A 57,671-nucleotide genomic window follows, 5' to 3' on the forward strand; every position below is an offset into this window, starting at 1 on the left:
GCTGTAAAAATGTAGAAATAATTACCAAAGGCTTTGCTAACAAACTATGGCCAAAAGTCTTAGGGGTTGCGGCGTCTGTTGTTGTTGCTACTGCTGCATTTCAAGTTTACCAGGCCCAACATATTGAAATTAAAAATTTAAATAATGTAATTGCCTTAAGTGACAGTGAACAAAATAAAATAAATGCATTTAAAAATTTGTCTACTTTGGATTTGCTATCTCAGTTAGATAGTATACCAGCAGAGCAAAGACTACTTAAGCAAGGGCTGCTGAGAGAACACCGACCATCAATTCTTAAGATTGTCGAGAAAAGGATTTTAAGTGTTCCTAAAGGTGTTAATGGTATCTATAAAGATTATGATCAAATAGATCTAATTATTGACGATGCCTTGACTCTTTATCCAGATTCAATTCGTCTTATCGAATTAAAAAATGAATCAAATAATAGCCGTATTGCAACCGTTGATGCTTTGACAGAACGACTCAATTTACTTTTAACTCAAGGGCGCTATTCTGAACAAGCAGATAATAGCATTGACCGAATAATAAATGATTTAGCCTTTATCGATCCTACCTATCGGTTTCAGCCAGATGAAAATGTATTCAACATTTATCGAGATAACTTTAGTTTAGCGTTAAAAAATCATGACGTTGGTGAAATAACAACATTGATAAGTGTAGGCGAGCTTGCTTTCCCAAACCATAAAAGTGCTAAACCACTGTTAGAATTTGGTAAAGCTATGAAGTTATCGGTAACACAATTAGCCAGATACAATGAAAAAATCAATGCGGGTCAAACTGTTCAATATCCTTACAAAGCAGCTGAAGTTTTTTATAAAACAACCTTTGAACAATTTAACAATGAGTTAAACCAGTTGAGTGAAGCTAAGGAACTAATGAAAATCGATCGAAAGATCAGTGAACTTGATCACTTATTACCAAACGACTTTATACCGTTAGTCGCAGTTAAAAAGCAAATGGCTGCCTTTTATCTAAATTATGGTAATGAATCGTTGGCAAAAAACCATCTAAAAACAGCAAGGAAATTAATTAAAAGAGGTAATGAGCTATATACCCTTATTAATTAGTAACACTAAAAGCGTTTTGCTTTTTATGTATTAAACGCAATTATTATCACATTGTTTTCATAGCATATAACAGATATAACTTTATAAAAGGTATTCTTAATAAATGGAATTGATTTTAAAAATAGTAAGCTTTCATCGGCTTTCTCCTGAACAAAAATCAGAAATAAACGTGAGCAGCTCTTTAACATTAGGTCGTTCTGAAGACAATGACTGGCATTTACCAGATCCTGAAAAAATAGTCTCTGGACTACATGCTCGCATTGAAAATAAAGCCGATAGTTTTTATATTTACGATTTATCAACTAATGGATTGTTTATAAACCGAGCCGTGGAAGCACTCGGTAAATCCGCTAGCCATAAATTATCTCAAGGTGACTTGTTATCATTTGGAGATTATGAAATAGAGGTCAAATTAATCACAGACCCGAAAGCAACTAACCCCATGACTCAACGACCTGCTGTAGCGCAAGCTGCTGTTAATGTAGTGGCGGGGGTAAATACTGCACAAGGAATATCGGCACACAGTATTTTAAATGACACATTATCGAATTCAGTTAAACAAAAACAAATGCCACTGGTTTCTAATGATTTAAATGATCACTTTGACGTTCCTCAGCCGATTCCACAAGAATGGAATTCTGTACATGATGAAGTTAACTCAAATAACTCTATTACCCATGATGATACCAGCATTATCGCAGATACGCGTTTACCAGATACGTCTTTTTCTGCTCATTTAAATCACCCTAATGAATCCACACCACTAACGGTAAAAAATGACAAACCTCAAACGCCGGCTTCAATTCATAATGCCTCTTTTGAATCGTTCTTTGAAGGATTAGGCGTATCACAATCCTTATTCCCTGACCAAATTAGTGATGAATTGCTTTATGAAATGGGTGAAAGTATGCAACAACTTTTGATGGGATTAATGACATCATTAAGAACTAGAACTGCCTTAAAAAATAAATTTAGAATTAATCAAACCACATTCCAACAACAAGAAAACAATCCTTTAAAATTTTCAGCAACCATGGATGATGCATTTCAAAACCTTTTTTTAAAGAAAAGCTCTAGTTTCTTATCTGCAAGTAAAGCAATAACTGAAGCGTTTGATGATACACAAAAACATGATATAGCCTTGAGTGCAGGTACAATAGGCGCAATACAAGGTGTATTCAATCAACTAGCCCCTAGTGAAATAGAGAAAAAGTGTTTGAAGGAATCTGTTCTTGATCAAGTTATCCCCGGACAAAAACAGTCAAGATTTTGGAGAATATATCAAAGTTTACATAAGGATATGGTAGAAGAAGTGAATACGCAAAACAGCTCTCTACTTTCAGATGATTTTGCTAAAGCGTACGACAAGAAGATTCAATCATTATAATAATTAGTAGGTACACAATGAATTTAAAAAATATATTTTTAACAATGTTGCTTTCAACCATGTTAGTGGGTGCATTAAGCTGCTCAACCATAAATGCGATTATCCCCCCCTCAACCGACATAAATTTTAACGTTTCAGCTGATATTAATCCTGATATGAATGGCAGAGCATCACCCGTAGTGGTTAAAGTTTTTGAGTTATCCTCTCGCACTATTTTTGATACACAAGATTTTTTTACTCTTTATGAAAAACCTGAAGAAATTTTAGGGCCAGATTTACTTAAAAAGGATGAATTAGAGCTTCAACCCGAGCAATTAAAAACTCATAAAATGGTATTAAATAAAAATACACGTTATGTCGGTTTTGTAGTTGCTTATCGAAATATAGACAGCTCTCGTTGGCGTTCAGTCATAGAAGTATCGCCAACAGGCTATGATAATTTCACTCTTAATATTGAAAAATTAGCAATTTATGACAACCAAAAATAACAATAGAAAAACCTATAAATACAATGATACAAGAGGGATCTTATGAGTGATTATAGTCCAATTGCTTGGACCGAAGGCATGTTCTTATGTCCACAACACATGCAGCAGCAGGAACGCTATTTACAATTTCAACATTCAACAATTAACACCAAAGTTAACCCGTTGCGCTGGGGGGTGTTTAATTTCGAAATTGATAGAAGTGTGCTCTCATTAGGGCAATTTAGGCTCAACAGTATTGACTGCCTTTTTCAAGATAGTACGGTGGCTATTTTACCTGAACAAAACCCGCTACCTGAGCCAATCAACATACCCTCAGGTACTTTAGATCAAGTGATATATTTAGTTATTCCTATTAATAAAAGCACTGGTTTAAACATATCAAATGGCGATACTGAACAAATTACGCGGTATCATTTTCACGATCACAATATCATTGATACAAGTGTCGGCTCAGACGCCACAGAAGTACTGCAAGTAGGAAAACTTCAGTGTCAATTAAAATTACAAAGTGAAGACCGAGCTGGATATGTATCTATTGGTATTGCCCGCGTTATTGAAGTATCTGATGAAGGGCTTGTTAGTTTAGATAAAAAGTTTATCCCACCTTGCCTAGCAATAAATAATATTTCTGGCTTAACAAGAGTCACAAGAGAAATCATCGGAATGATTAATCAACGAGCCGATGCTATAGCAGCAAGACTCAGTCAAGCTCAAGGCTCTTCTAGTTCGATATCTGATTTCTTAATGCTGCAATTATTGAATAAATATCAACCGATTTTTGAACACTATGGCTTGTTATCAGGTACTCACCCAGAAACTTTATACAACACTATTATCATGTTTTCTGGTGAGTTGGCCACTTTTAGTGCGCCAGATAAACGTTCACCTACTTTCTTAAAATATCAACACGATAACCTGACTAATATATTTAATAGTTTATTAATAAACGTTACTCAAAATTTAAGTAGCGTACTAGAGCAAACAGCGATAGAGTTGCCATTAGAAAAGAGTAAGTACGGTATTTATTTCACCTCAATACACGACAAACATTCACTTGAAAGTGCTGACTTCATTTTAGCAGTGAAGGCTGCTATACCGAGTGAAGAATTGCGTCAACGTTTGCCAGCACAAATAAAAATTGGCTCTGTAGAAGGAATTAGTGAATTGGTTAATAACCAGCTTCCCGGTATTGCTGTAACTGCTCTCCCCGTCGCACCAAGGCAAGTTCCTTACCATTCAGGCTATCACTATTTTCAATTAAACAAACAAAGTAGTCATTGGCTCAAGTTACACACAAGTGGTGGTATTGCTTTGCATTTATCAGGTAACTATCCTGATTTAAAAATTGAATTGTGGGCAGTGAATCAATAAGCTATTAATAAAGTTACAAACAATGACTGCATAATCTTTTAATAACTCAATAACAACGCATTGCGAATCAAGTTAATTTTCATAATGCGTTGACTTCTAATATCAAATAATAATGTTTGTTACTTAGATTAGACTTATAAAACAATTACCATAAAGCCTTTTTCTAAGATTAAGAAAAAGGCTGCTAAAATTCATATTCTAGAGCTACACGTAATACATGGCCCTTACTGCGACGGTTTAATCCGGTAATAAAACCAAATTCCCATTTCAATTGTTTTTGTCCATCAAAACGTTGCAAGCCTTGTAATGCTGGTCCAATGCCAATATAGTTTTCACCTGAATATAGCTCAATGGCTGGTTGTACTTGCTCAAGGTAACGGTAACGATATTTCATTCGAAATTCAGTTTCAAATTCACTTTCAATGCTTTGGCCCCATTCATGAATAAGAAAGGCGTTTAAAGTCAAACTTGTGCGACCAAATTCTTTTTCAAATAACACTCCAGTGGTTATTTCCCGGTTTTTTTGTTGATGTTCTTGCTCTATTTCAAATAGTACACCCCAATCAGCCCAAAACTCCCCCTGTTCGGTTAACATCCAACGAACTTCAACTTCATAAGAGGTTAAACGAAAATTATCATCACTATCTTGCTCTCCAACAAAATAAAACTCTAACATAGCATTATTAGATATTGAGCGGCCATAAGCAAACCGCTGTGCCAATTGATTATTTTTACTTTCTCTGTGAGAAAATAATCGCCATTCAATCTCTTGTTCATTAGGTAAAACATAAGGATGATAGACTTTGTCTACTACCACACCATCAGCTAATGCAGAGGTCATTAGGCTAAATATTAATGATAGACTGATGCCAATAGTATAAAAAGTCACTTTAAAATATAACAATGGTTTCATGATTGTGCTCCGTTAGCTGATAACAGCAACTGTTTTATTTTACGTAGTGTTATCGGAATAACAAAAGCAATTAGGAACGTAATTAAGTGGATTGTTGAAGGCGTTGTTTCATAACCGAATAGCACAGTAAGCAGTTGCCCTACTTCAGAATTTTCTGCTATTAAGTGTCCACTATCCCAAAGTTGTTGACCGCTTGATAATATATCGACTTGTTGTAACAGAACAACGCCATGCATCAATTGGCCAATAGCAAACAAAAGTATAAAATAATTAGAGCAATTTTTGGCCAAATTATTGTTGATAAATGATAATAAAAAATAGAATAAAATAGCAATGCTCACGCAAATCCCCCCACCTAAAATAATGCCTAAGAACATTGCCTCGAAGTGTTGAGCTTGTGACCAATAATTTGATAAGTAGGCAATAAAGTAGGCACCTTTAACACTGGTAATAAGTAACAATATGATAAAACCCAGATTGGCTTTAATTCGACTATTGTTTTGCTCATTAAACATGAATAAGCCAGCAACAAATAAGTAGATTAGCACCGACACTAGCGCTAAAAAAAGTTCTAAGCCTTTACCATCGAATTGTTGTGATAAATATGAGAGGTTTTGACTAAGTAACAATGTACTAATAGTGATGATAATGAGTGTTAACATAAACCATTTTACACTGTACATGTTCAATTTATTCAAAGGAAACTGTAGTAATAATAAAGATGACACAATAAAAATAGGCAATGCATTTTGTAAAAATAACAGCACGGTATTAATTAACATAAGCGCCCTCCTTTAATACATGTTTATCAGCTAACGATTGAACTACAACTATTTTTCCTTTAGCACTATGAGGATGATATTCACCAAAAAACTTATATTCACCACTGGACAGTGGGCCGATAAAAATAATTGCTGTTTGATGTGGAAACAATACTTTTTCTCGGTTGAGCGAAAAACTATCAAATTCTTCAATAGTATTATCACGATTAGTGATCACAAGTTTGATTTTTGTATTGGCTGGAATAGTGACTGTAGCAGGATAAAATAAATGATCTTTGACCAATAAATGTAACTCGGGGCGTTTTGCTTGGCTTGCGAAGGCAAAAAGCAATACAAAACTATAAAATACAAACTTGGTTAAATATTCCGGTAACAGTTTACGCATAACTTAGTTCCGGCGTTTGATTGTGCCTTGGGAATATAACCTCAATTTTAAGTCCATGTAATACAGGTGACCTTGACAGTTTGATGCTAGCGTTATGTGTATCTGCAATATGACGAACTATGGTTAAACCTAATCCACACCCTAGCGCTGAGGAATTATGTTGATCCCCTCCTACTCGGTAAAACCTGTCAAAAACTCTCTGATATTCCCCTTCAGCAATTCCTACACCAGAATCTTCCACACAAAGAATTACAGTTTGATCTTTTTGTTTAACGGTCACGGAAATTTCGCCGTCAATGGGCGTATATTTATTAGCATTGGAAATTAGGTTAGTAGCTAATAAATGTACTGCCAACTCATCTGCAAATAAATAAATATCATTACTATTTAAATGAATACGTTGATTTTTCGCATAAATATCGTTGTACAGGTCAGCAATAACAGATTTTAAACATAAATTAAGATTAAAGTCACAGTGGGTGTAGGTCAATTTTGCTGAGTTTGTTTGATTCAGATGCAATATTTGATCAATTACATGGCCCATCCTATCAACACTCTTCGTCAATGCTTTAATTGATTCTAGCTTATCAAATCCAATCGAAACCGTTTGTGAAACCGCGAGCTGATCCTGTTGTTTCAGTTCATAAATAAGGTTGTGTATGTTAACTTTTAACACACTGAGCGGTGTTCTTAACTCATGAGCTGCATCAGAAGCAAAATGTCGCTCCCTTTGAAATGCGGCATCTAGCCTAGTAAATAATTGGTTTAGAGTCTGAACTACATCTGATAACTCAGTATTATCCACTTGTAAGTTTAAAGGACTAAAATCATGACTTTTCCTTTGGCTCAATTCATCCCTTAATTGATGTAATGGTTTTAGCCCTTGAGTAATGACAATAAAGATCAAAATGGATAATAAAATGATGGCAATTATCATTGGTGTGACTGCAGATAGAATTAACGACTGCGCTAGAATAAATTGCGTTTGCAGTGGCTGCGCTACAATTACGCGTATTGTTGGTGCGTTTAACTCTGGCGAGTTATTTGTTGATAAATTAGCTATTTTCAGCGCACGCCAACGTTGTGCTAAAAAATTAACTTCGAAAAAATGATGCGTTTGATCAGCAAAAAGATTATCAGTACTAATTAGGTGATCGGGGGCATTATTACTCTTAAATACTAAACGTTGGTCTTTCCATACTTGAAACGCAAAACTTGCTTGTTGAGCAATTTGAATAGTGGAACTACTAAAATCTGCAATTGCCTTTGATTGTGAATGAATCGCCAATAGTGTATTGGCAATGTCTAACAATTGGTGGTCAAACTGTTCTTGCGCCTTTGACATACTGCTTTTATAGCCTTGAGTAGCAGCAATAAAAGTAATTAAAGTTAACATTGAAAATAAGGTTAATACCAAATAGCGGCGAATGCTCATAAAATTTATTTAGCCTTTGTTCAAGCTGGTTATACCAATGAAGAATATAAAGTGACTGTGTTTAACCAATTTTGCTTGTTCTAGGTTCGCTAATGAAGTGCTGAGTTGGGGATAAATTTAATCAAATTGGTTTAATATTAATAATATAACCAACACCACGAACATTTTGAATAAATTTATTCGGTAAACTTTTTCGTAGTTTATGAATATGTACCTCTACTGCATTACTCAATATTTCTTCACCCCAGTGATAAAGTTTAGACTCAATATTTTCACGTGACAGTATTCTTCCAGCATTTTCCATTAATGCTTTCAAAACCATAAACTCTTTTTTAGAAAATACTAACTCAGTTTCTTGTAATGTAGTTTGATCGCAAACAAATACTTTATGGGCAAGTGTATCAAGCTTAACATTCTTGATAGAAATGATCGATGAGTTCACTGTCCCTAAACGACGTTCTATCACACGTAATCGTGCCATTAGTTCCTCAATTTCAAAGGGTTTGGCTAAATAATCGTCTGCACCATAGTCAAGGCCTTGAACTTTACTATCAATTGAATTTCGTGCTGTTAAAATAATAACCGGCAGTGTAGTGTTGTGATTTCGTAACTCTTTCAATAATGTTAAACCATCCATATCAGGTAAACCTAGATCAAGGATCATCATATCATGTTCAGGTGTGGCTAAAGCAGTTAAGGCCTGCTTCCCTTGGCTAACATGATTAACAATGAAGCCTTTTATCTTTAGGGATTGCTGCAGAGCATTTGCTAGGGGTAAATCGTCTTCTACCAACAATAAACGCATGTTATCTCCTTGCCCAATATTTTATCGCTTGTTGTGTTAAAAAGTGCTCAGCATTTTCCTCTTTCAATAATGCTAGTGTTGCTAATATACCCGCTTGTATACATTGTGGCGCAGCGACTGTGATTGATCTAGGTGCATTTACAATGGGCCATCCTGTTTTTGCATTTAAAATATGCCCATAACGTAAGCCATTATTAATAATATACCGCTTTGCATCGCCACTTGTTGCTAATGCACCTGTTTTTAACGAAACGATCATATCAGGTGCATGCTCAGATATAAGTTTGTTACTTAAGCCTGGGTGCTCTATGGCCACTTGCCAATAGGCGTCGTTTTGGCGTGGACTTGTCACAGCTAAATCACCACCTAAATTGACAAGCACTGGAACTGTTGTATATTGCTTGGTTAATAGGATTGCGCGATCTACTGCATATTCTTTACCTATACCCCCAAAATCAATTTCCATCCCTTTGGCTAAAGTAATGCTATGGCGATCAAAACGTATTTTATGCCAACCTAAATAAGGCATGACGGCCCTAATGGTATCCGGTGAAGGAAATTGCGAGCTATCCAGAATATCGCCATTAAAAGACCAAACTTTGCGGAGTATTCCGGAACTTAGATCAAAAAGGCCATCACTTAATTGATAACATTGCGTTGCAAAATTTAACAGCAAATAAGTTTCTTCATCAATAACAACCTGTTTACCAGCGTTACTATTTATGGCACTACACATACTATGAGGATCATATCGACTATATTTATCTTCAATGCGCCAAACTTCAGCTGAAATAATATTTGCTAAAGCTTGCACTAATGACTTGTCTTGAGTTTGCACTAGAATTTCACAGGGACTAGCCATGGCATTAAAATGAATACCATAGCTGTCATCATTTTTACTTAAGGTGACCTTTCTCTTTTTGTTCACAGTTTATCTTTAAAATGAATAATTTACTTGGGCAATAATAGCATCTATGGTTGGATAAAGTTCAACATCATTTAATACGCCTGGTGAATCGAAGCCTGCGTCGGTAGGCGCTTGATGATAATACTCTAACCTAAATGACAAATCGTGACCATTATTAACTATTAACCCATATTTTAAGCCAATAGTGACTGCCGTCATTTCACCTATCCGGTAATCAGCACTAGCAAATTGTGGCAGAACTTTTTCATCTAACAAAAAAGGTTGATAAAAATTTGCAGCACTTTGTTGGTAAAACCTAAAATGGGGTTGAATAAAACTATCCGCACCAAAATTATCACTCAACTTTATTCTTAACCGTGAGTCTATGGTATGCGAGGCTATTTCCCAATCATCCCACATATATCGGTAGGATAAGTCTAATACCGAGTTGTCAAAATGGTATAAAGATTGCGCATAAAGGCTTTGTTTAATGCGTGAATCTGGCCGGGATTCATAGCGGTAATCTTGGGCTATACCGTCATTATTAACCACAGATAATATTTTAAAAGGGTCGGTTAAATAGCCATCTACTGTTGAATAGGAGTAATTAAACTGCATTAACATTCGGCGATTAATAACTTGGGTAAAGCCGAGTAATATATCGGTTGTGGATTTATCATCATCACTACCCCGTCGTGTTTGAGCGAAATTCTCATTCCAACTATCCTTATCACTGTCACCAATAAGCATGGAAGTTAACGGTTTAGGCACCCCTCCCTCTGGACTAAAAGTATCTTGAAAATAGCTAAAACCAACAGAAACAGTGGAGTTTTTGCGATCAAAATCGAACGCAACATTACCATTGATACCTAATGACAAATAATCATATTCTTTAGATAAGTGCGCGCCACCACTGACACGATGGTTTGAGGTAATAGGCTGGGTCCATTGTGCGTTAAATTGCACACGCGTATCGTGAAAGGTATCATCTAAAGGAACATCCTCTGATGCGATGGTATATTGGCCATTTCCTGATGGGCGGGTGAATGTTTGAGCTTTTGGTTGGGCAACCGCGCCATTAGCTGAAGCACCAGTTAAAGCATCTATAGTTAGTTTAAGGTTAAGCACTTCTTCATTTTCAAAGGTTTTTTTTGCATTGAAAATAGCTTCACCCGCACTCACTCTGTCGGCTTCATTATAAAAAAGTATGGCGCTATCAAATTCCCAGGCGCTATCATCAACAACAGTGGCAGTGTCGGCCTGAGCGAGACTAGTGTTACCTAACAATGCTGCTGTTGCTAGCGTTAATGCTGTTTTTATATTGGCTGTTTTAGTGTTATTTTTCATTTTTTGATACCGTGAAAATTGTTTAGGAAAACTGTTCTGCTTAGTGATTAATTACAACCACAGCCACCGCCACCAAAGCCCTTACCCCCACTTGATGCTTCTTTACTAAAGTAAATATGATCATCTAATGCGGCATCAATTGGCTCAGCATTTAACGACATTTCTTTTGTTGCCAGTAAATCACGTTCCCAAGGCTCTACCCCAAGGTTTGCACATGAGGTAATACTGACAATTAAAGGAACAAACAATGTCAACTTAAACGTGTTTTTCATAATATTCTCTGATTAGGTAATTGATTATTGTCATAAAGCAGTGAGCCAGTTTGACAATTACTATTTATTAACACTTTCTTGTGCCAACAATACTTCTATTTCTTGTTGATACTGCGGTATTTTTTGTGTAAAAAACCCCGTATGACTTGATTTTATTTGCCCATCTCTTCCAATAAGCATACTGCTTGGCATTCCTTGTATTTTGAAGTGTTTGGCTATTTTTCCTTTTGGATCATAAATCACGGTGAAATCAGCCGGAATCTCTAATAAGAATTTATTTGCTAATGATTGGTTAGCATCAAGATTAACACTGATGACACTAAACCCTTGGGCTTTGTACTTTGTTTCTATATGATTCATCCAAGGGAAAGACTTTCGACAAGGACCACACCAAGACGCCCAAAAATCAAGATAGATAACCTCGCCTTGATGCATACTTAATTGTTGCTCAAGTATCTCTTGGCTATTGTTAACTGGCTGTGCAAAAACATGAATAGAGGTAAATAAAACTAAAATCGATAACATTGCTGATTTGTGCAACGCAGATTTAATGAATAGTGATAAATAAGCCAATTGAGTACCTTTAAATAAGCCGTGGTTAATGATTTAATTATTAAACCATAGACTAAGCGACTTTTCTTAAAGAATGCTTAACAAGGGTGATTTTTTGCCTATTTTGTACAAAATAATTGATTTTTTGTACACATAAGGTTTTTTTTTATTAAATACTCACTTTAAGGTTGCTTTTTGCTGTCGAACTGGCAAAGTGTCGTTAAGTAATTAGTGCTGTTGCACTAATTACTCTCACAATTTGACTTAAAACCAATAAAAGGAGTAGCGCTTCAATGTGTTCGATCTTTGGTATATTAGATATAAAAACAAGTGCTGATGCACTTCGTCCTAACGCGTTAGAATGTTCTCGCCTACTACGTCATCGTGGCCCAGACTGGTCTGGTATTTACAACAACGAGCATGCAATATTAGTGCATGAGCGCTTATCCATTGTTGATACAGAACATGGTGCTCAACCACTTTATAACGAAAACAAAACTCATATATTGGCTGTTAATGGCGAAATTTATAATCACAAAACTCTCGCCAGTGAATTAACCCAAGACTATCAATTTCAAACAGCTTCTGATTGTGAAGTCATTCTTCCTTTATATAAAGAGCATGGTGTTAATTTTGTTGATAAGCTACAAGGTATGTTCGCTTTTATCTTATACGATGAAGCAACTAACTCCTATCTAATTGCCCGTGACCATATTGGTATTATTCCTCTGTATACTGGTTATGATAGCGATGGTAACTTCTATGTTGCCTCAGAAATGAAAGCATTAATGCCGATTTGTAAAACGGTTAGCGAATTCCCTCCAGGACATATTCTAGATAGCCGAGTTGGTGAGTTACAACGTTATTACAAGCGTAATTGGCAGCAATATGCAGCAATTAAAGACAATACTACTAGTACCACCAAGATTCGCGAAGCCTTGGAAGAATCAGTAAAAAGTCATTTAATGACAGATGTTCCTTACGGCGTATTACTCTCAGGTGGTTTAGATTCATCGTTAATTTCTGCTATTACGCAAAAGTTTGCTTCTCGACGCATAGAAGAAAATGATTTGAGTGAGGCATGGTGGCCTAAAGTGCATTCGTTTGCCTGTGGCTTAGAAGGATCACCAGATTTAGTTGCTGCTCAAACGGTGGCTGACAGTATCGGCACCATACATCACAGTGTTATCTTTACTCCGCAAGAAGGTATCGATGCATTAAAAGAAGTTATCTATCATTTAGAAACCTATGATGTGACCACAATTCGTGCTTCAACCCCCATGTATTTAATGGCACGTAAAATTAAAGCGATGGGGATTAAAATGGTACTTTCTGGTGAAGGTGCTGATGAAATATTTGGCGGTTACTTATACTTTCACAAAGCGCCAAACGCCCAAGAGTTTCATGAAGAATTAAATCGTAAACTTGAACGACTGCATAAATTTGATTGCTTACGTGCCAACAAGTCTATGTCTGCTTGGGGAATTGAAGCTCGAGTACCATTTTTAGACAAAAACTTTATGGATGTTGCTATGCGCATCAATCCAGAAGATAAAATGTGCGGCAATGGCAAAATGGAAAAAGCCATTTTACGTGAATCATTTGAAGGCTATCTACCAAAAGAAATTTTATGGCGTCAAAAAGAGCAATTCTCAGATGGCGTTGGATATTCTTGGATTGACGGCTTAAAAGAGTATGTAGAGTCTCAAGTCACCGATCAACAGCTTGAAAGTGCAGCGTTTAAGTTCCCGGTAAACACGCCTGATAGTAAAGAAGCTTATTTCTATCGCTGTGTATTTGAAGAGAAGTATCCATTAGCATCAGCAGCTGATTGTGTAATTGGCGGCAAGTCAGTTGCCTGTAGCACGCAAGAAGCTTTAGCTTGGGATGAAAGTTTTCAAAATAATGCCGATCCCTCTGGTCGTGCAGTATTAAGTGTTCATAACGAAAGTTATTAACAACGAAAAACTCAATACATAGATGGTTATTTAAACCTTGTTAAATAGCCATCTATGGTATTCTAGCCAAAACCGATAAACATCACTTCCCTAATGCAATATAGCTTCAGTTTGTTGAAGAATGACTGATGCCTTTGCATCTTGTTGCCTTGTGATTAACCCCCCACTCTCTTTGATAGCTTTTGTAATATTGTGTTGTCGATCATTCATCAATTGTTGAACATTATTAGCATCTTTATACACATTAATTAATTTTTTTGACAAGTGTACATTCGGCTCTGATGCATTTTTCTTCTTGTCAGTACCTTTGGGAGAGAAACTTTCAATAGCGGTGGTTTTTGAATTATCTACTTGAGTCGTTATCGCAGGTAAGACAATGGTCGCTTTTGGCTCAACAAGCATAGCTTCATTTGCTACTGATAGTTCAGGATTGTCTGAATAGATCCAGTTGCCATTATCGTCTTGCCATCGATATATTTTAAGCTGGCTATTATCCTCTTTTATATAGTTTTCATATATCCCAGAAAGTTTATGGTAAAAATGATTAAATTTATTTTCTATAATATAAGTGTTGTTAAAAGATAAATCATCTAGCGTTAACCAAGCTTGCCCATTCGGCTTTTTTAGCACGAAAAGTCCCAAACAAGCAATGAGCATAACAACTGAAAATATAGAGACAAACAATTTCATAACTTTACCTCATTTAACATCAAGCCTCAGACAAACTCAACTGTTTAAGTCTATAACAATTGTACTTTATAACAGTTACACAAGATAACAAAGAGAGAGACATTACCTGTAAAATCGATACATCCCTCACCAATGAGAGTAAGATTAAAGAGGCGGGGTAAATAAGTAACAAATAGAGAGAAAATTCTTTCGTTTTATTCAAAATGGAATAACCTATTAAAGTAACACTAAATAAGATCATCATTAACCACATATCCCATGAAAAAAGACTCAATCCTCGAGGACTTAACACATTATGTATATAATGTGTCTGAAAATACGACATTATTTGGATAAAGGCTAGGGTAAACATTTGAAATATCAGCTGAATACAAAAAAGGCTAATTAACGAGGGTTTCAGCTCTATTTTAATGTCTGAAAATGAAAGTTCTTGTTCTACATTCGTGGTTTGATACACAATGAGTCCTTTTATTATGTTTGAATTTACGTTTAAAATTAATTAGTTGTAATTTATCCGCGAGACTTATGATCGCGGATAACAATCACCTATTGTTTTTCGCGCGAGTGAGCACTAAATACCATTAACGATATCTTTGACTAAAGGTGGTCCTTGGTAAATAAAGCCCGTATATACTTGTACTAAACTCGCACCTGCGGCAAGTTTTTCATTCGCATCGCTACTAGAAGCTATACCACCAACACCAATGATAGGTAGCTTTTTATCAAGCGCCTTGGCTAGCAACCGAATGACCGTTGTACTTTTTTCTTTAACAGGAGCACCGCTTAAGCCACCCTGCTCTGTGCCATGTTCAAGCCCTTCAACACCTTCACGCGACAAAGTAGTATTAGTTGCGATAACGCCGTCAATGTTATTATCTAGCAAACTTTTAGCAATTGATTGGACTTCTTCTTCCGTAAGATCTGGCGCTATTTTGACCGCAAGAGGCACGTACTTACCATATTGTTTGGCAAGCTGTGCTTGCTCGGTTTTCAATGCAGATAAAAGTTCATCTAACGCTGCACCATATTGTAGGGCACGTAAACCAGGTGTATTAGGTGAAGAAATATTGACAGTAATATAGGTGGCAAAGTTATACACCTTACGCATACAGTAAATGTAGTCATCTTTGGCATTTTCATCTGGGGTATCTTTGTTTTTGCCAATATTAATACCAAGCACGCCTTGGAAGTTAGCAGCCCGTACCTGACTAACAAGATAATCAACACCTTTATTATTAAAGCCCATTCGGTTAATAATTGCATCAGCTTCAGGTAACCTAAATATCCGTGGTTTATCATTTCCTGGTTGCGGTCGCGGCGTTACTGTACCCACTTCAACAAAACCAAAGCCCATGGCAGCAAATGCATCAATACACTCACCATTTTTATCTAATCCGGCCGCTAAGCCCAATGGATTAGGGAAGTCTATCCCCATCACTTTAACAGGCTTATTGGTAACGCGTTGCTTATAAATAGCATTTAAAGGTGTAGAGCCAGACTTTTTAAGCCCTTTAATAGTTAACTCGTGAATAGTTTCAGCATCAAATTGAAACAGAACTTTGCGAATGGCTGGATAAAACATAATACCTCTAATTAGTTATGCATACAGAGCAAGTATAAAAAAACCCCGCTCAACTTATTGGCAAATTCAAATAAGTTACGCGAGGATTTTATCAGTTAATGTTATGTTTATAAATTGCTTTTAGTACTTTAACTCACATTATTTATTGTGTCGTTGACAGTTTAAGCTAAGTAGCATTAGCTCACGTAAGGCAACAGAGAATTTAGCAAACTCATGGGTTTGACCAATCTTAAAGTCAGCTAACATATGTTTCCACCTGTCGAGAGACTGTGCATTGGTTTCAATCCAAGTATCTAGCAGCGCATCCAACTCATCAATATTATCTGAACAATCACAGTTTAATACCACAGAGGTTAACGAGCGTTGTTGCCAATCTAACTCTTCTCTAAACGATGCCCTAGCAAGTGCTTGCCAATGGTTACCCACTGGTTGGCGAGTAATTTGGTCTAAGAACCAATGCAATTCAAGGCGGACCCCTAACTTAAAGTAAAGGTTTGCAACTAATTCAACATTTCTACCTTCTTCTTCAGCAACTTCGGCAATATCAAGTGCCGAGAAGATCGTACTCAATTGGGAAATTCGCACTGCAACTTCAGTTGGTACGCCTGCTGCTACTAAATCAGCTTCAACACGTTGAATTTGAGCAGCTTCATCTTCAATAATAAAACTATTCAACTTTTTCGACATAATTGCAAAAGTCGGTTGATACATTGCAATTGATTCAGCAATTGATAATGACTTATTACGATGACGCAAGAACCAACGAGTAGCACGTCTTACGGTACGGCGATATTGGAATAAAATTTCAGTTTGAATTGACGTTGAAATTTTATTATTAAGCACCTCAATTTTTTTCCAAAACTCTTCTAACTCAAATATTGCACTCGCTATAGTGTAACTATTGGCAATTTCTACAACAGCTGCCCCCGTCTCTTCTTGCATACGATTAACAAAGTTGAAACCCATATCGTTACCAATTTTATTTGCCAGTTTAGTAGCAATAATTTCTGCACGTAGCGGATGCTGTTGCATTTGTGCTTGGTATTTATCTTGGAGCAATTTAGGAAATGACTTTATTAATAACCTATCATGGTATGGGTTATCAGTAATATCTGTGTGTACAAGATCTTCTTTCAATACCATTTTACTGTACGCAAGCAGTACTGATAGTTCTGGTCGTGTTAAGCCATTACCTTTAGCAATTCTTTCAGCTATTTCTTCATCATCAGGAATAAACTCTAGCGCCCTATCAAGCTTACCCGTACGCTCAAGTTCATGAATAAAGCGTACTTGTTCTTTAAGTTGATTGACACCACGCATCGCAGTAATAGATAAAGAATGGGTTTGGCGATAACAATCTTCAATAACCAAGTCACCTACTTCATCTGTCATGTCATAAAGTAGTTGGTTACGTTGTTTAACCGTTAAATCACCTGCCTGAACCAAGCTGTTCAGCAATATTTTAATGTTAACTTCATTATCACTACAATCAACACCACCAGCATTATCCACCGCATCGGTATTAATACGACCACCGTTAGCGGCAAACTCAATACGGCCAAGTTGAGTGAAACCTAGATTTCCGCCCTCACCGACAACTTTAGCTTGTAAGTCACAACCATTAATACGAAGTGCATCATTGGCTCTGTCACCTACTTCTAAGTGCGTTTCTTTAGTGCCTTTAACATAAGTACCAATCCCACCATTCCAAAGTAAATCAACTTTCATGGTTAAAATGGCTTGAATTAAATCGATAGGCGACATGCTTTGCTTTTGCGTACCTAACATTTTTTTAATTTGTGGCGTTAACTTGATTGATTTAACATGGCGGCTAAAGATACCACCACCTTCAGAAATTAAATCTTTATTGAAATCATCCCAACTACAACCCGGTAAATTGAACAAACGTTCACGTTCAGGATAAGTTTTCGCTGAATCTGGGTTAGGGTCAATGAAGATATGCATATGGTTAAAGGCGGCTTGTAAACGAATATGTTTAGATAACAACATGCCGTTACCAAATACATCACCAGCCATATCACCAATAGCAATACAGGTAAAATCTGTAGTTTGGCAATCTATATCCATCTCTCTGAAGTGACGTTTGACTGACTCCCAAGCACCTCTTGCAGTAATCCCCATTGCTTTATGATCATAACCAACACTACCGCCAGAAGCAAAAGCATCTCCCAGCCAGAAGTTATATTCATCAGAAATACCATTAGCAATATCTGAAAAAGTTGCTGTACCTTTATCTGCTGCCACAACTAAATAAGCATCATCTTCATCAAGGCGCACAACATCCGCTGGTGGAACAACTTCTCCGTTAACAATATTATCGGTGATATCGAGTAAAGCACGAATAAAGGTGCGGTAACACTCTTTACCAGCTTCAAAAATTTCTTCGCGAGTACCTTCAGGTAACTGTTTACAAACAAAGCCACCTTTTGCACCAACAGGGACAATAACAGTGTTTTTAACTTGTTGTGCTTTTACTAACCCTAAAACTTCTGTTCTGAAATCTTCTTTTCTGTCAGACCAGCGTAAACCGCCTCGAGCAACTTTGCCACCACGTAAATGCACACCCTCAACTTGCGGAGAGTATACAAATATCTCAAATTTAGGCACAGGTTGTGGCATTTCACTAATTTTTTCAGGCACAATTTTAAAGGAGATATAAGGTTTATCCCCCATTAATTTGTCAGTTTGAAAGTAGTTTGTACGAATGGTGGCATTAATCATTTCAACAAAGCGACGAATAATGCGATCGTCATCTAAGTTGGCAACCTTGTCTAATGAACTTTCAATGCTATCTAAAAGTTTAGTTAGCGCTTTCTCTTTAGCTGCTTCTTTTAACTTACTATTTGGATTGAAGCGTTGAATAAATAGGTTGATTAATAGTTGGGCAATTTCAGGATAGCGTGCAAATGTGTCTTCGATATAGCTTTGGCTGAAAATACCACCTATTTGACGTTCATATTTTGCATAAGCGCGTAAAATTGAAACGCTACGACCTTCTAACCCAGCACCAAGGATAAGTCGGTTAAAACCATCATCTTCTAAATCACCTTCCCAAACTTTAGCAAATGCATCTTGAAATAAAGAGCGCACTGTATATACATCAAAGTCACTCTCACCGGTAATGATCATTGAGAAGTCTAAGATCCAGAAAGTTTCGCCATCTGTTGTTTTAATTGCGTAGGGACTTTCGCCAATAACACGTAGACCAAAATTTTCTAACATAGGCAAAACATCAGATAGGTGAATAGGATCACCTTTATGGAACAGTTTCAGTTTTACAAAGCGGCTACCCGGTTTTTCTTCTAGTGGTTGATAGAATAGCATTTCTAAACTATCTGAAAAGTTAACTTTTTCTAGCTTTTCAATATCAACAATGGCTGATCCTGGTAACACCTCGTCTTTATAAGACTGTGGGAAATTCTTGTATTTATTACATAACGATTTTGCGATGACTTCGCCTTTATTCGCCGCAAGTGCACTGACGAGTTTATCATCCCAATTACGTGCAGCTTCATTTAAGTTCTTTTCAATTTCTTTCACGTTAATATCTGCTTTTGTTGATTTAACTTTAACAATATAGTGAGTTCTTGCTTGTACAGACTCAGAGAAATAAGTGGTAAACTCAACTTCTTGATCACTACCAAAAGCCTCTTTTAGTAACTGTTGAGTTTCAATACGCAATTTTGTGTTATAACGCTCACGAGGTACGTATACCATACAAGAATAAAAACGATCAAAAGCATCGCGCCTAACAAACAAACCACAATAGTCACGTTCTTGCATTTGCAATATGCCCATCACATTTTGCAGCAACTCATCTACATTACTTTGCAAAATTTCATCGCGAGGGAAAGTTTCTAAAATATTGATTAACGCTTTATAAGCATGAGAGCCTTGTGCAAAACCTGATGATGCACAAACTTGTAGTACTTTAGATTTAATTAAGGGTAAATCTAGCGCGCTATTAGTGTAATAAGATGAGCCAAACAAGCCAATAAAGCGGTCTTCGCCAATAACAACACCTTTTTCATCAAAACGTTTTACCCCAATATAGTCAAGTTGAACTGGGCGGTGAACGCGAGAGCGAGAATTGGTCTTAGTAAGGATTAAATGGTTGTCGCCTAATGCTACTTCACGACCAGACTCACTTAAAGTAGAAATTAAGCGGCTCTTTGTCACTTTTGAATTTTTCATCAAACCTAAGCTAGACCCTTCAATTGCTTCGAGCTTAATGTCACCTTTTACTGCTTTAACATCATAAGAACGATATCCCATTAGGGTGAAGTTGTTGCTGGCCAACCAGGTTAAAAATTCAACCGTATCATCTTTAGCTTGTTTGCCACCAGGTAGCTTACCCTTGCTAACATCAGCAATAATGTTGTTTAATTTTTTTAACATGGGCTGCCAGTCGTTAACAGTATGGGTGATATCATCAACGACACTTAACAATTCCTTTTTGATATTGTTTAACGCAGTTTTATCAGGTTGACGATCAATTTCAATAAAGAAAATAGTTTCAATTGAGGTCGCTTTAATTTTTGTATCAACACTTGGCGCAATATTAATAATACTTTGATCTTTATCTCTCACCAATTTTAGTGGTGAATTGAGCATAAGATGTGGTGATAACTCTAAGCGATTGAGTGCAATTCGAATAGAGTCGACCAAAAATGGCATATCTTCAATAATGATCTCTATTATAGTATGACTTGATTTCCAGCCATGTTCACTTACTGAGGGGTTGAAGACATGAATAACAGGCTCTTTATCCTTGTGTTCGTTAAGCGAGCTCCATAAACTTAATGTAGCCCCATACATATCACTATCATTTCTTGCTGATAAATCCAGCGATGAAATATTTCTGTATAACAAAGTAGCAAATTGCTCTACTAAGCCTGCGGATTCTTTAGGGACTTTTTTCTTGATTAGTTGAGATACGTTCTTAAGTATCACTGATGGTGAACCGTTTACTAACGCCATGCTATTTTCCTTTTGCTATTTTTTATACAGAAGTTAAAAGAAAGCTTGTAATAATTAAATAAAATAATGTTTTTATTTTTGTTCTATGATGAATTATGCCTCATCTTTTTGGCAGCTAATGTCACTTCACATAAAAATTTATGTAAAAGCTTTTATAGTATAGTACAGATTTTATGAATAAATTTAAGCGATTGCGAGGATTATTTTCACTTTACTACGAAAGACTTTGTAGGCCTATAGGTTAATTTGCATACAGTAGTTATGGTTATTCATTTTTAGCAAATAATTACTGATGATAATCATGATTTCTCGTTTAAATATGCAAGTTGTCAACCAGTAAATTTTTATAATTTTATGAGATGTTTTTAAAAAAATTTAAATAATTGGGTCATTTGTTCACAGCAATTTCAAATAAGCAAAAAAAAGCCCTTGGTTCAATAGAGACAAGGGCTTTTTAGAGGTTCAATTAGCTATATATTATTTTTTAATTTTTTTGTTTGGCCATAAGAATGCGGCTAAAGCTGGCAGAACAATGACAGCAGCAAGCATATTCACCAAGAACATAAAGGTTAACAAAATTCCCATATCCACTTGGAATTTCAAATCAGAGAAGAACCAAGTTGAAACACCAATAGCGAGAGTGATACCAGTAATTAACACGGCACTACCACGCTCTTTTAATGCAGCAAGGTAGGCATCATGTACATTGGTACCATTTTTAAGTTCACTACTCATGGTTGATAAAATATATATGCCGTAGTCAACACCAATACCTACCCCTAACGCAATAACAGGTAGGGTTGAAACGGTTAAGCCAATATCTAATACTGTCATCAACCACTGAGCCAAAGTGGATACCACATATAAAGGCAGCACTACTACTATGGTTGCTCTGACACTTCTAAAGCTTAATAAGCACAAGATGATCACCGCACCATATACATAAACCATCATAGGAAGTTGTGCTTGAGAAACAGCTTCATTAGTCGCTGCCATAACGCCAACAGGTCCCGAAGCAAGTTTAAACTGTAAATGGCTGTTACCTAATTCAGCAGCAGCTAGTTTAACTTCATCAACCACACGAGTAATGGTTTCGGCTTTATGATCTTGTAAAAATAGGATCACCGGCATTACACTACAATCTCGATTTAACAAACCACTTGATGAGGGTATACGTGCTATCGATTGCACCAAGGTTTGTTGGTTACGCGGGATAACTCGCCAATTTGGGTTTCCTTCGTTATAGCCAGCATTAACAAGTTTAGAAATAGACGCTAAGCTAACGGCAGATTGAACACCTTGAACATTTTCCATTCGCCATTGAAATCTGTTGATGGTATTCATAGTGTCATAATAAGTACAAGCATCAGGTGTTGATTCAATAATCACGGACATATAATCAACACTGATGGCATATCTATCTGTGATTAAAAAAGTATCTTGGTTATAGCGTGAAGTTTCATGAAGGGCTGGAGCACCAGCGTGTAACTCCCCTATTTTTAAGTTTTGCGAATTATACAAACCAGCACTATATAAAATGACGGTAATAAGCAAAATGATAATTGCTGAGCCTTTAGTAGCAAAACTTGCCATGAAGCGCCATACCACACTTTCTTCACCAATATTACCCGCATGATTTTTTCTATCTTTGGGCGTAATGGTTAAATAAGATACTAATAAAGGTAGTAAAATTAAGTTGGTTAAAATAATCATAGCTACACCGAGTGATGCAGTTATAGCCAATTCGCGGATTATACCTATATCTATCGAAAGCAATGTCATAAAGCCGACGGTATCTGACAAAAGAGCAATACCACCAGGAATTAATAACGCTCTAAAGCTTGCTTGTGCCGCGGCCTGACTTGATAACCCTAGGCTGACTTGCTTAACGACCGAATTAATCATTTGTACGCCATGACTAACGCCAATAGCAAATACTAGGAAGGGGACTAAAATTGACATAGGGTCTAAGCCAAAACCTAGTGTTGACAACATACCCATTTGCCAGATAACGGCAATTAAAGAGCAAACTATTGGTAATAGTGTCAAACTAACAGAATGACAAAATAAGAACACCATCACAGCTGTTATGGCTATTGCAATAGCAAAGAAGAGTACAACGCCTTTAGCGCCCTCTGCTACATCACCGACCATTTTTGCAAAACCAATAATATGAACCGATATATTATCTTTTTCAAATGCTTGGCGAACGTCTTGTTCAAGTTGCTCTGCTATGACTAAGGTATCAAGCTTTTCACCCGTTTCAGGGTTAAAATCAAGCAATGAAGCTTTTACCATAGCACAGCTATAATCATCAGCGACAATGCTGCCGACAATACCCGCTTTTTCAATATTGCCCTTAACAATTGCAAGGCCACGTTCGTCAGCTTGAAAATCTGCTGGGATAACTGGACCACCGGCAAAACCATCTTCGACTACTTCAACAAAGCGCGTACTTGGAGAATACAAAGATTTTACTTGAATGCGATCAACACCAGGAATAAAAAACAATTGATCATGCACACCTTTTAATGCCCCAAAAAAGTCGGCGTTAAAAATATCGCCCTCTGTATTACATACAGAGATTAAAATATTATTGGCACCACCAAAATTCGCTCTATGCTTTAAATAGGTTTTCATATAGCTATGATTAAGTGGGATATTTTTGGTAAATGATGCGCCAAGTTTTATGTGTGATGCTTGAAATAACAAAAATGCGCTAGCAACAACAAACAACATTAAAACTAAAAACTTATGACGAAACAGACCTACTTCTAAACGGTTTGCGAGAGTAATTTTCATAGTATGTGACAATCCAAATTCTGTTAACTATTTTTATGAGTTATTGTAGAGAAAAATTTATAATGCAATGTGTTTAATGCCAACATCTGATACTACAATTAACTGGCCATTGAACCAAACCCCTGCAATTAAGGCTTTACCATCTTTTTGTAAGCGCTGACGGTAGGTTTGTCCATCATCTCGGCTTTCAAGTAAAGTACCGCTATTACCAAGGATAAAGATACGCTCATCATCACTTAATACGATTGAATTAAGTAGTGCCGTAGTTTGGGTTTCACGCTTTTGCCAGGGTGTACCATTTCTTAAACTTCTAAAGACATGGCCACGAAGCCCAACAACAAGCAAATTACCATCTATAGTCCTAGTCATGTCAAAAAATGACCCTTGATAAATTTCATCAAATGCTTGCCAGTTACGACCAAAATCATTGCTTTTAGCAATCAAACCAACTTCACCAACCAAATACATCGTTCTGCCATCAAGCACTAAGCGGTTAAAATGGGATAAAATAGAAGCCGCTTCATCTAAATAGGCCGCTTCATCTTCTTGTTTTAATTCCGCTAAATAATCGGCGTCATCAGGAAGTAGGAATTCATCATGAAACTCATTATTCCATGTTTTACCGCCGTCTAAGGTACGAAAAAATTGACCATAAGCACCTATGGCAACCCCTTCTTGAGTATTAATAAAAACAACATCTAATAGCGGTTTTTCTAATTCAGGCATGTATTGCTGAATTTTCCAGCTTAAACCGCCATCGTTGGTGTGTAAAATAACTGAGTCATGACCAACCGCCCAACCTAGTTGTTCATTGATAAAAAACACACTGGTGAGTGTGGTTTGTAATGGAACATCAGCTTGTTGCCAGTTAACGGCATCTGATGATAATAAAATGTGTCCGTGTTCACCTACCACAGCAAGTTTTCGCTCGCCAACTTTGGTGATGTCTAGTAATAAAGATTTACTCGCTAATGGCGCTTTAACAGCAGGAATATTGCCAGCCATAGCTGAGTCATCCGCATGACTTAATTGAGGAAATGAGCATATAAACAACGTTATAACTAACAGGAAAGGAGGAAAACTCATTATGATATTTCTCTACATTATTACAAAAATAAATACTAACTATTACAAAAATAAATAATCTAAACCTATAACAAAAACGGCTGACACCAGTCAGCCGTTTTCTCTAAAAGGTAATTATCTTCTACCTTCTCGTCTTAAAGCTGATGGTGTAAAGTCTTTATGCTTTATATCGGCAGAAAAGTCATACATTTTTGCTTCATTATCCAAGCCCATTGCAATATAGCGACGTGATTGGAAATCATGATATACCTCAAGCGTAGACCATTGTGTTGGAACTTCATAGTAATTTAAGCCATGTGCCATCGCAACACGGTATAATTCGTCACGGTTATCGTAGATATCCGAGATAGCGATTTGCCAGCTATCTTCATCAATGTAGAACACGCGTTTTTTATATGTGTGACGTGTATTGTCTTTCAAATCAGCTTCAACAACCCAAACACGATGCTTTTCATAACGTACTAAGTCAGGATTAATATGACCAGCTTGAAGGATGTCATCGTATTTAACTTTATCACTATGCAAACGATAATCGTTATAAGGAATTAGTAGCTCTTTTTTACCTTTTAGCGTCCAGTTATAACGGTTTGGCGCACCATTATACATATCGAAATCATCAGTTAATCGTAAACCATCTGAAGCGCTACCAGGTGCGTCATAGGCAACATTTGGTGCACGACGAACGCGTCGTTGTCCCGTATTATATGTCCATGCTTGACGAGGCGTTTTAATTTGGTCCATAGTTTCATGAACTAATAAAGCAGTACCTGCTAAACGGGCTGGTTCAGTGACTTTTTGTTTAAACTTAAATAAGATGTTGGTTTTTTCTAACTCAGCAGGTGTTGTACCCTTAACATCGTATGGTAATACCAGTTGTTCATCAAAACCGACATACGTATAATCTCCCGACGCTGTTGGCGCGGCTTGGCCACCTTGACGAGTTAGATTTTCGCCACGATAACGTACAATGTGGTTCCAAATGGCTTCTAATCCATTCGCTGGAATTGGAAAAGGAATACCAACTGCAGTATTTTTAATACCGTTTCCGCCTTCAACTAATTCAGCCTTGGTTGAATTAACTTTTACCGCTTCGTAAACATGCGCTGGATATGAGGCACTACGATGAGTTTGATACACATTCATCTTAAAAGTATCTGGGTAAGTTTCAAATAACTTCACTTGGCCTGGGGTTAGTAGATCTTTGTAGTCACCAACATTCTTCGCTGTAATTGAGTATTTTGCTGTATCCGTAGGATAGGGATCTAAATGATGATCTCCGACATTATAGCCTGCAGGTGGTTTGGTAATGCCACCGGTCCATTCAGGAATAGAGCCATCTTTATTGGCTGCTTTCTCTGCCCCCATAGGGGTTAATTCTTTGCCCAGCTTAGCTGCATCAGCGGCTGAAATTTTTGCCATAGCGCTACCTGAAGCAAGCGCAACTGTTATAGCAACTAATAAGGTACTTTTCTTTAAAATACCTTGCTTAAACGAGTTTGTTTTAAAGGTCTGATTTTTCATGAATAATGGCCTTTTTATTAAATTGAGTAACTAATGCTGAATGAAACATAATCGCGATCTTCAATTTGGTTAGTCGTACCAACACCATCAAAGAAACTATTATAGTTTATATCTGCTTTCCAAGTGCTTTGATAATCAAAACTCAAACCCAAGGATAGCGATTTTCTATCTTCAACAAATAAGAATAGTGGATCAGGGGTTATGCCCTTAACATCATGAGAAAAAACCACCTTTGGCGTCATATTTATACCAGCAAACACATTGGTATAATCAAGCTTAACTACCGCTTTATAACCCCAAGCAAATTCTGTTGGGAATGGGTTGGTTTCATAGCCACCTTGTAAATCTAACATCAGGCCAGATGAACTACCACTTCGTGAAGTACCCGGACCATTAAGACGCAACACGTCTTGATCAGGGATATCGTTGATATTAATACCACCAATTTCGATTAAACCCGCCATTTGACTTGCACCTAATATGGGCCCAAACAAATGAGAAATGGTCACCTGTGCTTGCACAGTATCTGATAGAACAAAACCGTTAGCAGTAACACCTGAAGCGTAAGGTTGGCCTGTTGTAGGGTCGTTTAGTTGCGAAATGCCTTCTAATGCGGCATAAGCATCTAAACCGGTATTAGCAAGCTGTTGTGGCATAGCTGCATAAAGTAATTCAACATCATCAATTTGTAATGGTTCATCTTGACGATAGGTAATTTCACCAGCCACCGCCGTTGTACCTAAAGTAGTGTTAAAACTTAAGGCATACATGGCAATATCTTCAGGATATTGTAATTTTACTTGAGAAAAAGTACTTAGATCATACAAATTCTCTGCAGTAACCGCACCACCAGCAATGGTTGCAAGATCTCCACCTATACTGGCTTGGCTGAAATTAGCCGTTTGACCGGCAAAAATAGGTCTTCTGCTATGATAGTTAACATAGTATAAGCTTAATTCGGTTTCATTAAGCTCTGGTAAATACCAAGACAAACGCAAACCATATTGACCTCCATCATCAGGCTGCCATTCAGCTGATTCACCCGGTGATCTCAAGGTAACTTTGGTTGGAAACGCAAGATATGCTGAGCTAGCTTGAGCTGCCAATGCTGGATTGCCAGAGCGTAACATATCGCCAATTTGGTTTAACCCCTTCACGACAGTGTTTACATCCATATCTGGATTACCAGAGAAACCTAGTTGTACGTTGTTATGATTACCGCCGTCGCCAGCAAAATCATTACTTGAGAAATAACTTCCCGGTGGTGGTAACACGGTTTTTTCCCAAGCGTATTGATAAAAAGCTTCAATACTAAAGTTTTCTGTTACTCCTAATGCTCCCCAAACGGCGCCAAAGGGAATAAAAGCTTCTTTAAGCTCTGAACCTGGAGCTTTTAATCGGGCAATATCCACAGGATTTATTTCGCTAATACCATGGCCTATCAGGGTACTCTCCCCCCAACTAATCACTTGTTGGCCAACACGTACCGATAGTGGCATTTCACCTAAGTCAAAATCGCCATAAAAGTAAGCATCTAATAAGCGCACATCGGCACACACTTGTTTTTTTGCTTCACTATCATCACATGGGTTATTTTCCATGCCACTCACAGGGTTAGTCCAATCTCTTGAGCTATCCATCATAGCAAAATCGTAATAATACATGCCGCGAACAAACACGCCTAGGTTGTCATATTGAACATTTAATTCATGACTACCTTTTATTAGTTGCGAAAAGCTTTCACCGGCATCGTAATTTAAATTACCATTATCTCCATTACTGGAAAAACCACCAGCTCCTTGCCATATGGTGTACTTAGTAGGATTGGCATTTGCAAATGGGCTATATTGGCTAAAATCAAAGTCGTTATTTAGGTTATTGGCTTTGGCGACATTGTCATCCCAATTACGGTTTTCGGTTCTAATGCTAGTGCCAGCACTGAATGTTGAATCAAAACTGACTTCGACATCTCCAAATTCCCATCTTGCAGCTTGTGCATTATTTAGGCTTGCCCCAAATAATGATAGTGAAAGAGCTGCGGCAATACCAACGACTATAGGTTTTTTAGAAAACCTGCGAGGGTTGTTTTTCATTTTTTATCTCCCCTGTAGCGAATCAAGTTGCATAAACTGTCACTTTTAGATGTTAACCATAGAGCAACAATTTATTTTTTACTGTAAAAAGTAAGGCTTAAAATCGTTATTTATTTTATATTTATTTTTCGACCACAAATGTGATAGTAGTGACACAATTGACAGTTAAACAATAATTGCATCATTTTCCTAAGGTGGCAAGCGTAAAAAACACTCCTTAAACCGCTGTATTTTAATGATTTGCATTTAATAAAGCGATATTTTTTACGCTTCGTTTAAAACTAGCGTTTAAAACCAAAAAAAGCAAAAATTATTATTTACAACTAAGTTAATGAAATAACACTTATTTCATTTCAAAATAGAGAATATATAAAACCAAAGATGGTCAGACCACTGTTTAAAGCTATTACTCTAGTTGTTCGATAAAAAAGATTTTTAGCTGACTTTTATTAATGATAAAAATTTATTATTTTGCGTTTCTAAACAAAAATGACCATATATACCACTGTTGGTTAAGTGGTTCCTAAGATGCATAGCGGGAAATTTAACCGTTGTGCCCAAAGTGGTTGTCACTACAATGGAGTGAATTTCACCACGGTAATAAGGTAAAAACTCATTTTTAGAGAGGTTTATTGAGAAGTAATATTTCATAACATGGAGTTTTTTATATCAGCATAGCAACTGTGGTTTTAACCACAGTTGCTATGTAAAGTTACATCGTTAATGCAGCATCAAGTTTTTCTTTTAAATCATTAGATAATGATGGCAGTGCTTGTAAACGCTCTAACTGTGCTTTCATTAATGCTTGGTTTGGTTTTGCAAAACTTTTAAATTGAATTAATGGGGTAATTAATCGAGAGGCAACTTGAGGGTTAATCGTATTTAACTCAGCAATGATGTTGGCTAAAAATGTGTAACCTTTACCAGAACTGCAATGAAAATACTTTGGATTACTCATGGCAAAAGCCCCCACTAAGGAGCGCACTCGGTTTGGGTTTTTTAAACTAAATAATCGATGCTGAGTTAAGCGTTCTAATTGGGCGAAGATCTCATCACTGTTAAGGGTTGCAGACAATGAGAACCACTTATCCATCACTAAAGGTGTATCGTGCCATTGCTGTTCAAATGAGTGCATTTGACCTCCAAAAATAGCCAAATTATGTTTAGCACCACAATGTAAAGCGGCAAGAGAGTCTGTCATATTGTCCGAACTTGTAAACTGTTGTTCAACTAAAGAGCTATGTTGTGATAATGCAGATAAATAATACAAACAAATATTTTTTAACGCCTTATGAGCTACTATTTGTGCTTCGCTCTCCCCTGGTGTCGTGATTACACTTTGACAATATTGCAATTTTTTTAACAAAGGTGCTTCTAACCCTTTAGCCATGAACAACATCAACGTATTAATGCTGTCAGCTAATTTTACCGGGTCAACTTCATCTATTAAGTCAGCAGCTTCATCAAAACTAGGTAAGACTAATTGCTCTGCGATAAATGCAGCATCATTGGTTGAAGTCAAAATATCGGTAAAGCAACTAATCAATTGCTTGGGTAGTTTAAAATCTGGCGTTATTACTAACGACTTTATATAAGACATTAGTAGTTTTTGTCCCGCATCCCAACGACAAAAACTATTTTCAGCTTTTGAAATAATGGTCAATAACTCTGATTCATCTTGAGCAAAGTTCACTTTAACGGGAGCACTAAAGTCTGCAAGTAATGCCACTGTTGGTTTTTTGCTTAGCCCTTTAAAACTCCAGGTTTGTTCATTGTCAGTAAATTCAATCATATGGGCTTGTACTTGCTCATCAATGATGAGTTCAAGTTTAATTGGAATATGAAGAGCTTGCGGCGCCGCTTGATTAACGGTAACCGGCGACTGTTGAGCCAAAGTTAAACTATACTGGCCATCAGCGCTGTTAAATTCTTCATTGACTCTAATTGATGGCGTACCAGATTGGCTATACCAACGTTTAAATTGGTTGAGATCTTTTGCCGAAGCATCACTCATAGCGTTAATAAAATCATCACAGGTGACTGCCATACCATCAAAACGCTTAAAGTAAAGATCCATGCCTGCTCTGAATTTTTCTTTACCAAGTAAGGTATGTAACATGCGAATAACTTCTGCCCCTTTCTCATAAACGGTTAAAGTATAGAAGTTGTTCATTTCAAGCACTTTTTCTGGACGAATAGGATGAGCCATTGGCCCTGCGTCTTCAGCAAACTGTTGTGAACGTAACAAACGTACATTTTGAATGCGCGTGACAGCACTAGAGTGCATATCTGCACTAAACTGTTGATCACGAAAAACAGTTAAACCCTCTTTTAAGCTTAGTTGGAACCAATCACGACAAGTGACACGATTACCCGTCCAGTTATGAAAATACTCATGTGCAATGACCGCTTCAATATTAAAATAGTCAGTATCAGTCGCACAGTCTTTATCTGCTAAAACATATTTACTATTAAATACATTCAAGCCTTTATTTTCCATAGCGCCCATATTGAAAAAATCAACAGCAACAATCATATAAATATCTAAGTCGTATTCTAAACCAAAGGTTTGCTCATCCCATTGCATTGATTTTTTTAACGATGCCATAGCATGCTCAGCTTTATGCAAGTTCCCCTTGTCAACAAAGATCTCTAGTGCCACTTCGCGCGAAGTACAGGTAGTATAACTACCAGTTAGTAAATCGAAATCGCCCGCAACTAATGCAAATAAGTAACAAGGTTTAGGGAATGGGTCATGCCAAGTAACAAAGTGTTTGTTGTTAGCCAATTCACCTTGTGCTGTTTTGTTGCCATTAGATAACAAATAAGGATAATGAGTTTTATCGGCAATTACTTTAGTGGTAAAAATAGCCATAACATCGGGTCTATCAAGGTAGTAGCTAATGCGACGGAAACCCTCAGCTTCACACTGGGTACAAAAAGCATCACCTGATTTAAATAAGCCTTCTAGTGAGGTGTTATCCATCGGGTTAATTTCAGTTACAATCGTTAACTTGAAATTGTTTTCATCCGTGGTTAAAGACAGGGTTTGCTCAGTTAACTGATAATGTTCTGCGCTTAACGGGTGATCATTAATGGCTACAGAAATTAGGTTAAGTTGTTCGCCATCTAAAACCAATGCTTTGTTGTGACTGCCTTGGCGTGAAACCATCATCTCATTAATGACTTGGGTGCGAGAATCATCAAGATCAACAGTTAAGTTAACTGTGTCTAAGGTAAAAAGTGATGGCGAGTAATCGGCTAGAAAGCGAGCAGTAGATTGCGTCATAAATGATCCAAATAGTCGGTGAAAAAAATGCCTACTATAAAGCAAGCATTGTTAATATTATTGTATACCGATAATAGTCCAAGATTTAAGGAAAATTGTTCTTTTATCAGTAATAATGAGTTGAATTATGCATTAGTCGCTATTTTTTTAATCTTAAAGCCAATAAAACCATAAATAACAGCAAGAACCGGATTGATTAAGTTAAAGAAGCTATAAAAAATATAATCTAACGGATTAACTAACAAGACACTATACATGTAGGCGCCACAGGTATTCCATGGAATCAACGGCGATGTAATCGTACCTGAATCTTCTAAAGTTCGACTTAATACTAATGGGTGCAAACCACGACGTTGATATTCTTCTTTATACATACGACCCGGCATCACAATAGCCATATATTGATCGGCCGTGATAAGGTTTGTACCTATACAGGTAGCTACTGTACTAGCAATTAAACTACCCGTTGATTTTGCTGCAGCCAGTATGGCACTAACAAACTTGCGTAGCATGCCTAAATGTTCAAGCACTGCCCCAAAGCTTAAAGCACACATTATTAACCAGATAGTATTAAGCATTTTTGACATACCACCACCGCTTAAGAGTTTATCTAACTCGCTATTGCCTGTTGATATGCTAACACCATCAAAAAGAGCAGTCCAAACCACTTTAATATTTGCAGTAACAGTATTGATATTGTCATCAGCTAATCTAAGAATTAACTCTTGTTGGAACAACACGGCCCACAAGCCTCCCATTAAAGCGCCTATAGCAACTGCAGGAAACGCCGGGACTTTTTTAACCGCAAGCACTAATAACACCACCAAAGGAATTAAATTAAACAAACTGATATTAAATTGCTGTGCTAATTGCGCACTTAAGTCGCTAATTGTTGATGAAGACGCAGTAACTTCTGCATTGAAACCGAGAAACAAAAACAGTACTAACGCAGTTGAAATAGAAGGAATAGTTGTCCAGAACATATAGCGAATATGGGCAAATAACTCACTACCTGCGACAGCGGGTGCCAAATTGGTTGTTTCTGAAAGCGGTGATATTTTATCACCAAAGTAGGCACCAGAAATTACTGCTCCCGCAGTAATTGCCGGATCTAATGATAATCCTTGGGCAATACCAATAAGTGCCACACCTATGGTTGCAGCCGTTGTCCATGAGCTACCAATACTTAATGCAACGATGCCGCAAATAATACAGGCTGCTGCATAAAACCAACTAGGACTTAGTATTTGTAAACCATAATAGATCATGGTTGGCACTGTCCCCGAGAGCAACCAAGTACCAATAAGTGAACCTACGGCGAGTAAAATCAGTACTGCACCAAGTGATAACGAAATTCCGTTAACAATCGCCTTCTCTATTTCTCGCCACTGATGACCATTTTTCAAACCTATAACAATCGCAATACCCATAGCAACTAACAGCCCAATTTGATTAGGCCCATAAGATGAGTCATTGCCAAAATAGATCACTGCAGTAGCGAGTAATGCAACTAAGGAAATTACTGGTATACATGCATCTAACATGCTCGGCTCTTTAGCGTAACGTTTCTCTGGTACTTGATTTGACATATTGTAAATTTACCTCTTTATTATCATTTTTATCGATTATATGTTCAATTTTATGAGTATTTATTCGCTTAAAATAAATATAAATACTTGCTTTAAGATACAAGAAAGCCGCCATAAAGGCGGCTTTGTCATAAAGTTTTTTATCATTTCTTAGCAATTTTACCGAGATTAACTAAATCAAAAGTTATACGAGCAGTCTCATCTAAAAAAGGATCAAGTTCATCTAAATCATCAGGTAAATCTTCAAGATCTGCAATCTTAGCTTTCCCCATACTCACTAACCTTTCGTTAGCACGAATAAGTCGCTTCTTTTTCCGCTCTTCACGTTTATTACGACGCTCTTCAAGGTTTAATGAAATAACTTTATCATCTTTTTCTGCTTTATATGTTTCTATATCGGCTAGTAAGTAATTAAATTCGCTATTATCTTTGATACGTTGTTGATATCGAGCAGTTAAATTATCAACATCAGCACGAATGTCATTAAGCTGAGAATATTTAGCTTTTTGAATTTGATCCCACGGCAAAGCATTTTCTTCTTTACTTTCACCCCACTCTTGAGGATCTACTGCTGTTGGAAAAGCAATATCAGGTAATACGCCACGATGTTGAGTACTTCCACCATTAATACGATAAAACTTTGCAATAGTATATTGAATACTACCCAACGGATTTTCGTATAAATCATAAACTCGAGATAAACCACGATGCTGTTGCACTGTACCTTTACCAAAGGTATGTTCACCTACTATCACGCCACGGCCATAATCTTGAATAGCAGCAGCAAAAATCTCTGATGCAGAAGCGCTGTAGCGATCAACCATTACTGTTAAAGGACCGTCATAATAGCTAATGCCATCCTTATCTTTATGAACATCAACACGATTTGCGCCATCGCGTATTTGAACCACAGGCCCTTTATCTATGAACAAACCAGTTAATAACGTAGCTTCAGGTAAAGAGCCACCACCATTGCCACGTAAATCAATAATAATGCCTTCAACCGCTTGTTCTTTCAGTTTGGCTATTTCTTTCTTTACATCAGCTGATAAGTTATTGTAAAAACTAGGAATAGTAATTATACCTAACTTCTTACCTTGGCCTTTTGTTTCTGGTTTAGTTGCTGATTCAGATTTTGCAGAAGTATCATCACTTTCCTTGCCGCCATGCTCAAAGTAAATAGCAGACTTAGCCGCTTTATTTTCTAATTTGATTTTATCGCGAACAATAACAACTTCTTTGACCTCAGACATATCGTCTGATTCAGCGGATAAAATTTGTAATCTAACTGTGGTTCCTTTGGGACCTTTGATCTTATCTACAACATCATCTAACCGCCAACCGATAATATCTTCAAAATCTTTACCTTCTTGGGCTACCCCAACAATGCGATCTTTGGCTTTTAATGCTTTAGACTGATCTGCTGGGCCACCACTGACTACAGATTGAATGACCGTATAATCTTCTTCTGCACGTAATACCGCACCAATACCTTCAAGCGATAAATTCATTTCCATTTGGAAGCGTTCGGCATTTCGAGGGGATAAATACGAGGTATGTGGCTCAACTACTCTAGCAAAACTGTTCATAACAAGCTGAAAAACATCTTCACTTTCGCTTTGTTTAAGACGCTTTATTGCATATTTATAACGTTTAGTCAGTACTTCTTTTGCTTTAGGCCATTCTTTACCAGCTAATATTAAATTTAATGCATCGGCTTTAACTTTAATGCGCCAGAGTTCGTCTAACTCAGCCTTACTTTGCGCCCAAGGAGCATCTTCTCGATCATAGGCGTATACTTCTTTTGTTGTGAAATCAAAAGGAGCTTGTTGAGCTTTATCGTCACTTACAATATCTTTATCAAGGAGGCTTAAGGCATATTGATACCGCTCTAAGCGGCGTTGCATATTGACATTATAAATTGAGTAAGCAATGGATAATTTGCCACGGGCAAACACATCATCAAAATCTAAACTGTGTTTCTTAAATTCTGCAATATCAGTAGCTAAGAAAACATTACGGCCATAATCTAGTTGTTTGATATAACGATCAAACACTTCTTGGGAAAGCACATCATCAATTTTTACTTTTTTGTAGTGACCACGAGTAAACCTTGCTGCAATACGTTTACTCGCTGTAGCATGCTGAGTTTCTGGTGCTAATGCGGGCAAAGGAATTTCGTTTAACGCCTCATCCTGTGCGAAAGCATAATTACTACCTATTGAAAAACTAACCGATAATGATACGGCCAGTGCAATACGACAAATTTTTTGCATGCAGGTTACTCCAAACTGTAATTAACATTCAAGCCAAGCGATAACACTTCTATAATCATCTAAGTTATGAATATATATTTTGCAATTGTGTTTTAATGGTCATACCTGAATCAAGTTGAACACTAATATCTTTACCGGCAATTTCTGTAATGATTGCGTTCATAGGTGAGTTACCCAATTGAACTTTAACCTTACTTCCTACTTCTATTGTAGCTGATTCAACCGGTTTCAATGGCGGTAAATCTTTTTTTACAGGTTTTCGTTTACTGGGTTTAGCCGATTTAACTGATTTAAATTTTGCATTGTCGCGCTTAACATCGCCTGCAGACTTGCTGTCAGCTGCTTTATTCGCTTGTTTATCACCTTTTTCTGATGATTTTTTATTTGCAGGAGAATTGTTACCAAATTTTTCTTGGCTTTCTTTTAAGGTCTTGCTCGCATAATTTGCTTGTTCTTCATCAATTTCAGCAACATCTTTACCGTCAACATCAACACGAAAAACACCCACTTTTATTGCTTTAAGATAACGCCAGCTGCTGGTGTAATGTCTTAATGCCTGACGTAGACGCGTTTTACTTACGGTTTCATCATCACTTAGTTTTTCTGCTAAGTCTTGAAAAATCCCTATTTTCAATGGTTTTACTGGCCCTTTCACTGAAAAACATTCTGGGAATTTTTCCGCTAAGTAAGTGATAATGTCTTTGGTGCTAATTCGTTTAATTTCAGTTTCCATAAATACAACTTTTATATTTTTCAGTTAAGTGGTTTAAATAATTAATCTTGTGATTGTAGATGTTGATCTCTGTTGTCTAATACATGTCGACACCAATCATATATATCTTCGGATTCAAGGGTTGATAATGCTTCTTCTCCAATCCAAGTATCCCATATTAAAGCTAGCAGCTGCTCTAACACGTGTGTTTCAATATCTTCTTCAGCTAAATCATAAAGTGTATGATATAGCTCATTGACCCGCTCACAAACGGCTTCTTCATCACCATCCCAGTCACCAACAACAGCTTCTGTGACTAAATAGTCATGTATATCAACAAATTCTTTCATCGGCCTTTATGGGTACTCATCAATTCGTTACTAGCGGATAAATTCTGTACAAATGCATTAACAATTGCTTCTAAACCCGTTTTATCTGCTTGGTCAAAACGATTAAAACTCGTACTATCAATATCTAAAACCGCTATTATATCACCGTTAACTTGAACAGGAATAACAATTTCAGCATTGGTTGTTGCATCACAGGCAATATGACCATCAAACTGGTGTACATCGTCTATAAGTTGTGTGGTTTTTGTTTGTACCGCTGTACCACAAACCCCTTTCCCTACGGGAATCCTGATACAGGCAACTTTACCTTGAAAAGGTCCAAGTACTAACTCATTATCAATAACGCGATAAAACCCGAGCCAATTTACCTGAGGAAGCGCATCAAAAAGGAGTGCAGAGATATTTGCCATATTGGCAATGGAGTCTGGTTCATCATCAATTAACGATTTTGTTTGCGCTAAAAGTTGCTGATAAAATTCAGTTTTGTTTTGCAATTATCTATTCCATCAATCTAAGTGTGGCTTAAAAACGCATAACATACCCTGAAAGCCACATGAATAAAAGCTTTAATCTATCACAAAGTTTAATTTTCAGCCTTTATTTATTCTTCTAAGGTAAATTTCACTAAAACACTTGCATTAATTGACTGATTACCCACTTGTGAATTATGGGAAAAACCACTATTTGCCGATCGCATTGGCGCACTATATTGTGCTCGATAATGATTACTGCTTAATTCCTTAATAGACACTAACCGCCCTAACGACTGATCCGCTTGCTTGGCTAAGTTTTGTGCTTTAGCTTTTGCATTACTAAGCGCTTGACTTAATGCCTGTTGATAATATTTTTCTGTATCAGCGACCGACATGGACAATGGTGATATCTGGCTTACCCCTATTTTGGTAATTTTTGCTAAAAAATCATCATAGCCATCAATGTTAGAAAATTTTACCGTGATACGGCGACTTAACTCAAAATACTGAGGGATAACATGATCTACTTGGCTTGCATCACGCTTGCCATCACGAATGTTCAAATGCAGCTTGCTTTTAACCTCTGAGGGTAAATTTTTGTTCACTTCTACTTTACGTAAGTGTATGTTTTTTGCTGCTTCTATCACACGTAATGATACGCTAGCTGAGCTTATATGGTCTGAGCTGATCCCCTGCGCTTTAGCGATAGCCACCACTTGGTTACTTTTATCATCAACAATTGCTCTAATTTTATCGGTAAACCGACCTTGCTCAGTGACAGCAATAGATAAAGCGAAGCTATCGGGTTGAACCATAACACCAGACTGCCCTTGTACTTCAATGCCATAAAATTCACTATGGGCTGAAGCAATAGCCAAGGGTGATATAATTAACGCGGTACTTATTACCCATTTATTTGCCCATTTATTTGCTAAAGTTAAAATCCAAGGGTTAGCCACTGTGTTCTCCTTCAAACGTTTGCTGTACTGTTTTATTCGCTAATTTCTTTATGTGAGCCTTAACGCTTAGTTTCAGTCAAGGTAGTATTTATAAAATCTTGTTGCTCTTGCTTTGAAGCTCTCTGCCACCAATAGTTTAACATGGTTACAGCATTCACTTGTACGTTACTATTAACGACCTTTACTTGTTTGGTCGCTGTGGTTTCTTTCGGAAGGTTTATTGACTGTTTTACTTGAGTTGGTACTTTTGGCTGGCTGCTTTGCTTAGTGGTTAAGGTATTTACCACCTGATTAACCTGTTGAGCTAATTTATAATCACTGACGTTTTCTAAAGTAATATCCAGTTGTTTGTGGTGCTCATCTTTGAGCATTAATTGTGGCGATTTAACAAATTTTTCGGCACTAACTAAATTGCTGATTTTTTTTGTGCTCAAGTGTAATTCTTGTTCATTTGACACGCTGAATCTAATGACAAAGTCCTCAGATTTCACTACCCTTTCTTGGGCAAAGTCTATATCCTCAAAAACATCTTTATAATGAAGGATAATGGCATGTTCGCCTTGGGTAAGCGCGAATACCGCTTCATCTTGAAAAAAACTATGTTCGATAGTTTTATTATCTATTTCACTGACAATTAAATTATCGGTTACGGTTAGCTTAGCGCCAAATGAAGGCATACTAAGCAGTGTTAATGTGCCACAAATAAACAAACTTAATACTGATGATGTTTTAAAAAACCTAGTCAAAATAAAAGCCTTATAAATAATTATGTAAGCTCTTTTATAAACTGACTAGGATTTAAAGCAAGTATTATGTGAACATTTTAGCCTAAAGTACCAAGTTTAAGTCACAAAGTTTCTCTCACTAAGTGACTAAAAGCTATCACCAGGAATGCGCACCCAACCTTCCATTAATATTCTAGCACTTCGGCTCATAACCACTTTGTTTACCGTCCATTGTCCTGAAACTTCAACAGCCTCAGCACCTACTTTTAACGTACCTGAGGGGTGACCGAAAGTAACGTTATATTTATCACCACCTCCAGCGGCTAAATTAACTAAAGTTCCTGGAATAGCTGCTGCAGTGCCAATAGCCACAGCCGCAGTTCCCATCATTGCATGGTGCAATTTACCCATAGATAACGCACGTACATGTAAATCGATATCACTTGCAGCAACCATTTTATTACTTGAAGTAGTATAATCTTGAGCAGGTGCAACAAAAGCTACTTTTGGCGTATGCTGGCGACCTGCTGCTTCTGCAATGTCAGATATTAAACCCATTTTTACCGCGCCGTAAGCACGGATGGTTTCAAAGCGTGTCAATGCGGCTTCATCACCATTAATCGCTTCTTGTAATTCTGTGCCTGTGTAACCAATATCATCAGCGTTTAAAAATATAGTGGGAATACCTGCAGTGATCATCGTCGCTTTAAACGTGCCAATACCTGGTACTTCTAAGTCATCGACAATATTACCCGTTGGAAACATGGCTTCACTTGGATCAACTGGCGCAATAAATTCAACTGGCACTTCTGCAGCAGGAAATGTAACACCATCAAGTTCAAAATCACCGGTTTCTTGCACTTGGCCATTAGTAATGGGTACTTGGGCAATAATAGTTTTGGCAATATTCTTCTGCCAAATACGGACAGTACAAACGCCATTTTCAGGGATGCGACTGCTATCAACTAAGCCAGAATAAATAGCAAAAGAACCAACAGCGGCAGTTAAGTTGCCACAGTTACCTGACCAGTCAACGAATGCTTTATCAATTGCAACCTGTCCGAACAAATAATCAACGTCATGATCTGCTTGTTCAGACTTCGCTAAGATTACTGTTTTACTGGTACTAGAAGTTGCCCCCCCCATACCATCTGTTTGTTTACCATAGGGATCAGGACTGCCAATAACACGTAATAACATATTGTCGCGCGCTTCACCTGGCACCTGACAGCGTTCAGGTAAGTCTGTTAAATTAAAAAATACACCTTTAGATGTACCACCACGAATATAAGTCGCCGGTATTTTTACTTGAGGAACATTAGACATTAAACACCTCTAAATTTTTCAATAAAAAAGCAGTAAGTTATTATCTGACTTACTGCTATAAAATAATTGCATATAATCTATTTGCTTAAAGCAGGGTTTTAGCTTTAGTTCAAGGCTGAAGCGCGGAGTTGACGAACGTCAATGAGCACTTCCAACGAAGAAATAAGGCTAAAAAACCATTTAAGCATTAGATTTCAAAAAATCGGTGGCAAACTTCTGTAATACCCCGCCGCCGTTGTACACGGTAACTTCTTCAGCAGTATCTAAACGACACTTAACAGGGATTTCTACAACTTCGCCATTTTTACGCGTCATAACAACAGTCATAGCACCACCTGGTGCGGTAGTACCAATTACGTCATAAGTTTCAGTACCGTCAATGCCGTAAGTATTACGTGTATCACCTTTAGTAAATTCAAGTGGTAAAACACCCATACCAATTAAATTAGTACGGTGAATACGCTCAAAACCTTCAGAAACAATAACCTCAACCCCAGCTAAGCGAACCCCTTTTGCAGCCCAGTCACGCGATGAACCTTGACCGTAATCAGCACCCGCGATAATGATTAATGGTTGTTTGCGTTCCATGTAGGTTTCAATGGCTTCCCACATACGAGACTCTGTCCCTTCAGGCTCGATACGCGCTAATGAACCTTGCTTAACTTCGCCATTTACGTCACGACACATCTCATTGAACAATTTCGGGTTAGCGAATGTTGCACGTTGTGTAGTTTCATGATCGCCACGGTGCGTTGCATATGAGTTAAAGTCTTCATGCGGCACACCCATTTTATCAAGGTAAGCGCCAGAAGCACTGTTTAACTGTATAGCGTTAGACGGTGATAAATGATCCGTTGTGATATTGTCACCAAGTACCGCTAATGGACGCATACCTTTCATGGTTCGTTCACCCGCAAGCGCACCTTCCCAATAAGGTGGACGACGGATATAAGTACTTTTAAGATCCCAGTCGTATAATGGACTTTCAGCTGGCTCAAACGCGCCTAAATCAAACATTGGCGTGTAGATTTTTTTGAATTGCTCAGGTTTTACCGCTGAAGTTACAATTGCATCAATTTCTTCGTCTGATGGCCAAATATCTTTCAAGGTAATATCGTTACCGTTTTGATCTTGACCTAAAGCATCTTTTTCAATATCAAAACGCATCGTACCCGCAAGTGCATAAGCAACCACTAATGGTGGTGACGCTAAAAATGCTTGTTTAGCGTGTGGATGAATACGACCATCAAAGTTACGGTTACCGGATAATACTGCTGTTGAGTATAAATCACGGTCGATAATTTCTTGTTGGATTTTCGGATCTAACGCACCCGACATACCGTTACATGTAGTACAAGCGTAACCAACAATACCGAAACCAAGTTTTTCCATTTCAGGTAATAAACCAGCTTCTTCTAAGTATAGTTTTGCCACTTTTGAACCTGGCGCAAATGAAGATTTAACCCAAGGTTTACGTACCAAACCTAATTCGTTTGCACGTTTAGCAACAAGACCCGCTGCAACGACGTTACGTGGATTAGAGGTATTAGTACAAGAGGTGATAGCAGCAATAATAACTGCGCCGTCTGGCATTTCACCATTGGCTTCTTGTGCTTTACATGCATCTAAATCTCTAGCGATATCTTTTGATACTAGATCAGCCGTTGCTAAACGACGATGTGGATTAGAAGGACCCGCTAAATTCCGACAAACTGTCGATAAATCAAATTCAATTACACGTGGGTATTGCGCTTCAACTAAATCATCAGCCCATAAGCCTGTATGCTTAGCATAAGTTTCAACAAGTGCTACTTGCTCTGGCTCACGACCGGTAAGTTTTAAATAATCAATGGTTTGCTCATCAATATAGAACATACCAGCAGATGCACCGTACTCGGGTGTCATATTTGAGATAGTTGCACGATCACCAATAGTTAAATCTTTAGTACCTTCACCGAAGAATTCTAAATAACTAGATACGACTTTTTCATTACGTAAAAATTCAGTAATTGCCAAAACCATATCAGTTGCAGTGATACCAGGTGCACGTTTACCCGTTAACTTAACACCAATAATATCAGGTAAGCGCATCATAGATGGGCGACCCAACATCACGGTTTCAGCCTCTAAACCACCAACACCAATGGCGATAACACCTAACGCATCAACATGTGGAGTATGCGAATCAGTACCAACACAAGTATCAGGGAAAGCAACGCCATCACGTGCTTGAATAACCGGCGACATTTTCTCTAAATTGATTTGGTGCATAATGCCGTTACCGGCAGGTATTACATCAATATTTTTAAACGCTGTTTTTGTCCACTCAATAAACTTAAAACGATCTTCATTACGACGATCTTCAATATCACGGTTTTTCTGGAATGCATCAGCATCAAAACCGGGAGCTTCCACTGCCAGAGAGTGATCTACAATTAACTGCGTTGGCACAACAGGGTTAACTTTTGATGGATCACCACCTTGCTCAGCTATTGCATCGCGCAGACCCGCTAAATCAACTAAAGCGGTTTGACCTAAAATATCGTGACAAACCACACGTGCTGGATACCAAGGGAAATCAAGCTCTTGTTTAACTTCAATAATTTGCTTTAGTGACTCAGTAAGTGCGGCAGGATCACACTTACGGACTAATTGCTCAGCTAATACACGCGAGGTATAAGGTAATTTTGCATAAGCACCAGCGCTTATGTCTTCAATTGCTGATCGGGTATCAAAATAATCAATATTTGCACCCGGCAATGGCTTGCGGTAATCATAATTCATAATTGGCTCCCTAAAAAAAGCAAGTATTAAGCAAAATGATGCTTTGCAACTTAATACTCGCCTTTGGTACTAATATTATCTTTGTGCGATTGGATTTACTTTACGTGGCTCTGCGCCAGTATAGTCAGCTGATGGACGGATAATACGGTTATTAGCACGTTGCTCCATAACATGTGCAGCCCAACCAGTTAAACGAGAACAAACAAAAATAGGTGTAAACAATTTAGTTGGAATACCCATATAGTTGTACGTTGAAGCGTGGAAGAAATCAGCATTACAGAATAATTTTTTGGTATCCCACATAAACTCTTCACACGCAACAGAGATATCATAAAGTGAAGTATCACCATTTTCTGCCGCTAATTTTTCTGACCACGCTTTAATGATTACGTTACGTGGATCAGATGTGCGGTAAATGGCATGACCAAAGCCCATAATTTTTTCTTTACGCTCTAACATACCTGCCATTTGTACTTTAGCATCTTCTGGAGAATTAAATTTCTCAATCATATCCATAGCTGCTTCATTAGCGCCACCGTGAAGAGGACCGCGCAAAGTACCAATAGCACCGGTAATACATGAGAACATATCAGACAAGGTAGAAGCACAAACACGGGCAGTAAAGGTTGAGGCATTGAATTCATGCTCAGCATAAAGAATCAATGATACATCCATTACTCTTTCGTGTTGAGCTGAAGGACTTTCACCGTTCAATAAACGTAAGAAATGACCACCAAGCGATGCTTCATCACTTGTACAATCAATTTCAACACCATCATGTGAAAACTTATACCAGTAACACATGATTGCAGGAAAAGCGGCTAATAAACGGTTAGCGGCTTTATTTTGCTCAGAAAAATCAACTTCTGGTTCAACGTTGCCTAAAAAAGAACAACCGGTACGCATAACATCCATAGGATGAGCATCTTTTGGAATAAGCTTTAACACTTCTTTTAATGCTTGTGGAATATCACGCATTGCCAATAATTCAGCTTTGTACTGTGCTAACTCAGCTGAATTAGGTAATTCACCATTAAAAAGTAAATAAGCAACCTCTTCAAATGTTGCGTTTTCAGCTAAATCGGCTACATCATAACCACAATACGTTAAACCGCTACCTGATTTACCTACAGTACATAAAGATGTTTCACCTGCACTTTGGCCACGTAGACCTGCGCCACTTAATTTTTTATCTGACATAATTCTTTCCTCATCCTTTCATTCTTTAGCTTTTATTTTCTATATTATTTAATATGATGCCCGATTCGCAATGATTAATCAGCCAGATGGTTTTGACTATCAATCAAGGCGAAATAGCAGTAAGAAATTGATTTATTTATTTTTGCCTTCTGAGAATAAAGCATCTAGCTTTTGCTCATAGTCGTGGTAACCAAGGTAATCATAAAGATCCATACGGGTTTGCATATTATCAATTTCCGCTTTTTGATCGCCATCGGCTAATAATGTTCTATAAACTGACTCAGCCGCTTTATTCATTGCTCTAAAGGCTGATAATGGGTAAAGCACCATAGCACAGCCCCACTCACCTAATTGTTCTTTATTCCAAAGCTCTGTTTGACCAAATTCTGTAATATTGGCTAAAACTGGCACATCTAAGGCTTCGGTAAAGGCACGGTAATGCTCTTCTGTTTTGACTGCTTCAGCAAAAATACCATCTGCACCTGCCGCGACATAAGCTTTAGCGCGTTCAAGTGCAGCTTCAAGTCCTTCTTGAGCAAATGCATCAGTACGCGCCATAATAAAGAAATCAGGGTCTATACGTGCATCAACTGCCGCGCGAATGCGATCAACCATTTCTTCTGTAGAAACAATTTCTTTGTTTGGGCGATGACCACAGCGCTTTTGCGCTACTTGATCTTCAATATGTACCGCCGCTGCGCCGGCTTTTTCCATATCGCGAATAGTTTTAGCAATATTAAATGCACCACCCCAACCTGTATCAATATCAACTAATAAAGGTAACGAAGAGGCCGCAGTAATTCGCGAAACATCAGCTATCACATCATTTAATGAAGTCATACCTAAATCAGGCAAACCATAAGAGGCATTAGCAACTCCGCCGCCTGATAAATAGATTGCTTGATGACCTAATTTTTCCGCCATCATTGCACAGTAAGCATTGATTGTACCAACGACTTGAAGCGGCTTGTTATTTTCTAGTGCTTGGCGAAATTTAGCGCCAGCTGATAAAATGGTAGTCATAATATTTCCTCTTGGGTCGATTTTTAATCCAGTAAATTTTGTTCTGCTATTTTCTTTTCGATATTTTTTCTTGATGCGGCAATATGTCGTCGCATTAACATTTCAGCCAATTCACCATCTCGGTCGGTTATGGCTTGAAGAATTTGCGAGTGTTCATTAAAAGCCCGACTTGCTCTTGGGCTGTTCATACCAAATTGACAACGATACATACGTACTAAGTGATATAGTTGCCCGCAAATCAAATCTATTAACTGTTTGTTATGGCTGCATAAAATAACTTTATAATGAAAATCTAAATCACCTTGCTCTTGATAATAAGCGACACCATCTTTCAACTCTTGAGTTTGACCATGGGCTTTAAGCATAGCTTGCATGTCAGCAATTTCCATATCAGACATATTTAAAGCGGCTTGACGACATGCCATGCCCTCAAGTGCTTCTCGTGTTATATAAAGCTCAAGTAACCCTTCTATAGTACAGTCAACCACACGCGAGCCAACATTAGCTTTACGTTCGATTAAATGACACTTTTCTAGGCGGTTAAGCGCTTCTCGTAACGTTGAACGACTAATTTGATAACGCTTTGCTAGCTCTGGTTCACTTATTTTGCTGCCTGAAGGAATGTCACCTTCAACAATGGCATGTTGTATTTGCTCAAATACTCTATCAGCAGTAGTAACAGCAGTTTGTTGAGTTGGATTGGTTAAATACATACAGTTAACACCTTACTTTGTGTCAAGTTAAAATTGTCGACACATTTCATTTATAGGAAAGATAATAGCGGAATTATTTTATTTTGCAAGTAGACTTAAGTATGATTGTCGACAATTATTGAAAATAAGTGATATGGATACTCTTTATCAGCAAGCACAAAAAAGCCCACGCAATACTTAACTATTGCGTGGGCTTTCTATATTTCACTTTTCGTACACTTTTTAAAAGTTATCCAATTAAAAAGTGGCATCCCTAAGGGGATTCGAACCCCTGTTACCGCCGTGAAAGGGCGGTGTCCTAGGCCTCTAGACGATAGGGACACTGGATTAACCTATGTTAATTCAAACTATCTACCAGATCACTCTGGTGATTTAATTTAACTTAAATCTAAGCATAGTAGACTTATAGAAAAACTAAAACTCTAAACACTTATTTTTATTTTTCTAAGAAAAATATCAGTATAAGCAACTGATTCACTTTTTAAGCACCTTAACTTGCAAAAACCTATTACAAAATAAAGTGGCATCCCTAAGGGGATTCGAACCCCTGTTACCGCCGTGAAAGGGCGGTGTCCTAGGCCTCTAGACGATAGGGACACTAAAACTGCTAGCGAATATATTCGCTGTTTTAGTGTTAGGTGAGTGTTAAGCCTGCGAAGCCGAACGACATTACCCAAAACTAAAACTGGTAAATTACCAATTACAATATTGCTTATTTTTAGTAAGTATAAGCAGACTTATTTATTTTAAAAGAGCATAGCGCTAATAAAATGAATGTGGCATCCCTAAGGGGATTCGAACCCCTGTTACCGCCGTGAAAGGGCGGTGTCCTAGGCCTCTAGACGATAGGGACACTAAAACTGTTTGTCGAATACATTCGACGTTTTAGTGTAGGTGAACGCCGAACCAGTGAGACTGAGCGACATTATCAAACACTAAAACTTGAAACAAGTTAAAACTATCTATTTTTGGTTACAGCCTATGTAAAGCAGACTTTAACAAAAAATCTAATTTGGTGGAGCTATGCGGGATCGAACCGCAGACCTCTTCGCTGCCAGCGAAGCGCTCTCCCAGCTGAGCTATAGCCCCGCTTGTTTAAATACACCAACAAAGGAATAATTCAAACGGTTACATTTAACAACTGGCCTAATAGCTATTAAATATAAGTCACTTGGCTTAACTTGTAAGTCAAAGTAACTTTCTCAACAGGGTCTTTTCTTAGAAATGAACACTTGCTGAAAACGAGGCGCATTCTAAGCAGCAGCCTTGAAACTGTCAACACTTATTTTAAAAAAAACATCAAAATGTGGTAAAAACCTGTTTGAGTGTTTACTTAAACGGCAACTTGCTTATTTTTTACTTAACTAGTTGTTTGGGTTGTACAAATTCTAATCTTACCTCTTGCAATTGAAGTTGGTAGAAAAATTGCAAAAACAGCAAAAATATACCCTACTTTCTTTTTTAAGCATTAACAGGTATTGTTCGCATACGTAGAATTAACGCATTAACAAGTAATTTGACGCATGCAGTTAGATAAATTAAATATTGTAGCAATAGGTGGTGGGCATGGTTTAGGCCGAGTTTTATCTACCTTATCTTTTATGGGTGACAAACTGACAGGCATCGTTACCACCACAGATAATGGTGGCTCAACAGGAAAACTACGTAAACGCAGTAGTACTATTGCATGGGGTGATTTACGCAACTGCTTAACTGAACTTGTCGATGATAACTCCATCGGTAGCCAGTTATTTAATTATCGATTTGATGGTAATGATGAACTAGGGGGTCATAATTTAGGAAATTTGATCCTTTATGGTTTAGGACAAGTCCAATCTCGACCTTTAGATTCAATTAAACTGGTTAGACGTATCTTGCGTGTACGAACTCAAGTGTTACCCATGTCTGAAACACCGACCGATTTAATGGCTTTTTATGCTGAAGGGCTTTGTCGAGTGGGTGAACTGTCTGTTGATGAAATGCCTATTATGCCAAGCAGCTTGATGCTTGCACCTTTGGTTAAGTCGATTAGTCCCTGTATCGATGCAATTAATAAAGCTGATCTGATCATTTTAGGGCCAGGTAGCTTTTTAACCAGTATCATACCGCCATTGCTAATTAGAGACATCAGCAATGCAATTGATAACCGAAAAGGTCATTGTGTGTTTATTGATAATTTAGTACCAGAAAATAGCCCTGCGGCCAAGCTGTCCATCGATGAAAAGCTTAGTTGGATTGAAGAAAATATTGGTTGTTTGCCCATTGATAGTGTTATCTGCCAAGATGCGAAAGTTAAATCAGCTAAAGTGCGTGTTATTTGTAATGACCTAGCGCACAATAAAGTGCCTCATCACCATGATCAGAAAAAACTCATTAAAACACTTGAGGCATGTTTGGCCAATACAGCTCAAAACACGCCAACGACGGCCCCAATAAAAGCGAGTTAAACTCAACCTTTAGATTATTTATCGTCTTGACTGATTCGACTAGCCACAGCACCCTTTTGATCACGATATTTTGCGTCTTCTCGTTTGTTATAAGGGCGTGCTGCACTTGACGACATCGTCTCAAAGTTCAACGCCGCTATTTTCATTTTAGGACGAAGCGCCAAAGGTAATTTACCTGAATTGTAAAACTCAAGTACAATTTGCCCAGACCAACCAGGATCGATTCGATGTGCAGTAACATGCACCATCAAACCTAGCCTTGCCAAAGAAGATCGACCATCAAGCCAACCAACAATATCTGCTGGCAAGGTCACTGACTCATAAGTAACAGCTAAAGCTAATTCACCCGGATGTAAAAAGAAAGCATCGCCATCGGCAATGTATATCTCATCACTCATCACTGAGTTCATTGCTTTTTGCATTTCTTCCTTGGGACCACTCAAGTCAATAAAAGGTGCGGTATGATCTTGAAAAACACGAAATTCATTACCTAAGCGTATATCAACACTTACACCTGATATCATTGAACTATCAGGCTTAGGTAAAATAGTTATTTTTTCTTCATCTAGGTATTGCTCAATATCTTTATCACATAATCTCATAATTTTTTCTTATAGTATGTTTGTAGTAATAACCGCAGTGGTTGCTTAATCTTCATATTCAACAGTCGGAGTCAGTGGACTCGCATTATCAAGTTGTAAAAATAATTGCCCAGCAATATTCCGCGCTATTCTACGGTACAAACAGGCGATATCGCCAGTGCTATTTTCAATGAGCTCTGAATGCCCAAAATCAGCATCTTGACGTATGTTAATATCTAAAGGGAGCTGGCCTAATAAAGATGTCTGTTTCGACTCTGCCATTTTCACCCCACCCGCCTCGCCAAAAATATGACTTTTATGACCACAGTTTTCGCATAAATGGTAGCTCATGTTTTCAATGATGCCCAACACCGGAACTTTGACTTTATCAAACATGGCAACGCCCTTAGCGGCGTCTATCAAGGCAATATCCTGTGGTGTTGTCACAATAACAGCGGCAGCCACTGGTACTTTCTGTGCGAGTGTTAATTGAATATCGCCAGTACCTGGTGGCATGTCAATCAATAGATAATCTAACTCGGGCCAAGCGGTTTCATTCAGCAACTGATTAAATGCACCACTTGCCATGGGACCCCGCCAAACGGTTGCATCATTTTTATCAACAAGAAAACCTATAGACATAGCACTTAAACCATTTGCCACTAGTGGGTTCATGAGTTTGCCGTCTTCAGAGCTAGGTTTTGCTTCTTTTAAGCCCAACAAGGTTGGAATGGATGGCCCATATATATCTGCATCTAAAATACCAACTTTAGCACCCTCAGCCATAAGTGCATAAGCTAAGTTAACTGCCGTGGTAGATTTACCCACACCGCCTTTACCCGAAGCAATAGCAATAATATTTTTTATGTTAGCTTGACTGCCCGAAAGGGAAGAGGCGCGCACTGCACTAACAGATAGCTCTAAGGAAAAACTGATGGCTTGCTGTAAGGTGTCAGCTAACAATTTAGCAATATCGTCTAATTCACCCTGACAAGGAAATGGCACCGTTAACTTAACATCGATAGCGTGTGCTTGATTATGATTCACCTGAAAATGCGAGCAAACCGAGAGCACACCTTTGGGAAAGTTCTCTGACGTATAATCAGTTAAAGTATCTGAAATAATTTGTGTTTTTTCAGCTAAAGTTAACGCTGCATCACCCGAGGCAATATCAGAACTATTTTTAGAACTATGAATGCTTGGCGACGAAGTGTTGGTCAGTGCTTTTGAGTTTTTTTTTGCGCTTTTACTAGCGAATAATTTGCCGAACATATTACCTAACATCTTATGACATTAATCATTTGAGTATAAACGTTAAATTCTGTACTATTGCAGCCATTATTACCATCAAAATACACGATTAATTCAATGTCTACAGCTATTAATTCGCCAATTACATCAGAAAAACGCAAAATATTAGTTACTTGCGCACTCCCTTATGCCAATGGTTCAATTCATTTAGGCCATTTACTTGAACATATTCAAACAGATATTTGGGTAAGGTTCCAGCGAATGCGTGGACATGAAACCTATTTTGTCTGCGCTGATGATGCCCATGGCACGCCTATTATGCTTAAATCACAAGAGCTGGGTATCACACCAGAAGAAATGATTAGTGCGGTACGTGATGAGCATATGGCCGATTTTTCTGGTTTTCATATCAGTTTCGATAACTATCATTCGACTCACAGTGATGAAAACAAGCTGTTTGCAGAACAAATATATAACCGCTTACATGCCAACGGTCATATTAAAACACGCACGATTTCTCAGCTGTACGATCCTGAAAAAGGCATGTTCTTACCTGATCGCTTTGTTAAAGGCACCTGCCCTAAATGTAAAAGTGACGATCAAAACGGCGATAGCTGTGATGATTGTGGTGCAACATATTCACCTACTGAAGTATTAAATCCACGCTCAGTAGTGTCTGGCGCAACCCCGGTATTAAAAGACTCTGAACATTACTTCTTCGATTTGCCCGCTTTTGAGCAGATGCTAACAGACTGGACACGCAGTGGTGCGCTACAGGAAGAGATGGCTAATAAACTAAATGAATGGTTTGAGCAAGGCCTAAAACAGTGGGATATTAGCCGTGATGCGCCCTACTTTGGCTTTGAAATACCCAATGCACCGGGCAAGTTCTTTTATGTGTGGTTAGACGCCCCAATTGGTTATATGGGTAGTTTCAAAAATCTCTGCGACAAAAATTCCGCGATAGATTTTGATACTTTTTGGCATGAAGACTCCACTGCTGAACTATACCACTTTATTGGTAAAGACATTATTTATTTCCATAGTTTGTTCTGGCCAGCAATGTTAGAAGGCGCAGGATACCGTAAACCTACCAATGTTTTTGCCCATGGTTTTGTAACCGTTAATGGCGCTAAAATGTCAAAATCTAAAGGTACTTTCATTAAAGGCAGTACGTATTTAGATTATTTAAACCCTGAATATTTGCGTTATTACTATGCAGCCAAATTAACAAGCCGCATTGATGATTTAGATTTAAACCTTGAAGATTTTGCTCAACGAGTAAATTCTGATTTAGTGGGTAAAGTGGTAAACATTGCCTCTCGCTGTGCTAGTTTTATTACTAAACGTTTTGATGGCATGTTATCCGCTAATATAGATAACCAAGCCCTTGCTGATGAAGTTATGCATGCAGGTGATAGTATTGCCGCCCATTATGAAAGCAGAGACTTTGGTCGTGGTATGCGAGAAATCATGGCGCTTGCCGATAAGGTCAATGAATATATTGCTATTAAAGAGCCCTGGCAGTTAATTAAAGATGAAACCAAGCAGCAAGAAGTTCATGACATTTGCTCGCTTGGTATTAATATGTTTCGCACATTAATGATTTACTTAAAACCAGTCTTACCTGTGCTTGCTGATAGTACTGCTAAGTTTTTAAATGACGAATTAATGTGGGAAGGACATAAATCTCTATTAACCGATCATAAAATCAATAAGTTTAAAGCACTATTACAACGTGTCGATATGGATAAAATCAACGCAATGACAGATGCTTCAAAAGAAAACTTAGTGCCAACGACTTCATCAAATGATGATAAGAAAAAAGCGGCTAAAGCTAGCAAAAAAGCAAAAGCAGTTGATAACAGTGCTGCACTTGCTAACCCTCTAGCTGTCGACCCTATCAGTGAAGAAATTCAATTCGATGATTTTGCTAAAATTGATCTGCGCATTGCCAAAATAGTTAATGCTGAACACGTAGAAAAAGCCGATAAATTATTAAAGCTAACGTTAGCGCTTGATGAAAACGGGAGTGAAACTCGCCAGGTTTTTGCCGGTATAAAGTCAGCCTATCAGCCTGAAGATCTTATTGGCAAACATACTGTCATGGTCGCTAATTTAGCACCACGTAAAATGCGCTTTGGCATGTCTGAAGGTATGGTATTAGCTGCTGGCCCAGGTGGCCAAGATTTATGGATACTTAATCCGGACGATGGTGCCAAAGCAGGTATGCGAGTAAAATAAGGTTCATTTATCTTAGCTCAACTTATCGCGGCTAATAGCGGTTAATAGCGGTTAAAAAAACGATAAAAAGAAAAGGTATTGTGTAACGCGATACCTTTTTTATTTATCAAGCTGATATATATCAATATGTTATAGGATTCATCACAGCATGACTAACAAACTATTCATTAACCTTGTTATTGCTTTGTTAACCACAATTATACTGGCAAGCTGTGCTAATAACATCATTACAACCAATCTAGATAAGAAAAATTTCGATCGCTATTTTTCTGCCGCAAACGTTAAAGTCTATTCAAGTGAACAAGCAATCAAAGGTGATTATCAATTAATAGCCTCAGTAGAAGGACAAGATTGCCAAACTAAATCACATCACGCATTGCCTGATGAAATCAATGCCCGAACACAAGCAAGACAGCAAGCGTTTGACCAACACGCCAATGGTGTTGTTTTTTCCGGATGTACGTTACTAACGCACGAACAATTAGTACAACTATCAGAGAGTAACGATGCGAAACAATGCCATGCTATTGTTATTTGTTACGCAAAAGCCTATGCCATTGTAAGCAAGCCAAATGACTAACACAACACCAACACCCAGCGATATCACGATAAAACCAATTGGTTTGGTCAGCTCACCTTATAGAGAAAAATTTGCCATTCCACGTCAACCCGGTCTTGTTACGTCGGCCAAAGGCAGTATACAACTCATAGGCCAAGCAAATACAGCTGATTCAGTTCGTGAACTTACCCAGTTTAGTCATATTTGGGTGCTGTTTATTTTTCATGGTACGCAAGCCCAAGGCTGGAAACCACTCGTTAGGCCGCCACGTTTAGGTGGTAATAAAAAAATAGGCGTATTAGCCACACGATCAACCTTCAGACCTAACCCCATAGGTATGTCAGTGGTAAAACTCGAGAGAATTGAACAACGCAATCAAGATATCATTTTGCATATTTCAGGCATGGATTTATTAGATCAAACTCCCGTTGTCGACATTAAGCCCTATATACCCTACTCTGATGCCATTACAGAGGTTAATGCCGGTTTTGCACAGCAGCCTCCACAAATAAGCCTTAGCGTAAACTTCACAGCACAAGCACAACAAGCTATAGACAATTGTAGACATCAATTGCCCGATTTCGCACTGCTGATTGAACAAGTCTTAGCGCAAGATCCCCGCCCGGCGTACAAGCAAACTAAAATCGATAATAAAATATATGGGATGACCTTATATCATTTCAATATTCAATGGCGCATGCTTGATCTTCAAACTATTGAGGTGATACAGATTAATACTAGCGATGGCTAAATTCTTATGCCATGAAGAAAAGTACAATTTGAAATAACAGGTGAATTAGTTAGTGGCGTCAGCTTTACCAACATTATCTCGCTAATTTTATCCATTGCTTTATTTCGAGAAACTTCAAGATAATAGTGTAAATACGGATCCTCACTTTCTAATAGAATATAGGGATAGCCTGTAATAGACCAAGTTCCGGTTAGTTTCATATTCTCTTGAGCAGTGCTAAATTCATAAGTGAATTTACCGTTTTTTTGTAAATTTAATTGTATAGATTTATCACATTGCTCTGATTGATATTGCAATGCAATATCTTCACTATTTTTACCACTATTGGGATGTATACCATCGGGGACAATAAATAGACCTATCGTATCTTTGGTATACCAATGGTTTGCTGCAACTAATGCACTAATATCTTCAACATGGAATCCAGAGGTAGCCAATATATTTTCGATTTGGCTAAGGGCTACTTTATTGCTGATAAAAGGTGAGTACAAAATACTAGTTGATGTTATATTTTCAGGAAAAACCAAATCATTAAACTCTACCTTTAATCCCTTTGCTTTGAGTTCACTTTTAATTGTTTGCGAGTCAATATCGTTTAAATAGCGTGTATTAACATGAACTGTTGTGGTGCTACATCCAATTAATAAGCTCACATACAAGAGTATGATTAGCTCTTGAATCAATATTTTTATTCGGTTCATTGAACATCCTTTTAAGGCCATAGATGATTTTGGCATCTATACCTTGTTCCTAGAAAACTGATGCATGATCGTCTGCTTATTTGTCTTTAGTGATATTTAACCAAATATCTGCATTGATTGACGATTTATTTTTTCGCTTTTTCTTACCACTACCTGGTGGTGCGGCGATAGGTTTACTGGCAGCAATAATTGCATCTTCACTGTCTTTATCAACTTCAAAACCGGTTACCTGTTCTCGTTCAAGCCTTATTTTGTTCTTCTTTTCGATGATTTTAAAGTGGTGATAATCTTCATATTCGATCAGCGATATTGCCAAGCCTACTTCACCGGCGCGGCCACTACGTCCGATACGGTGCATGTAATCAGCGGGACTTCTAGGCAAATTAAAATTGATCACTACCGGTAACTTTTCAATGTCTAGGCCACGAGCAGCAATATCTGTTGCTATTAACACCTCTATTTCGCCTGATTTAAAGCCATCAAGCACGCGACTTCGCGCGCTTTGACCTTTATCGCCATGAAATACTTCCGCACTAATACCGCGTTTTGATAGCTTTTTAGCCAAATGCTCACAGTTATTTTTGGCATTAACAAAAATGAGTATTTGCCGCCATTGGTTTTGTTGAATTAAATGCGCTAATAACGCGGTTTTTTCACCTTTATTAACCGTAAAAACACGCTGAACTAAAGTGCTAGCCTCACTGCTTTGCACTTGTATTTCAACCGGGTTACTAAGTAGCGTTTGTGTTAACGCTTTAACTTGCTCAGGAAAAGTTGCTGAAAATAATAACGTTTGTTTTTGTTTTGGCATTAACGCTAATAATGCGGAAAGCTCCTCTATAAAGCCCAAACTTAGCATACGATCAGCTTCGTCAAGCACTAAGGTTTGTACTCGTGACAACTTCACAGCATTGCTTGAAATTAGATCAAGTAATCTCCCCGGTGTTGCTACCAAAATATCCGTACCGCCGCGCAAAGCAAGCATCTGTGTATTAACAGAAACCCCGCCAAAAACAGCAACCGTGTTAACTGCGCCATTAAGGTGTGCCGCATAGGAGCGAATGCTATCAGCAACTTGTTTGGCTAACTCACGGGTCGGAACTAAAATAAGGCTGTTAACATAATTCCCTTTAGCTTTGGTGGTTGTTGATGGTTTACCGTCTTTGTGCTGATAAATATGTTGCAATATCGGCAAGGCAAATGTCGCGGTTTTACCTGAGCCTGTATTGGCTCCACCAATAAGATCACGACCTGCTAGCACACTAGGAATAGCTTGGGCTTGGATGGGCGTTGGCTGTTGATATTGCATTTCAGCTAATCTTGCAAGTAAAGGTGCAATCAGTCCTAACTCAGCAAAACTTTTGCCTGTAGGCTTGATGAGGTTTGTGTCTGGAGTGGTCATTATCAAAGGGTATAACTCAACATAAATTTACTTATCTATCGTTATTTTACCGTATTTGCGCTAAAGACGTTAGCCTATTTGATAAAAACAAAAATCCACTGAGGGTATGCCCAGTGGATTGACTTTGATACTAATGGACTGAAAAGATAATCAGTGATACTCGGTTACATTGCGGCATGAAATATTTGACAAATTTCCTCATGACTGGCCTGTTTGGGGTTTGTTAACCCACACACATCTTTCAATGCATTGTCAGCTAATTGTGAAATGTCTTCTGCTTTAACCCCTAATGCTACTAACCCTGATGGAATCCCTACTTTTTGTGCTAGTGCCTCAATGGCACTAATGGCTGCTTGAGCACCTTGCTCGGCTGACATCATCTGCACATCAACACCCATAGAGCATGCAACTTCTTTTAAGCGCTCAGGACAAACTTGTGCGTTATAACGCTGCACATGAGGAAGTAAAACGGCATTACATACACCATGAGGTAAATCATAAAAACCACCTAATTGGTGCGCCATAGCATGTACATAACCTAACGAAGCATTGTTAAATGCCATACCCGCCATAAACTGAGCGTAGGCCATGTTTTCTCTTGCCTCCATGTTTTCACCTTGCTCAACTGCTGTGGGCAAATAGGTTTGAATTAATGCAATTGCTTTTAATGCTACGGCATCAGTGATTGGTGTTGCAGCAGTAGAAACATAAGCTTCAATTGCATGCGTTAAAGCATCCATACCCGTAGCTGCTGTCAGTGAAGCTGGCATGCCCACCATTAAAGACGGATCGTTAACTGATAATACCGGCGTAGTATGCTTATCAACAATGGCCATTTTCACGTGTCGCTTTTCATCGGTAATGATAGCAAAACGTGTCATTTCTGATGCCGTACCAGCAGTAGTGTTAATAGCAATTAATGGTAATTGCGGATTTTTTGATTGATCCAGTCCTTCATAATCAGCAATTTTTCCGCCATTGCTGGCCACTAAGGCAATACCTTTAGCGCAATCATGTGGCGAACCACCGCCTAAGGAAACAACAAAATCACAATCATGTTGTTTTAAAATAGCTAAACCGTCATTAACATTACTAACCGTTGGATTAGGTTGCGCTTGGTCAAAAACAATACTCGTCACGTTTTGTTGTGCTAATAAATCAGTAAAGTTCTTAACCACACCCAATTTATTTAAAACAGGGTCACTTACGATTAATCCTTGTTTAAAACCTTGTGTTTTTATGTAGTCAACCGCATCAGCTAAACTACCATCCCCCATCATATTTATTGACGGCATATAAAATGTTGAACTCATAATATTCTCCTTAATTTAATTCAATCTTACTAACTATTTTGTAACATGAATATCAATTAAAAAGTTTGATGTAGCGCATATATTTTGGGGAGTATGAGAGAAAAAGCCCTCAATAAAAAATGAAAGCAACAAGCAATTATTCTCGTCAATATTTACGAGTTAATGGTAGGTTTAAAAATACTTGGCACTAAGTTTACCTCATCACATAAAAGGCTAAAGCTTGGCACTGTGATTGACGATCCTGATTCATTAATCAAACCACTAAATTTAAGTTTATTCAGTAATCGTGATAACGTTTCAGGCGTAATACCCAGTTGAGTTGCTAATACTTTTTTAGTGTTGGGTAATATCAATTTGTTACCTTGCTGTTGTTGTTTACGATAAATATCAGCGAAATACATAACTAAGCGTTGGCTCGCATTCACTTGAGTTAACATATCGAGCGAGTTCATTAACTGCCCTATTCTATTGCCCATAAAGCCAAGCACATTCATGGCTAAGTCACTATCTGATATTAATAGCTCATTAATAGACTCAT

Annotated in this window: 45 protein-coding genes and 4 tRNA genes (2 of these 49 cut by a window edge); 9 read left to right on the forward strand and 40 right to left on the reverse strand. The window is 37.8% G+C overall.

Translation table 11 applies throughout. The annotated features are described in order from the left end of the window. The 4 genes from ABXG98_RS07335 to tssK all read left to right on the forward strand — a co-directional run. On the forward strand, nt 1–1,088 hold the 3' portion of the coding sequence (locus tag ABXG98_RS07335) for a serine/threonine-protein kinase (protein WP_353538054.1). Its footprint begins 883 nt before the window's first position; the window shows 1,088 of its 1,971 coding nt (coding positions 884–1,971); its start codon lies beyond the left edge, outside the window; it ends in the stop codon at nt 1,086–1,088. Nucleotides 1,089–1,191: 103 nt separating this feature from the next. Further along, entirely contained in the window at nt 1,192–2,475 is a 1,284-nt protein-coding gene (gene tagH / locus ABXG98_RS07340) for a type VI secretion system-associated FHA domain protein TagH (protein ID WP_353538055.1), read from the forward strand. Between the two features lie 17 nt (nt 2,476–2,492). Continuing rightward, nucleotides 2,493–2,963, forward strand: a complete 471-nt coding sequence (tssJ, locus tag ABXG98_RS07345; protein ID WP_353538056.1) for a type VI secretion system lipoprotein TssJ — start codon at nt 2,493–2,495, stop codon at nt 2,961–2,963. A gap of 42 nt (nt 2,964–3,005) precedes the next feature. Further along, entirely contained in the window at nt 3,006–4,334 is a 1,329-nt protein-coding gene (gene tssK, locus ABXG98_RS07350; RefSeq protein ID WP_353538057.1) for a type VI secretion system baseplate subunit TssK, read from the forward strand. 184 nt (nt 4,335–4,518) lie between these two features. On the opposite strand, the gene ABXG98_RS07355 is transcribed toward tssK, so the two are convergent. The 9 genes from ABXG98_RS07355 to ABXG98_RS07395 all read right to left on the reverse strand — a co-directional run bounded on the left by ABXG98_RS07355 (nt 4,519) and on the right by ABXG98_RS07395 (nt 11,753). Next, nucleotides 4,519–5,247, reverse strand: a complete 729-nt coding sequence (locus tag ABXG98_RS07355; RefSeq protein WP_353538058.1) for a hypothetical protein — start codon at nt 5,245–5,247, stop codon at nt 4,519–4,521. Continuing rightward, complete coding sequence (locus tag ABXG98_RS07360) at nt 5,244–6,029, reverse strand: FTR1 family protein (protein WP_353538059.1); 786 nt, start codon at nt 6,027–6,029, stop codon at nt 5,244–5,246. The genes ABXG98_RS07355 and ABXG98_RS07360 overlap by 4 nt, the downstream gene beginning before the upstream one ends. After that, the gene (locus tag ABXG98_RS07365; protein WP_353538060.1) at nt 6,019–6,414 is read right to left on the reverse strand and encodes a cupredoxin domain-containing protein; all 396 of its coding nucleotides are present in this window, start codon (nt 6,412–6,414) and stop codon (nt 6,019–6,021) included. Before ABXG98_RS07365 ends, ABXG98_RS07360 begins: the two co-directional genes overlap by 11 nt. Continuing rightward, nucleotides 6,407–7,849: a sensor histidine kinase gene (locus ABXG98_RS07370; protein ID WP_353538061.1), complete on the reverse strand. Its 1,443-nt coding sequence runs from the start codon at nt 7,847–7,849 to the stop codon at nt 6,407–6,409. The genes ABXG98_RS07365 and ABXG98_RS07370 overlap by 8 nt, the downstream gene beginning before the upstream one ends. Nucleotides 7,850–7,970: 121 nt before the next feature. Then, entirely contained in the window at nt 7,971–8,654 is a 684-nt protein-coding gene (locus ABXG98_RS07375) for a response regulator (RefSeq protein ID WP_353538062.1), read from the reverse strand. A 1-nt stretch (nt 8,655) separates the two neighbouring features. Then, nucleotides 8,656–9,582 (reverse strand): FAD:protein FMN transferase, encoded by a 927-nt coding sequence (locus tag ABXG98_RS07380; protein ID WP_353538063.1) that lies wholly within the window; start codon nt 9,580–9,582, stop codon nt 8,656–8,658. A 9-nt stretch (nt 9,583–9,591) separates the two neighbouring features. After that, nucleotides 9,592–10,908: a DUF3570 domain-containing protein gene (locus tag ABXG98_RS07385; RefSeq protein WP_353538064.1), complete on the reverse strand. Its 1,317-nt coding sequence runs from the start codon at nt 10,906–10,908 to the stop codon at nt 9,592–9,594. Nucleotides 10,909–10,955: 47 nt separating this feature from the next. Further along, nucleotides 10,956–11,180, reverse strand: coding sequence for a DUF4266 domain-containing protein (locus ABXG98_RS07390; protein WP_353538065.1), 225 nt, complete (start codon nt 11,178–11,180; stop codon nt 10,956–10,958). Between the two features lie 60 nt (nt 11,181–11,240). Continuing rightward, on the reverse strand, nt 11,241–11,753 hold the full coding sequence (locus ABXG98_RS07395; protein ID WP_353538066.1) for a TlpA family protein disulfide reductase: 513 nt from the start codon (nt 11,751–11,753) through the stop codon (nt 11,241–11,243). Nucleotides 11,754–12,025: 272 nt separating this feature from the next. Between ABXG98_RS07395 and asnB the strand changes: the two genes are divergently transcribed. Further along, on the forward strand, nt 12,026–13,690 hold the full coding sequence (asnB, locus tag ABXG98_RS07400) for an asparagine synthase B (protein WP_353538067.1): 1,665 nt from the start codon (nt 12,026–12,028) through the stop codon (nt 13,688–13,690). 90 nt (nt 13,691–13,780) lie between these two features. Here the strand turns inward: asnB and ABXG98_RS07405 are convergent, their stop codons facing one another. The 25 genes from ABXG98_RS07405 to ABXG98_RS07525 all read right to left on the reverse strand — a co-directional run bounded on the left by ABXG98_RS07405 (nt 13,781) and on the right by ABXG98_RS07525 (nt 46,973). Next, entirely contained in the window at nt 13,781–14,380 is a 600-nt protein-coding gene (locus ABXG98_RS07405; RefSeq protein WP_353538068.1) for a DUF4124 domain-containing protein, read from the reverse strand. A gap of 571 nt (nt 14,381–14,951) precedes the next feature. Beyond that, a complete protein-coding gene (pyrD, locus tag ABXG98_RS07410) occupies nt 14,952–15,962 on the reverse strand; it encodes a quinone-dependent dihydroorotate dehydrogenase (RefSeq protein ID WP_353538069.1) in 1,011 nt (336 codons plus the stop codon). A 138-nt stretch (nt 15,963–16,100) separates the two neighbouring features. Then, entirely contained in the window at nt 16,101–20,963 is a 4,863-nt protein-coding gene (locus ABXG98_RS07415; RefSeq protein ID WP_353538070.1) for an NAD-glutamate dehydrogenase, read from the reverse strand. A 477-nt stretch (nt 20,964–21,440) separates the two neighbouring features. After that, complete coding sequence (locus tag ABXG98_RS07420) at nt 21,441–23,765, reverse strand: efflux RND transporter permease subunit (RefSeq protein WP_353538071.1); 2,325 nt, start codon at nt 23,763–23,765, stop codon at nt 21,441–21,443. A gap of 57 nt (nt 23,766–23,822) precedes the next feature. Next, complete coding sequence (locus tag ABXG98_RS07425; protein ID WP_353538072.1) at nt 23,823–24,851, reverse strand: YCF48-related protein; 1,029 nt, start codon at nt 24,849–24,851, stop codon at nt 23,823–23,825. A gap of 114 nt (nt 24,852–24,965) precedes the next feature. Continuing rightward, nucleotides 24,966–26,330, reverse strand: a complete 1,365-nt coding sequence (locus tag ABXG98_RS07430; RefSeq protein WP_353538275.1) for a DUF1329 domain-containing protein — start codon at nt 26,328–26,330, stop codon at nt 24,966–24,968. A 59-nt stretch (nt 26,331–26,389) separates the two neighbouring features. Continuing rightward, nucleotides 26,390–28,465: a DUF1302 domain-containing protein gene (locus ABXG98_RS07435; protein ID WP_353538073.1), complete on the reverse strand. Its 2,076-nt coding sequence runs from the start codon at nt 28,463–28,465 to the stop codon at nt 26,390–26,392. Between the two features lie 435 nt (nt 28,466–28,900). Then, nucleotides 28,901–29,116 (reverse strand): DUF2835 family protein, encoded by a 216-nt coding sequence (locus ABXG98_RS07440; RefSeq protein ID WP_353538074.1) that lies wholly within the window; start codon nt 29,114–29,116, stop codon nt 28,901–28,903. 61 nt (nt 29,117–29,177) lie between these two features. Beyond that, nucleotides 29,178–31,754: an aminopeptidase N gene (gene pepN, locus ABXG98_RS07445; protein ID WP_353538075.1), complete on the reverse strand. Its 2,577-nt coding sequence runs from the start codon at nt 31,752–31,754 to the stop codon at nt 29,178–29,180. Nucleotides 31,755–31,879: 125 nt separating this feature from the next. Next, entirely contained in the window at nt 31,880–33,343 is a 1,464-nt protein-coding gene (nhaC, locus tag ABXG98_RS07450; RefSeq protein WP_353538076.1) for a Na+/H+ antiporter NhaC, read from the reverse strand. Between the two features lie 143 nt (nt 33,344–33,486). Then, nucleotides 33,487–35,619, reverse strand: a complete 2,133-nt coding sequence (gene prc / locus ABXG98_RS07455; RefSeq protein WP_353538077.1) for a carboxy terminal-processing peptidase — start codon at nt 35,617–35,619, stop codon at nt 33,487–33,489. A 64-nt stretch (nt 35,620–35,683) separates the two neighbouring features. Further along, entirely contained in the window at nt 35,684–36,352 is a 669-nt protein-coding gene (gene proQ, locus ABXG98_RS07460; protein ID WP_353538078.1) for an RNA chaperone ProQ, read from the reverse strand. 41 nt (nt 36,353–36,393) lie between these two features. Next, nucleotides 36,394–36,681 carry a hypothetical protein gene (locus ABXG98_RS07465; RefSeq protein ID WP_353538079.1) on the reverse strand — a complete coding sequence of 96 codons (288 nt, stop codon included), beginning with the start codon at nt 36,679–36,681 and terminating at the stop codon, nt 36,394–36,396. Then, on the reverse strand, nt 36,678–37,175 hold the full coding sequence (msrC, locus tag ABXG98_RS07470) for a free L-methionine (R)-S-oxide reductase MsrC (RefSeq protein WP_353538080.1): 498 nt from the start codon (nt 37,173–37,175) through the stop codon (nt 36,678–36,680). Before msrC ends, ABXG98_RS07465 begins: the two co-directional genes overlap by 4 nt. Nucleotides 37,176–37,282: 107 nt before the next feature. Continuing rightward, the gene (locus tag ABXG98_RS07475; RefSeq protein WP_353538081.1) at nt 37,283–38,113 is read right to left on the reverse strand and encodes an SIMPL domain-containing protein; all 831 of its coding nucleotides are present in this window, start codon (nt 38,111–38,113) and stop codon (nt 37,283–37,285) included. Nucleotides 38,114–38,172: 59 nt separating this feature from the next. Then, complete coding sequence (locus ABXG98_RS07480) at nt 38,173–38,859, reverse strand: DUF2057 family protein (protein ID WP_353538082.1); 687 nt, start codon at nt 38,857–38,859, stop codon at nt 38,173–38,175. A 126-nt stretch (nt 38,860–38,985) separates the two neighbouring features. After that, nucleotides 38,986–40,164: a 2-methylaconitate cis-trans isomerase PrpF gene (gene prpF, locus ABXG98_RS07485; RefSeq protein ID WP_353538083.1), complete on the reverse strand. Its 1,179-nt coding sequence runs from the start codon at nt 40,162–40,164 to the stop codon at nt 38,986–38,988. 180 nt (nt 40,165–40,344) lie between these two features. Beyond that, the gene (gene acnD, locus ABXG98_RS07490) at nt 40,345–42,948 is read right to left on the reverse strand and encodes a Fe/S-dependent 2-methylisocitrate dehydratase AcnD (RefSeq protein WP_353538084.1); all 2,604 of its coding nucleotides are present in this window, start codon (nt 42,946–42,948) and stop codon (nt 40,345–40,347) included. 75 nt (nt 42,949–43,023) lie between these two features. After that, nucleotides 43,024–44,148, reverse strand: a complete 1,125-nt coding sequence (gene prpC, locus ABXG98_RS07495; protein WP_353538085.1) for a bifunctional 2-methylcitrate synthase/citrate synthase — start codon at nt 44,146–44,148, stop codon at nt 43,024–43,026. A gap of 132 nt (nt 44,149–44,280) precedes the next feature. Beyond that, nucleotides 44,281–45,171, reverse strand: coding sequence for a methylisocitrate lyase (gene prpB / locus ABXG98_RS07500; protein WP_353538086.1), 891 nt, complete (start codon nt 45,169–45,171; stop codon nt 44,281–44,283). Between the two features lie 23 nt (nt 45,172–45,194). Beyond that, the gene (locus ABXG98_RS07505) at nt 45,195–45,884 is read right to left on the reverse strand and encodes a GntR family transcriptional regulator (protein ID WP_353538087.1); all 690 of its coding nucleotides are present in this window, start codon (nt 45,882–45,884) and stop codon (nt 45,195–45,197) included. Nucleotides 45,885–46,129: 245 nt separating this feature from the next. Then, nucleotides 46,130–46,205 (reverse strand) — tRNA-Glu (locus ABXG98_RS07510). Between the two features lie 200 nt (nt 46,206–46,405). After that, a tRNA-Glu gene (locus tag ABXG98_RS07515) sits at nt 46,406–46,481 on the reverse strand. A gap of 180 nt (nt 46,482–46,661) precedes the next feature. After that, nucleotides 46,662–46,737: transfer RNA gene (locus tag ABXG98_RS07520), tRNA-Glu, on the reverse strand. A gap of 160 nt (nt 46,738–46,897) precedes the next feature. Then, nucleotides 46,898–46,973 (reverse strand) — tRNA-Ala (locus ABXG98_RS07525). Nucleotides 46,974–47,407: 434 nt separating this feature from the next. Between ABXG98_RS07525 and ABXG98_RS07530 the strand changes: the two genes are divergently transcribed. Continuing rightward, on the forward strand, nt 47,408–48,331 hold the full coding sequence (locus ABXG98_RS07530) for a gluconeogenesis factor YvcK family protein (RefSeq protein WP_353538088.1): 924 nt from the start codon (nt 47,408–47,410) through the stop codon (nt 48,329–48,331). 14 nt (nt 48,332–48,345) lie between these two features. Here the strand turns inward: ABXG98_RS07530 and dcd are convergent, their stop codons facing one another. Further along, on the reverse strand, nt 48,346–48,933 hold the full coding sequence (gene dcd / locus ABXG98_RS07535; RefSeq protein WP_353538089.1) for a dCTP deaminase: 588 nt from the start codon (nt 48,931–48,933) through the stop codon (nt 48,346–48,348). A gap of 45 nt (nt 48,934–48,978) precedes the next feature. Beyond that, nucleotides 48,979–50,184, reverse strand: coding sequence for an iron-sulfur cluster carrier protein ApbC (gene apbC, locus ABXG98_RS07540; RefSeq protein ID WP_502901545.1), 1,206 nt, complete (start codon nt 50,182–50,184; stop codon nt 48,979–48,981). A 96-nt stretch (nt 50,185–50,280) separates the two neighbouring features. Here apbC and metG point away from each other — a divergent pair, with 96 nt between their 5' ends. The 3 genes from metG (at nt 50,281) to tsaA (ending at nt 53,717) form a co-directional block, all read left to right on the forward strand. Continuing rightward, the gene (gene metG, locus ABXG98_RS07545) at nt 50,281–52,407 is read left to right on the forward strand and encodes a methionine--tRNA ligase (RefSeq protein WP_353538090.1); all 2,127 of its coding nucleotides are present in this window, start codon (nt 50,281–50,283) and stop codon (nt 52,405–52,407) included. A 148-nt stretch (nt 52,408–52,555) separates the two neighbouring features. Then, the gene (locus ABXG98_RS07550) at nt 52,556–52,987 is read left to right on the forward strand and encodes a rcsF protein (RefSeq protein WP_353538091.1); all 432 of its coding nucleotides are present in this window, start codon (nt 52,556–52,558) and stop codon (nt 52,985–52,987) included. Further along, entirely contained in the window at nt 52,980–53,717 is a 738-nt protein-coding gene (tsaA, locus tag ABXG98_RS07555; protein ID WP_353538092.1) for a tRNA (N6-threonylcarbamoyladenosine(37)-N6)-methyltransferase TrmO, read from the forward strand. Before ABXG98_RS07550 ends, tsaA begins: the two co-directional genes overlap by 8 nt. Here tsaA and ABXG98_RS07560 read toward each other — a convergent pair. The 4 genes from ABXG98_RS07560 to ABXG98_RS07575 form a co-directional block, all read right to left on the reverse strand. Then, a complete protein-coding gene (locus tag ABXG98_RS07560; protein WP_353538093.1) occupies nt 53,714–54,418 on the reverse strand; it encodes a hypothetical protein in 705 nt (234 codons plus the stop codon). The two genes, tsaA and ABXG98_RS07560, sit on opposite strands and share 4 nt — an antisense overlap. 76 nt (nt 54,419–54,494) lie before the next feature. Further along, nucleotides 54,495–55,820 carry a DEAD/DEAH box helicase gene (locus ABXG98_RS07565; protein ID WP_353538094.1) on the reverse strand — a complete coding sequence of 442 codons (1,326 nt, stop codon included), beginning with the start codon at nt 55,818–55,820 and terminating at the stop codon, nt 54,495–54,497. 164 nt (nt 55,821–55,984) lie between these two features. Further along, entirely contained in the window at nt 55,985–57,133 is a 1,149-nt protein-coding gene (gene yiaY / locus ABXG98_RS07570; protein WP_353538095.1) for an L-threonine dehydrogenase, read from the reverse strand. 152 nt (nt 57,134–57,285) lie between these two features. Further along, a protein-coding gene (locus ABXG98_RS07575; protein ID WP_353538096.1) for a Crp/Fnr family transcriptional regulator crosses the window boundary here: on the reverse strand, nt 57,286–57,671 show its 3' portion. 313 nt of this gene lie beyond the right edge of the window; the window shows 386 of its 699 coding nt (coding positions 314–699); the start codon falls outside the window, past its right edge; its stop codon occupies nt 57,286–57,288.

The organism is Colwellia sp. KU-HH00111, from assembly GCF_040362745.1.
Taxonomy (GTDB): domain Bacteria; phylum Pseudomonadota; class Gammaproteobacteria; order Enterobacterales; family Alteromonadaceae; genus Colwellia.

Coding starts and splice junctions, on each gene's coding strand:
- tagH (WP_353538055.1), top strand. CDS start 1,192: ATGGAATTGATTTTAAAAATAGTAAGCTTTCATCGGCTTTCTCCTGAA.
- tssJ (WP_353538056.1), top strand. CDS start 2,493: ATGAATTTAAAAAATATATTTTTAACAATGTTGCTTTCAACCATGTTA.
- tssK (WP_353538057.1), top strand. CDS start 3,006: ATGAGTGATTATAGTCCAATTGCTTGGACCGAAGGCATGTTCTTATGT.
- ABXG98_RS07355 (WP_353538058.1), bottom strand. CDS start 5,247: ATGAAACCATTGTTATATTTTAAAGTGACTTTTTATACTATTGGCATC.
- ABXG98_RS07360 (WP_353538059.1), bottom strand. CDS start 6,029: ATGTTAATTAATACCGTGCTGTTATTTTTACAAAATGCATTGCCTATT.
- ABXG98_RS07365 (WP_353538060.1), bottom strand. CDS start 6,414: ATGCGTAAACTGTTACCGGAATATTTAACCAAGTTTGTATTTTATAGT.
- ABXG98_RS07370 (WP_353538061.1), bottom strand. CDS start 7,849: ATGAGCATTCGCCGCTATTTGGTATTAACCTTATTTTCAATGTTAACT.
- ABXG98_RS07375 (WP_353538062.1), bottom strand. CDS start 8,654: ATGCGTTTATTGTTGGTAGAAGACGATTTACCCCTAGCAAATGCTCTG.
- ABXG98_RS07385 (WP_353538064.1), bottom strand. CDS start 10,908: ATGAAAAATAACACTAAAACAGCCAATATAAAAACAGCATTAACGCTA.
- ABXG98_RS07390 (WP_353538065.1), bottom strand. CDS start 11,180: ATGAAAAACACGTTTAAGTTGACATTGTTTGTTCCTTTAATTGTCAGT.
- asnB (WP_353538067.1), top strand. CDS start 12,026: ATGTGTTCGATCTTTGGTATATTAGATATAAAAACAAGTGCTGATGCA.
- ABXG98_RS07405 (WP_353538068.1), bottom strand. CDS start 14,380: ATGAAATTGTTTGTCTCTATATTTTCAGTTGTTATGCTCATTGCTTGT.
- pyrD (WP_353538069.1), bottom strand. CDS start 15,962: ATGTTTTATCCAGCCATTCGCAAAGTTCTGTTTCAATTTGATGCTGAA.
- ABXG98_RS07415 (WP_353538070.1), bottom strand. CDS start 20,963: ATGGCGTTAGTAAACGGTTCACCATCAGTGATACTTAAGAACGTATCT.
- ABXG98_RS07420 (WP_353538071.1), bottom strand. CDS start 23,765: ATGAAAATTACTCTCGCAAACCGTTTAGAAGTAGGTCTGTTTCGTCAT.
- ABXG98_RS07425 (WP_353538072.1), bottom strand. CDS start 24,851: ATGAGTTTTCCTCCTTTCCTGTTAGTTATAACGTTGTTTATATGCTCA.
- ABXG98_RS07435 (WP_353538073.1), bottom strand. CDS start 28,465: ATGAAAAACAACCCTCGCAGGTTTTCTAAAAAACCTATAGTCGTTGGT.
- ABXG98_RS07440 (WP_353538074.1), bottom strand. CDS start 29,116: ATGAAATATTACTTCTCAATAAACCTCTCTAAAAATGAGTTTTTACCT.
- pepN (WP_353538075.1), bottom strand. CDS start 31,754: ATGACGCAATCTACTGCTCGCTTTCTAGCCGATTACTCGCCATCACTT.
- nhaC (WP_353538076.1), bottom strand. CDS start 33,343: ATGTCAAATCAAGTACCAGAGAAACGTTACGCTAAAGAGCCGAGCATG.
- prc (WP_353538077.1), bottom strand. CDS start 35,619: ATGCAAAAAATTTGTCGTATTGCACTGGCCGTATCATTATCGGTTAGT.
- proQ (WP_353538078.1), bottom strand. CDS start 36,352: ATGGAAACTGAAATTAAACGAATTAGCACCAAAGACATTATCACTTAC.
- ABXG98_RS07465 (WP_353538079.1), bottom strand. CDS start 36,681: ATGAAAGAATTTGTTGATATACATGACTATTTAGTCACAGAAGCTGTT.
- prpF (WP_353538083.1), bottom strand. CDS start 40,164: ATGTCTAATGTTCCTCAAGTAAAAATACCGGCGACTTATATTCGTGGT.
- acnD (WP_353538084.1), bottom strand. CDS start 42,948: ATGAATTATGATTACCGCAAGCCATTGCCGGGTGCAAATATTGATTAT.
- prpC (WP_353538085.1), bottom strand. CDS start 44,148: ATGTCAGATAAAAAATTAAGTGGCGCAGGTCTACGTGGCCAAAGTGCA.
- prpB (WP_353538086.1), bottom strand. CDS start 45,171: ATGACTACCATTTTATCAGCTGGCGCTAAATTTCGCCAAGCACTAGAA.
- ABXG98_RS07505 (WP_353538087.1), bottom strand. CDS start 45,884: ATGTATTTAACCAATCCAACTCAACAAACTGCTGTTACTACTGCTGAT.
- ABXG98_RS07530 (WP_353538088.1), top strand. CDS start 47,408: ATGCAGTTAGATAAATTAAATATTGTAGCAATAGGTGGTGGGCATGGT.
- dcd (WP_353538089.1), bottom strand. CDS start 48,933: ATGAGATTATGTGATAAAGATATTGAGCAATACCTAGATGAAGAAAAA.
- apbC (WP_502901545.1), bottom strand. CDS start 50,184: ATGTTCGGCAAATTATTCGCTAGTAAAAGCGCAAAAAAAAACTCAAAA.
- metG (WP_353538090.1), top strand. CDS start 50,281: ATGTCTACAGCTATTAATTCGCCAATTACATCAGAAAAACGCAAAATA.
- ABXG98_RS07550 (WP_353538091.1), top strand. CDS start 52,556: ATGACTAACAAACTATTCATTAACCTTGTTATTGCTTTGTTAACCACA.
- tsaA (WP_353538092.1), top strand. CDS start 52,980: ATGACTAACACAACACCAACACCCAGCGATATCACGATAAAACCAATT.
- ABXG98_RS07560 (WP_353538093.1), bottom strand. CDS start 54,418: ATGAACCGAATAAAAATATTGATTCAAGAGCTAATCATACTCTTGTAT.
- ABXG98_RS07565 (WP_353538094.1), bottom strand. CDS start 55,820: ATGACCACTCCAGACACAAACCTCATCAAGCCTACAGGCAAAAGTTTT.
- yiaY (WP_353538095.1), bottom strand. CDS start 57,133: ATGAGTTCAACATTTTATATGCCGTCAATAAATATGATGGGGGATGGT.